The organism is Streptomyces sp. NPDC026672 (assembly GCF_040638185.1).
Taxonomy (GTDB): domain Bacteria; phylum Actinomycetota; class Actinomycetes; order Streptomycetales; family Streptomycetaceae; genus Streptomyces.
Window position 1 is genome coordinate 1 of sequence record NZ_JBEZXS010000044.1, and the last position, 57,671, is coordinate 57,671.

At 68.9% G+C, this 57,671-nt stretch carries 45 protein-coding genes and 2 pseudogenes; 34 read left to right on the forward strand and 13 right to left on the reverse strand.

Annotation, left to right across the window (positions count from 1 at the left end; all coding sequences use genetic code 11):
• Positions 1 to 700 precede the first annotated feature (700 nt).
• Positions 701 to 988, reverse strand: coding sequence for a winged helix DNA-binding protein (locus AB0F77_RS35035; protein WP_361956089.1), 288 nt, complete (start codon positions 986 to 988; stop codon positions 701 to 703).
• A 342-nt stretch (positions 989 to 1,330) separates the two neighbouring features.
• Between AB0F77_RS35035 and AB0F77_RS35040 the strand changes: the two are divergent.
• The 4 genes and pseudogenes from AB0F77_RS35040 to AB0F77_RS35055 all read left to right on the forward strand — a co-directional run.
• A pseudogene (locus tag AB0F77_RS35040) lies at positions 1,331 to 2,325 on the forward strand (IS5 family transposase); the annotation flags it as partial.
• Positions 2,326 to 2,525: 200 nt separating this feature from the next.
• Positions 2,526 to 2,846: a hypothetical protein gene (locus AB0F77_RS35045; protein ID WP_361956241.1), complete on the forward strand. Its 321-nt coding sequence runs from the start codon at positions 2,526 to 2,528 to the stop codon at positions 2,844 to 2,846.
• A 265-nt stretch (positions 2,847 to 3,111) separates the two neighbouring features.
• A complete protein-coding gene (locus tag AB0F77_RS35050; RefSeq protein WP_361956091.1) occupies positions 3,112 to 3,822 on the forward strand; it encodes a CGNR zinc finger domain-containing protein in 711 nt (236 codons plus the stop codon).
• Positions 3,823 to 4,625: 803 nt separating this feature from the next.
• A complete protein-coding gene (locus AB0F77_RS35055) occupies positions 4,626 to 4,910 on the forward strand; it encodes a helix-turn-helix transcriptional regulator (protein WP_361956093.1) in 285 nt (94 codons plus the stop codon).
• A 102-nt stretch (positions 4,911 to 5,012) separates the two neighbouring features.
• Here AB0F77_RS35055 and ispG read toward each other — a convergent pair whose 3' ends face one another.
• The 3 genes from ispG to ispH all read right to left on the reverse strand — a co-directional run bounded on the left by ispG (position 5,013) and on the right by ispH (position 9,193).
• Entirely contained in the window at positions 5,013 to 6,155 is a 1,143-nt protein-coding gene (ispG, locus tag AB0F77_RS35060; RefSeq protein WP_361956095.1) for a flavodoxin-dependent (E)-4-hydroxy-3-methylbut-2-enyl-diphosphate synthase, read from the reverse strand.
• Positions 6,152 to 7,981 (reverse strand): 1-deoxy-D-xylulose-5-phosphate synthase, encoded by a 1,830-nt coding sequence (locus AB0F77_RS35065; RefSeq protein WP_361956097.1) that lies wholly within the window; start codon positions 7,979 to 7,981, stop codon positions 6,152 to 6,154. Before AB0F77_RS35065 ends, ispG begins: the two co-directional genes overlap by 4 nt.
• 261 nt (positions 7,982 to 8,242) lie before the next feature.
• A complete protein-coding gene (gene ispH, locus AB0F77_RS35070) occupies positions 8,243 to 9,193 on the reverse strand; it encodes a 4-hydroxy-3-methylbut-2-enyl diphosphate reductase (RefSeq protein ID WP_361956098.1) in 951 nt (316 codons plus the stop codon).
• 517 nt (positions 9,194 to 9,710) lie between these two features.
• Here ispH and AB0F77_RS35075 point away from each other — a divergent pair.
• Positions 9,711 to 10,625: a methyltransferase domain-containing protein gene (locus AB0F77_RS35075; protein WP_361956099.1), complete on the forward strand. Its 915-nt coding sequence runs from the start codon at positions 9,711 to 9,713 to the stop codon at positions 10,623 to 10,625.
• Positions 10,626 to 10,961: 336 nt separating this feature from the next.
• On the forward strand, positions 10,962 to 11,795 hold the full coding sequence (locus AB0F77_RS35080) for a methyltransferase domain-containing protein (RefSeq protein ID WP_361956101.1): 834 nt from the start codon (positions 10,962 to 10,964) through the stop codon (positions 11,793 to 11,795).
• Between the two features lie 845 nt (positions 11,796 to 12,640).
• Here AB0F77_RS35080 and AB0F77_RS35085 read toward each other — a convergent pair.
• Positions 12,641 to 13,888 (reverse strand): cytochrome P450, encoded by a 1,248-nt coding sequence (locus AB0F77_RS35085; protein ID WP_361956103.1) that lies wholly within the window; start codon positions 13,886 to 13,888, stop codon positions 12,641 to 12,643.
• A 760-nt stretch (positions 13,889 to 14,648) separates the two neighbouring features.
• Between AB0F77_RS35085 and AB0F77_RS35090 the strand changes: the two genes are divergently transcribed.
• The 22 genes and pseudogenes from AB0F77_RS35090 to AB0F77_RS35195 all read left to right on the forward strand — a co-directional run bounded on the left by AB0F77_RS35090 (position 14,649) and on the right by AB0F77_RS35195 (position 43,812).
• Positions 14,649 to 15,686 carry a polyprenyl synthetase family protein gene (locus tag AB0F77_RS35090; protein WP_361956105.1) on the forward strand — a complete coding sequence of 346 codons (1,038 nt, stop codon included), beginning with the start codon at positions 14,649 to 14,651 and terminating at the stop codon, positions 15,684 to 15,686.
• Positions 15,687 to 15,962: 276 nt separating this feature from the next.
• Positions 15,963 to 17,117: a cytochrome P450 gene (locus AB0F77_RS35095; protein ID WP_361956107.1), complete on the forward strand. Its 1,155-nt coding sequence runs from the start codon at positions 15,963 to 15,965 to the stop codon at positions 17,115 to 17,117.
• A gap of 79 nt (positions 17,118 to 17,196) precedes the next feature.
• Positions 17,197 to 18,024, forward strand: a complete 828-nt coding sequence (locus AB0F77_RS35100) for a 4-hydroxybenzoate octaprenyltransferase (RefSeq protein WP_361956109.1) — start codon at positions 17,197 to 17,199, stop codon at positions 18,022 to 18,024.
• A 14-nt stretch (positions 18,025 to 18,038) separates the two neighbouring features.
• Positions 18,039 to 18,869: an arylamine N-acetyltransferase gene (locus tag AB0F77_RS35105; protein WP_361956111.1), complete on the forward strand. Its 831-nt coding sequence runs from the start codon at positions 18,039 to 18,041 to the stop codon at positions 18,867 to 18,869.
• The gene (gene pabB / locus AB0F77_RS35110; protein ID WP_361956113.1) at positions 18,869 to 20,971 is read left to right on the forward strand and encodes an aminodeoxychorismate synthase component I; all 2,103 of its coding nucleotides are present in this window, start codon (positions 18,869 to 18,871) and stop codon (positions 20,969 to 20,971) included. The genes AB0F77_RS35105 and pabB overlap by 1 nt, the downstream gene beginning before the upstream one ends.
• Positions 20,968 to 21,813, forward strand: a complete 846-nt coding sequence (locus AB0F77_RS35115) for an aminotransferase class IV (protein WP_361956115.1) — start codon at positions 20,968 to 20,970, stop codon at positions 21,811 to 21,813. The genes pabB and AB0F77_RS35115 overlap by 4 nt, the downstream gene beginning before the upstream one ends.
• A complete protein-coding gene (locus AB0F77_RS35120; protein WP_361956118.1) occupies positions 21,810 to 22,736 on the forward strand; it encodes a diiron oxygenase in 927 nt (308 codons plus the stop codon). Before AB0F77_RS35115 ends, AB0F77_RS35120 begins: the two co-directional genes overlap by 4 nt.
• Before the next feature lie 43 nt (positions 22,737 to 22,779).
• The gene (locus AB0F77_RS35125) at positions 22,780 to 24,189 is read left to right on the forward strand and encodes a 3-deoxy-7-phosphoheptulonate synthase class II (RefSeq protein ID WP_361956121.1); all 1,410 of its coding nucleotides are present in this window, start codon (positions 22,780 to 22,782) and stop codon (positions 24,187 to 24,189) included.
• 45 nt (positions 24,190 to 24,234) lie between these two features.
• Positions 24,235 to 24,649, forward strand: a pseudogene (locus AB0F77_RS35130) (transposase); the annotation flags it as partial.
• A 932-nt stretch (positions 24,650 to 25,581) separates the two neighbouring features.
• Positions 25,582 to 26,448, forward strand: coding sequence for a metallophosphoesterase (locus AB0F77_RS35135; protein ID WP_361956124.1), 867 nt, complete (start codon positions 25,582 to 25,584; stop codon positions 26,446 to 26,448).
• Positions 26,438 to 27,118 (forward strand): 4'-phosphopantetheinyl transferase superfamily protein, encoded by a 681-nt coding sequence (locus AB0F77_RS35140; RefSeq protein WP_361956127.1) that lies wholly within the window; start codon positions 26,438 to 26,440, stop codon positions 27,116 to 27,118. Before AB0F77_RS35135 ends, AB0F77_RS35140 begins: the two co-directional genes overlap by 11 nt.
• Positions 27,119 to 27,617: 499 nt before the next feature.
• Entirely contained in the window at positions 27,618 to 28,067 is a 450-nt protein-coding gene (locus AB0F77_RS35145; protein WP_361956130.1) for a spore-associated protein, read from the forward strand.
• A 184-nt stretch (positions 28,068 to 28,251) separates the two neighbouring features.
• Positions 28,252 to 28,569: an antibiotic biosynthesis monooxygenase gene (locus AB0F77_RS35150; RefSeq protein ID WP_361956133.1), complete on the forward strand. Its 318-nt coding sequence runs from the start codon at positions 28,252 to 28,254 to the stop codon at positions 28,567 to 28,569.
• Positions 28,570 to 28,663: 94 nt separating this feature from the next.
• Positions 28,664 to 29,656 (forward strand): alpha/beta hydrolase fold domain-containing protein, encoded by a 993-nt coding sequence (locus tag AB0F77_RS35155; protein ID WP_361956136.1) that lies wholly within the window; start codon positions 28,664 to 28,666, stop codon positions 29,654 to 29,656.
• Positions 29,657 to 30,718: 1,062 nt separating this feature from the next.
• Positions 30,719 to 30,892 carry a hypothetical protein gene (locus tag AB0F77_RS35160; RefSeq protein WP_361956139.1) on the forward strand — a complete coding sequence of 58 codons (174 nt, stop codon included), beginning with the start codon at positions 30,719 to 30,721 and terminating at the stop codon, positions 30,890 to 30,892.
• Positions 30,893 to 34,081, forward strand: coding sequence for a lantibiotic dehydratase (locus tag AB0F77_RS35165; protein WP_361956142.1), 3,189 nt, complete (start codon positions 30,893 to 30,895; stop codon positions 34,079 to 34,081).
• 59 nt (positions 34,082 to 34,140) lie between these two features.
• Complete coding sequence (locus AB0F77_RS35170) at positions 34,141 to 35,382, forward strand: lanthionine synthetase C family protein (protein ID WP_361956232.1); 1,242 nt, start codon at positions 34,141 to 34,143, stop codon at positions 35,380 to 35,382.
• A gap of 70 nt (positions 35,383 to 35,452) precedes the next feature.
• Positions 35,453 to 36,739 (forward strand): nucleotide disphospho-sugar-binding domain-containing protein, encoded by a 1,287-nt coding sequence (locus AB0F77_RS35175; RefSeq protein ID WP_361956145.1) that lies wholly within the window; start codon positions 35,453 to 35,455, stop codon positions 36,737 to 36,739.
• Between the two features lie 346 nt (positions 36,740 to 37,085).
• Positions 37,086 to 40,100 (forward strand): BTAD domain-containing putative transcriptional regulator, encoded by a 3,015-nt coding sequence (locus tag AB0F77_RS35180; protein WP_361956148.1) that lies wholly within the window; start codon positions 37,086 to 37,088, stop codon positions 40,098 to 40,100.
• A 121-nt stretch (positions 40,101 to 40,221) separates the two neighbouring features.
• Positions 40,222 to 40,929 carry an isochorismatase family protein gene (locus tag AB0F77_RS35185; RefSeq protein ID WP_361956151.1) on the forward strand — a complete coding sequence of 236 codons (708 nt, stop codon included), beginning with the start codon at positions 40,222 to 40,224 and terminating at the stop codon, positions 40,927 to 40,929.
• Between the two features lie 89 nt (positions 40,930 to 41,018).
• A complete protein-coding gene (locus tag AB0F77_RS35190) occupies positions 41,019 to 42,890 on the forward strand; it encodes a BTAD domain-containing putative transcriptional regulator (protein ID WP_361956154.1) in 1,872 nt (623 codons plus the stop codon).
• A gap of 109 nt (positions 42,891 to 42,999) precedes the next feature.
• Positions 43,000 to 43,812, forward strand: a complete 813-nt coding sequence (locus tag AB0F77_RS35195) for an alpha/beta hydrolase (protein WP_361956157.1) — start codon at positions 43,000 to 43,002, stop codon at positions 43,810 to 43,812.
• A 153-nt stretch (positions 43,813 to 43,965) separates the two neighbouring features.
• Here the strand turns inward: AB0F77_RS35195 and AB0F77_RS35200 are convergent, their stop codons facing one another.
• From AB0F77_RS35200 to AB0F77_RS35235, 8 genes are all read right to left on the reverse strand, one after another.
• A complete protein-coding gene (locus tag AB0F77_RS35200; RefSeq protein ID WP_361956160.1) occupies positions 43,966 to 44,781 on the reverse strand; it encodes an enoyl-CoA hydratase/isomerase family protein in 816 nt (271 codons plus the stop codon).
• Positions 44,778 to 46,040 carry a cytochrome P450 gene (locus AB0F77_RS35205; protein ID WP_361956163.1) on the reverse strand — a complete coding sequence of 421 codons (1,263 nt, stop codon included), beginning with the start codon at positions 46,038 to 46,040 and terminating at the stop codon, positions 44,778 to 44,780. The genes AB0F77_RS35200 and AB0F77_RS35205 overlap by 4 nt, the downstream gene beginning before the upstream one ends.
• Before the next feature lie 154 nt (positions 46,041 to 46,194).
• Positions 46,195 to 47,493, reverse strand: coding sequence for a cytochrome P450 (locus AB0F77_RS35210; protein ID WP_361956235.1), 1,299 nt, complete (start codon positions 47,491 to 47,493; stop codon positions 46,195 to 46,197).
• Positions 47,494 to 47,582: 89 nt separating this feature from the next.
• Positions 47,583 to 48,191 carry an ATP/GTP-binding protein gene (locus AB0F77_RS35215; protein ID WP_361956166.1) on the reverse strand — a complete coding sequence of 203 codons (609 nt, stop codon included), beginning with the start codon at positions 48,189 to 48,191 and terminating at the stop codon, positions 47,583 to 47,585.
• The gene (locus tag AB0F77_RS35220) at positions 48,163 to 48,540 is read right to left on the reverse strand and encodes a DUF742 domain-containing protein (RefSeq protein WP_361956169.1); all 378 of its coding nucleotides are present in this window, start codon (positions 48,538 to 48,540) and stop codon (positions 48,163 to 48,165) included. The genes AB0F77_RS35215 and AB0F77_RS35220 overlap by 29 nt, the downstream gene beginning before the upstream one ends.
• Complete coding sequence (locus AB0F77_RS35225; RefSeq protein ID WP_361956172.1) at positions 48,537 to 48,941, reverse strand: roadblock/LC7 domain-containing protein; 405 nt, start codon at positions 48,939 to 48,941, stop codon at positions 48,537 to 48,539. The genes AB0F77_RS35220 and AB0F77_RS35225 overlap by 4 nt, the downstream gene beginning before the upstream one ends.
• Positions 48,938 to 50,152, reverse strand: coding sequence for an ATP-binding protein (locus AB0F77_RS35230; protein WP_361956175.1), 1,215 nt, complete (start codon positions 50,150 to 50,152; stop codon positions 48,938 to 48,940). Before AB0F77_RS35230 ends, AB0F77_RS35225 begins: the two co-directional genes overlap by 4 nt.
• Before the next feature lie 319 nt (positions 50,153 to 50,471).
• On the reverse strand, positions 50,472 to 51,425 hold the full coding sequence (locus AB0F77_RS35235; protein ID WP_361956178.1) for a hypothetical protein: 954 nt from the start codon (positions 51,423 to 51,425) through the stop codon (positions 50,472 to 50,474).
• A 138-nt stretch (positions 51,426 to 51,563) separates the two neighbouring features.
• Between AB0F77_RS35235 and AB0F77_RS35240 the strand changes: the two genes are divergently transcribed.
• From AB0F77_RS35240 to AB0F77_RS35265, 6 genes are all read left to right on the forward strand, one after another.
• Entirely contained in the window at positions 51,564 to 51,938 is a 375-nt protein-coding gene (locus AB0F77_RS35240; RefSeq protein ID WP_361956181.1) for a hypothetical protein, read from the forward strand.
• Positions 51,939 to 52,049: 111 nt separating this feature from the next.
• Positions 52,050 to 52,388: a hypothetical protein gene (locus AB0F77_RS35245; RefSeq protein WP_361956184.1), complete on the forward strand. Its 339-nt coding sequence runs from the start codon at positions 52,050 to 52,052 to the stop codon at positions 52,386 to 52,388.
• Between the two features lie 289 nt (positions 52,389 to 52,677).
• Positions 52,678 to 54,447, forward strand: coding sequence for a thiamine pyrophosphate-binding protein (locus tag AB0F77_RS35250; protein ID WP_361956187.1), 1,770 nt, complete (start codon positions 52,678 to 52,680; stop codon positions 54,445 to 54,447).
• Positions 54,419 to 55,072: an SRPBCC family protein gene (locus AB0F77_RS35255; protein ID WP_361956190.1), complete on the forward strand. Its 654-nt coding sequence runs from the start codon at positions 54,419 to 54,421 to the stop codon at positions 55,070 to 55,072. The genes AB0F77_RS35250 and AB0F77_RS35255 overlap by 29 nt, the downstream gene beginning before the upstream one ends.
• The gene (locus tag AB0F77_RS35260; RefSeq protein ID WP_361956193.1) at positions 55,069 to 56,067 is read left to right on the forward strand and encodes a 3-oxoacyl-[acyl-carrier-protein] synthase III C-terminal domain-containing protein; all 999 of its coding nucleotides are present in this window, start codon (positions 55,069 to 55,071) and stop codon (positions 56,065 to 56,067) included. Before AB0F77_RS35255 ends, AB0F77_RS35260 begins: the two co-directional genes overlap by 4 nt.
• Positions 56,068 to 56,114: 47 nt before the next feature.
• On the forward strand, positions 56,115 to 57,416 hold the full coding sequence (locus AB0F77_RS35265; RefSeq protein WP_361956196.1) for an aspartate aminotransferase family protein: 1,302 nt from the start codon (positions 56,115 to 56,117) through the stop codon (positions 57,414 to 57,416).
• Positions 57,417 to 57,671: the final 255 nt, after the last annotated feature.

The window sequence follows — 57,671 nt, forward strand, 5'->3', positions numbered from 1 at the left end:
GCTCGGCGGCCCTCATCCGGATGCCTTCGCGGAACTGCCTGCGCTCATCGCTCAGGCCACCGCCCTGCGCGTACCTCATGAAGACGACGTACCGCAAAAATCAAGCTCTGTCAGCACCTACGACAACCCGAGTTCAAGCTCAGTAATCCCGTTCGTGAAGCATCCACGCACGGGCACACCGCTCCCTACACCGCCACCACGACCGGGAACTTGACTGAGGGAAACCACTACACGTTTTGGGGATGCGTGGGTGGATCTGGTGGTCTCGTGTGCTCCCCCACCTATGACGTGCATGCGTGAGTTTCGGAATACTGCAGATTCCTAAGGGCGCAGGCGTTTAGCTAAGCAGCAGAGTAGAAGCTGCATTACCCCGATCGGCTCGTATTGCAGTATGATGCCTCTGCAAGTATCTTTAGCGGGCCCTGGCGTTTGTCCGGGACCCGCTAAAGCTGTTCTATGAGAAAGTACTTGCCGATCTGGTGGCTAAGATCTTGCCGGAGAACAATTCGTGACTTTCAGCTGTTGGGCTCGTTGTTCTGGTATGGCGAGACCTGAGGGAATCAGTGCCGTCCTGGCGGCGAAGTTCGGCCTTCTCCGCGCCCTGCAGCCGCCAGGGGGCGCTTCCTCGGCCAGAACGACGCCGGTGCTCTGGCCGAGCGGTGTGGTGCGCACGGTCTTCTTGCCGATGCCGCCCCGCTGGTTACGCGTAACTCCATGCCGCCAGCGCGACCTTAGCCTCCCGGCGGCCCTGTTCGGTCAGTGTGTAGAAGACGCGCGCCGGACGGCTTGGGTGCGGGCCCTCCTCTTTATGGGGTATGACCCACTCCAGCGCGGTCAGCCTGGCCAGGATCTGGGAGACCGTGCTCTTGCCAAGGGCGGCCAGCTCACTGATCCTTGCACCCCACAGAGGGCCGTCCGCCCTTCCGTCCAGCAGAAGGCGTAGCACCTCAACTGTCGGACGCATCATGCGCATTGTGTCGGCCGTCATGTGTTCTATCGCATCACCAAGCCCACTACGGGTCAAGAATGAACTATGCCAGGCCGACGGGCGGCATTCCGGCTTCGGCCACGGCACCGGCCAGCATGTCCCGGTCGCCGTACGCGACTGACCGAAGCGGGGGCCACCGGCCGGTTCCGTCCGGGCGCCGACCGCACCGGGGCCGTTTCTCCTACGCCGGGTGAGATGCCGCGTACCTCAGTGACGGCTTCCCCGGGCCTCGCGCTCGCCCCTCGCCCGCTCTCCGCGGGCGTCGGGGTACTAGGGGCTGTTCGGGGTTCGGATCTTTGTGAGGCTCGTTGGTGTGCTGGAGTTGGCTGGTAGAACTCGGGTGTGGCGCGTTTCGATGTGACGGATGCCGAGTGGGAGTTGATCGAGGGGTTTCTGCCGGTGGCGGCGACGGGTCCGCTGCCCCGGCGGGTGCGTGACCAGTTCAACGGGGTGTTGTGGAGGTTTCGCACCGGCTGCGGCTGGCGTGACGTCCCGGAGCGCTACGGGTCCTGGTCGACGGTGTATTCGCGGTTCAGCGCCTGGTCGAAGGGCGGGGTGTTCCAGGTGCTGATGGACGGGCTGATCGCCGGGGCGGCGGTGCGTGGGCGGGTCGGGCTGGAACTGGTCAGTGTGGATTCCACGATCGTGCGGGCCCATCACGAATCGGCCGGGCTGGCGCTCGCCGGAGAAACCCTGGACGCCCTTGAACAGGCGCTGACCGAGGAAAAGGGGGTTCCGCTGCCGGAGCAGGGACCGGTTCTGCGGGTGATGCACCGCAGGCCGGACCCGGTACGGGCACCGCACAGGAGGCGGACCGGAAGCGTGCTGCGACGCGGCAGCGTCGGCGGGCACGGGCGAAGGCGGCCGGACTCGGCCGGTCCAGAGGCGGGCTGAGCAGCAAGGTCCACGCTGCGGTCGACGCGGCGGGACTGCCGCTGGTGTTCGTCCTGACGCCCGGCCAGGCCGCGGACTGTCCGCAGTTCCAGGCGGTCCTCGACCGGATCCGGGTCCCCGGCCGGCGCGGCCGTCCGCGCACCCGGCCCGACGCGGTGGCGGCCGACCGGGCCTACTCGTCCAAGGCCAACCGTGCCTACCTGCGCGGACGCGGGATCACCGCCGTCATCCCGGAGAAGACCGACCAGGCCGCGAACCGGCTGAGGAAGGGCTCGGCAGGCGGTCGCCCCGTCGTCTTCGACCCGCACCGGTACTGGCAGCGCAACACCGTCGAGCGCTGTTTCCAGAAGATCAAGACCTGGCGCGGACTCGCCACCCGCTACGACAAATCCCCCGAGAGCTACGAGGCAGGACTCCACCTCAGAGGATCGATCATGTGGCTGAAGCAATCACCTCAACCACATGATCCGAACTTCCAACAGGCCCTAGGGTCCGTGCCGCTGCACAGCACACGGGCACGGGGGGGGTCGACTGTCTGCTTCCGCGTTTCGCCCGCGACGTGGCAGGAGCGTCACTGCGGTGAAGCGCGGAAGCAGAGCGGGCGCAACCGATCCCGGCATCGGATCAGATTGACCACAGGTACATGGCGGCGTTGCCGGCCCGGGTGCAGGACGACGCCCGCCGGATCGACTCCAGGTCCCGGACCATCGGCGAGGACTTCGCGCTCGAACGGCCGCTTCTGATGCCGTTGCCGGAGGAGCCGTTCGAGACCGGCCGGCTGTTCACCCCGCGGGTCGACCGCTACGGCCAGATCCCGGTCCGCACGAACCGATACTCGGTCCCCATCCGGCTGATCGGCAAACGGGCGAGGGTCATCCTTCACACCTCTCACCTGGTTTTTTACGACCAGAACGTGGAGGTGGCCCGGCACGACTCCTGGACGAGTCGGAAAAACAAGCTCTGATCGAAAAAGTCGCAGCCGGAACCTCACTCCGACAAGCCGTCGCAACCCTTGATCTTCGTCATTCCGCCGTAGACACCGCACGGCGCACCGCCGCCGACTTCGGCAAGAAGCTGGTCGAGGCGATGGGTAGCCGTGCACGGCCCATCAAGAGACCGGATGACGACGGCCGCCTGACCCGCGCCCAGTTGTCCGGATACCGGCGGGGCGGGCACTTCGGCCGGACAGCAAGGTACGGGTGGGCGGGGTGGGCTCGGCGGGCGGGACGGTGGGCATCCAGGAACATCTGGGTGCCGCACCCGCGCCGGGCGGTCTCAACGCCGTGCAGGACTTCCTCACACCGGTGCCGCCGACCTACCTGACCTGCTCGCCGACACCACGACCGACACAGCAACAATTCAGCTCGATCCTGGCCGAACATGCCGAAGCCGACAGGCAACCACCGCTCGTCTTCACCGAACGCGACCTGCAAAAGCTCGTCGACCTAAGATCCCGGCTGCGACAGGCCCTGCGCGACCGCGACCAGGGCACGACGGACTGGATCGTCCCGACCGGCGTCGCGGTCGGTCTGCGGCAATCGGCCGACGGCACGGTGGTCGCCAGCCCACGAGGAGCCGGTTGGCGGCTCGTCGCCTCGTTGCTGCTGACAGAACCGCTGCCGGCTCAGCAGCAGAACCTCTGGCCAGGGCTGAAGATCTGCCGCAACCCCGTCCGCAAGACGGCTTTCCATGACCGTTCCCGCAACAACATCGGCGTCTGGTACGACGTCCTGGTCTGCGGCAAACGCCATCGCCTCCGCACGTCCCGAGCCCGCCGCCGCGCAGCCAGGGCGAGACCTACCGTCGCTGACGTTGAGAATCCTCAGGAAACCGCGGGCAGGAACCGGACACCTGGTCGGAAGACGAAGCCGGGAGTCCCGTCGGGACGCGACGCATCCCATCAGGAAGGGCATTTGAGAAATTGCCGCACCAATGGCTGATTCGTCTTGATGCCGACAACGCGGTGGGCTTCCCTGGTCCTCGAAAAGGAAGCGGGCATGGATGGCTCGCGAAGCGCTGGGGCGGGCACTGATTCAAGCCAGACGCACACCGGGTGCAGCAGCCTGGCCTGCTCGCACCCTGCCGGATAAGGGAGCCCTTACATTTTTTTTCAGCCAAGCCTTGAACGCCCTTTCGGGTTCCCGCCTTCCCGTGTGGAATTGCCTGGCGTGGAGAGCGCCGCAGGTAGGGCCGCGCTGTCCGGATGAGAACATTGACGCTGATCAAATCGGCATGTTATAGATCATTTACAGGACAACACCCACTCATGATCAACCAGGAGAATCCAGGATGAGGAGTTAAATGATTCCCAAATCGCCCAAGCGGGAATCGAGATGTTGCGAGATCAAGTACTTTTGTGCAAGCCTTTGCGTGTCGAGATTTCAATGCATGGCGAAGTGAGGCAGGAGGTGAAAACTCGTGATGACGTGTACGCACAATATTCACCACGTTGACGAGCGCCCGGTTGCTCCGTCGGGAAAATTTCCGCTGGATGCAACGCGAATGGCGTCGGCCGGTCCTCGCGATGTCGGATCGAATTGCCTTTCCCGGCTGGAAGCCTGGCTGATTCGCATACCCCACGAGGTCCGTTCGAGCGATGACATCTTCTTGTTTTACAGACCTGGCACGCCTCAGAAAGTAAGGCGGTTATCGGTCGAATCGGGCGTCAAGCTGCCGCCTGTCGCGGTTGCGGCCTCCGTTTACGGTCCTGGCCTGGCTGGGTCATACGGAATGGAAGGGTGTCATGAATAATAATCAGAACGGCTGCGAAGTGCCCCAGCCGACCGGCGACTGGGGTCTCAGCTCGGTCCAGGCCAGGATCCTGGAGGGTGTTGCGGCCGGCTACTCCAGCGGACAACTCTCGAAAGAGTTATACCTCAGCTCGAAGACCATTGACTATCACGTCCGCGTCATGTCCGAAAAGCTGCAGGCGCCGAATCGTGTCGCGTTGATTTCGAGGGCGTACGTCCTCCAGATTCTGCGGACGGATTCGTGGCCCCCGCGCATTGCGTGTGAAACTGTGGATTAATTCTTGGCGTTCGCGAGATCGCAACCCGAGAATTCGTGCATGAACTGCATTTCGTGTCATGTTTCCTGCGCGCCCTCTCGTCGTCGGACCGAGTGCGACCCCTCACACCTCGATGTCCACGCCCATTTCCTCGGCGATGCGTGCGGCCTCTGCCACGAGGGTGTCCACGATCTGTGACTCGGGGACCGTGCGGATCACCTTGCCCTTGACGAAGATCTGGCCCTTGCCGTTGCCGGCGGCGACACCGAGGTCGGCCTCGCGCGCCTCGCCGGGCCCGTTGACGACACAGCCCATCACCGCCACCCGCAACGGCACTGGGAACCCCTCAAGTGCAGCGGTGACCCGCTCGGCCAGGGTGTGCACATCGACCTGGGCCCGGCCGCAGGACGGGCACGACACGATGTCCAGTCCCCGCGGCCGCAGCCCGAGCGACTCCAGGATCTGCGCGCCGACCTTGACCTCCTCGACCGGTGGCGCGGAGAGCGAGACACGGATGGTGTCGCCGATGCCTTCCGCGAGTAGCGCGCCGAACGCGACCGCGGACTTGATGGTGCCCTGGAACCGTGGGCCTGCCTCAGTCACGCCGAGGTGCAGCGGGTAGTCGCACCGGCCGGCGAGCTTGCGATACGCCTCGATCATCACCACCGGGTCGTTGTGCTTCACCGAGATCTTCAGGTCGGTGTAGCCGTGCTCCTCGAACAACGAGCACTCCCACAACGCCGACTCCACCAGCGCCTCCGGAGTGACGCCACCGTGCTTGTGCAGCAACCGCTTGTCAAGCGACCCGGCGTTCACGCCGATTCGGATCGGGATGCCCGCGTCCTTGGCCGCACGGGCGATCGCGCCGACCTGGTCGTCGAACTGGCGGATGTTGCCGGGGTTGACGCGTACTGCGGCGCAGCCGGCGTCGATCGCGGCGAACACATACTTCGGCTGGAAGTGGATGTCAGCGATTACCGGGATACTCGACCTGCGGGCGATCGCCGGCAACGCGGCCGCGTCGTCCGCCGAGGGCACGGCGACCCGCACGATCTCGCAGCCCGCCGCGGTGAGCTCGGCGATCTGCTGCAGCGTGGCGTTGATGTCAGCGGTGGACGTGGTGGTCATCGACTGCACCGACACCCGCGCGGCGCCGCCGACCGGGACCGTACCCACCATGATCCGGCGGGAGGTTCGTCGCGTGGCCACCGAGAGCGGGACCTCGTCCTTACGCGGCGAGGGCATTCCCAGATCGACGGTCGTCAATGTTCCTCCCCTGAATGAACCGGCCAGGTGCCGGGATTGTCGATGCCTGCCGATGTCGGTGCCGACGCGGTGTCGAGGCCGGTCAGCAGTTCCACCATGGCCCTGGTGATGTTCTGCGCGGTCAGCCCGCAGGCGGCGAGCACCTCGGCCCTGGAGCCGTGGCTGAGGAATCGCCTCGGGATGCCGAAGTTGCGCAGCGGGGTGTGCACGTCGGCGTCCCGCAGCGCCTGTGCGATCGCGGAACCGACACCACCCGTGCGGCTGTTGTCCTCGACCGTGATCGTGAGTCGGTGACGGCGAGCCAGGTCAGCCAGCGTGGGGTTGACCGGGATGACCCACTTCGGGTCCACCACCGTCACCCCGATGCCCTGTGCCCGCACACCGTCGGCGGCGGTGAGCGCGAGCTCGGCCAGCGCACCTACCGCGATGACCAGCACGTCCAGCCGGCCGGAACGGCGCAGCACGTCAATCCCGTTGAACGTGGCGGTGGCGGGTAGGTCTTCACCGGCGGGGCCTTTGGGGAACCGCAGCAGTGTCGGTCCTTCCTGCCACGTCACCGCCTCAGCCAGCAGTTCGGCCAGCCGGGTGCCGTCCCGCGGCGCCGCGATCCGCAGCCCCGGCACCACCTGCAGCACCGACAGGTCCCACATGCCGTTGTGGCTCGGCCCGTCGTCGCCGGTCACCCCGGACCGGTCGAGGACGAACGTCACCGGGCGGCGGTGCAGCGCGACGTCCATGAGCAGTTGGTCGAGCGCGCGGTTGACGAACGTGGAGTAGATGGCCACCACCGGGCGCACGCCGCCCATGGACAACCCGGCGGCCATCGTGACCGCATGTTGCTCGGCGATGCCGACGTCGATCACCCGGTGCGGAAACCTGCGCTGCAGCGGCAGGAGCCCGGTCGGCTCGGTCATCGCAGCCGTGATCGCCACGAGGTCGTCGCGCTGCTCGGCCAGTTCGACCAGTTTCTCGCCGAACACCGACGTGAACGACGGGGGCGACGCCTTCAGCACCTGCCCGGTGTGCGGGTCCATAGGTTTGACGGCATGGCCGAGGTCGAGGTCATTGGTTTCGGTGTGCCGGTAGCCTTTGCCCTTGGCGGTGATCACATGCACCACCACCGGCCCGCCCCGTGCGACCGCGTGGCGCAGGGAGTCCTGGACGGCGGAGAGGTCGTGGCCGTCGACGGGGCCGAGGTAACCGAGCCCGAGTTGTTCGAACACGCCTGGCCCGCGCCCGGCGCGCAGGTCGGCCAGGTGCTCGGCCAGCCCGCCGACGGTCGGCGCGTAGGAGCGTTGGTTGTCGTTGAGCACGATGACGAGCGGTCGCTTCGGCCCGCCCGCGATGTTGTTGAGGGCTTCCCAGGCCATGCCGCCGGTCATCGCGCCGTCGCCGATGATCGCGACGGTCGCCCGGTCGCGTCGGCCGAGGTGGGCGTCCGCCCTGGCCAGCCCGTCCGCATAGGACAGCGCGGTGGACGCGTGCGAGTTCTCCACCAGGTCGTGCTCGGACTCCTCCCGGCTCGGGTAGCCGGAAATTCCGCCCGACTTGCGCAGACGGTCGAACCCAGCCTGGCGGCCCGTGAGGATTTTGTGCACGTAGGACTGGTGCCCGGTGTCCCACAGCAACCGGTCCCGCGGGGACTCGAACACCGTGTGCAACGCGATGGTCAGCTCGACCACACCCAGGTTGGGCCCGAGGTGTCCCCCGGTCGCGGAGACCCGCTCGATCAGGAACGCGCGGATCTCTCCGGCGAGGTCGCGGAGTTCCCCGGCGGTCAATTCACGCAACCGCGCCGGGTCGCGCACGGTTTCCAGTAGCGCCATGTCGAACAGTGCTCCTCACCGGGTGTGGTGTGCGGCCGCGGCCGCCCTCTCGGTCAGTTCGGCCGACTACCCGGCGCGATGCCGGTTCGGCCGCCGGCCTCGTGAGTCGGCCGACGCCTGGAAGGATCCTCATGGCATAAGGCGGCCAGGGCTGTCGGACAGGTCGGAACGACGGCCGACGCGGCTCACCGGCTACGCGCTTTTGCCGACAGAGCCCTCGCCGGCGCCATCAGCGACAGAGGTTCGTCCGGTCTGGATCGGTCATGGCACTTCCGTCACTCCGGTCAGCCGCGTGGGCGGCGAGAACACGATGTCCTCCGTTGCCACCCGTTCTATGGACGTGTCCGCGTAACCCAGTTCGGCGAGCCGGTCGAGCAGTTGGTCGACGAGGATCTCCGGCGCGCTCGCCCCGGCGCTCACGCCGACCGTGCTCACACCGGCCAGCCACGTGGGGTCGAAGTGGGTCACGTCCGGCACCAGTTCGGCCCTGCCGCCGAGCCTGCGCGCCACCTCGACCATCCGGATCGAGTTGCTGGAGTTGGTTGAACCGACCACCAGCACCAGGTCGCACCGGTCCACAATGGCCCTGATGCCGTCCTGGCGGTTCTGGCTGGCGTAACAGATGTCGTCGGTGGCGGGTCCGCGCAGGTCGGTGAACCTGCGCTGGAGCACGGCGATGATGTCCCTGGTCTCGTCCACCGAGAGTGTGGTCTGGGTGAGGTAGGCGACGGGTGCGTCGGGGGGAAGGTCCAGCGCCTCCGCGTCGGCAACCGTTTCGACGATGATCGTCTGGTCGGGAGCATGCCCGTAGGTGCCCTCGACCTCCTCGTGATCCGCGTGCCCGACCAGCAGCAACGTCCGCCTGTCGCGGGCGAACCGGAGCGCCTCCTGGTGCACCTTGGCCACCAGGGGGCAGGTCGCGTCGAGCACGTCCAGGCCGCGTGCGTCCGCGTTCTGCCGCACCTGAGGGGAGACGCCGTGCGCGGAGAAAACACACACCGCGCCCTCCGGCACCTCCTGCTCGGAGTCGACGAACCGGACACCCCGGCGCTGGAACTCGCGCACCACGTAGTGGTTGTGCACGATCTCCTTGCGGACGTAGATCGGCGCGCCGTGCTGTTCCAGCGCGAGGTCGATGATGGCTATCGCCCGGCGTACACCGGCACACAGACTCCGTGGCTCGGCCAGCAGGACCTGCTTACCGTCACTCATCCCACTCCGTTCCGTGCCATGACGTTTGTGTCAGAACGCCTGGCTATGGTTGCAGAACAGGGCATCCAGGCCGGTCGGCAGAAACCGAGTCCTTCTACAGGAAGTCTTGCCTGCCGTTGGGTGCCGGCTTAATAGCTGGACTCGAAGTGCGGCCTTGATGCCGCCCAGCAGCTACCGTTCCGCAGGATAGTCCAATCCAGTCCATACACCGTCTTCTTTGGGGTTTTTCCTAAAGTCGAAGATGCTCACGCCTCGTCGTTGACACGACGGGGGAGGTCGTTCAGGATGGAATCCAATAGCTGACACTCAATTTTGGGACGGCTTAAGATTCCGGATCGCGAGGGCGGCTCTGCATCTCGAACGAGGTGCTGCTCGTGCCGCAAGTCATTTCATGGAATCCGGTCCGGCGATCCTTGTTGAACCACGTATCCTCGCCAAAATCATGACGAGCGCAGCGTAACGACCGCAGCAGGTCATTCGCCAACGTCGTCGGCATCCGAGCTCTGGAGGAGTGACCGTGTCAAATCTGGATGAGCTTTCAAGTTCACCTCAAACGACGCTGGATCCTCAGGATGAGGTAAGAGTAGTCGGCCAGTACTACGACGGCAAAACAGCTAGGCTTGTTCGTAAATACGGGCCTGGGCCCAGGATTCACTACCATGTAGGTCACTACCCTTCCTCCGAGACGCCACCGCATCCTCATGACGTGACGCCGGATGCTATTCGCCACAGCATACGGAGCCACCAAGAGGGTTTGCTGCGGTACGCGGCCAAGATCTGGGGCGCTGAGCACCGACTGTCAGGGCGAATCCTGGATGTCGGCTGCGGTCTTGGCGGGGGCTCGCTCTTCTGGGCACAGGAATACGGCGCCGACGTCACGGCGGTCACCAACGCGCAAGAACACGCGCCGATAATTGACGGGTTCGCGCGGGAATGCGGTGTTGACGGGAAGGTCCGCACACTGGTCTGTGATGCAATGCATCTCCCCCTGGACGACGGCCCCTATGACGCGGCAGTAGCGATCGAGAGCAGCGGATACTTCAACCGTCCGCAGTGGTTCGAGCGTCTGTCGCATGTGCTTCGTCCAGGCGCGAGCGTATGCATCGAGGAAGTATTCATTACACGCCCTCACGGAGCTGATGTGTGGGCCGAATACTTCTACACAAAACCGGCTACGGTGCTCGACTACGTAGAAGCCGCGCAGGCTGCGGGCTTTGAATTGGTCGATGATGTCGACGCTACGTCGGAAACCGCGCCGTTCTGGGACGAGAGTACCGCCTGGACGAAGGCGGTACTGGACAGTGACAGCAGCCTTTCAGCAGTTGACCGCCGAAATCTGAGGATATCCCTGATGGCGAACCAGGCGCTTGGTGCCGAATGGCGAGCAGGGGGCTTGCGGCTGGGTTTCTTGCGCTTCGAGCTGAAGAAGTGAGAACGGAACTCACGAAGATCGGGGAATAGCAGGCGGCCAGTATGTTGATCTGGCAGCACTGGCATATCCACACGCAGGCGCTGGGTCGGGGCTTCCCGGCCCAGCGCAGCGGGTTTGCCGCCCCAACGCCACATCTTCGATGGCCAAGGTCTCAAAGACTACGTCAGCCGTATTCACGTCGCCAACCATCTCCTCAACGTGTGCCCCGGCATGTGGTTCGCGGTTGACCCGCAGGACCTGTGGTGGCGTACCAGCACGATCATTCGCGGGCTCACCACCGGTAGGGCTGAACCGCCGCCGGCTTCCCGCCACTTTCACAATGACACGGAGTTCTTCATGACGATCGAGCAGTCTCCCACCCACGGCGACGACGTCCGTAACGTGTACGACGGGTTCGGACGGGTCTACGGTTCTGTGTGGGGCCCCAATATCCACTACGGCTACTGGGAGAACGACGCCGACGACAGCTCCGTCGAGGTAGCCACCGACCGCCTGACCGACCTGATGATCTCAGGTCTCGCCGCGCAGGCCGGTCAGCGGGTCCTGGACATCGGCTGCGGCATCGGCCATCCAGCGCGGCGCCTCGTCCGCCTTTCCGACGTGGACGTGGTGGGCATCACCATCAGCCACATCCAGGTGGCGGAGGCCACGGAACTCACGGCCGAGGCTGGGCTCGCCGACCGGGCCACGTTCCAGTTCGCGGACGCGATGGACATGCCCTTTCCCGACGGCTCGTTCGACGCGGCCTGGGCGTTCGAGTCGATGTGGCACATGCCCGACCGCGGTCGGGTGCTCTCCGAAGCCGCCCGCGTCCTGCGCCCGGGTGGCCGCCTCGCCATCGCCGACGTCATCCAGCGCGACCCGATCAGCCCTGAGGGGCGCGTGGTCCTGGACCACATCTGCGCGAACTACGGGGTGCGCTCCCTGGGCACGGTGGACGAATACCGGACGGCGTTGGCCGCCAACGGTTTCGTCGACATGGAGATCCGTGACATCACCGACAACGTCATCCGCACCCTCGGGCTCATGGCCGACGCCTTCGAGACGGTCAGCGACAAGCTGGCCGATCTGGTCGGCAAGGAACAGGCCGACTCGCTCATCGACTTCGTGCGCAGGTTCGGGTCCATCCCGGAGAGCGGCTACCTCTACCTGACCGCGGTCCGCGCATGACCACGGGCGCCGTCCCCCGGGTTTCGGCTCGGCGCCTCACGGCGTGAGGCTGAGGTCGAGGTACTCCCTGACGCCCCCCGAATAGTCAGCCGTTAAAGGGCACCGTCGAGTCCCTGTCCCCGCTGCCGGCCGCCATCTGCGGCCGGCAGCGTACTCGGCGTTGACGACGCGCGCCGGGCTGCTTCAAAGGGCTGGGCTACGAAGGGCGCCGGGGACACCGTTCGCATCCCGGTCAAGAAGCCGGTCCCCGGCACGCTGACCGACGACCGGAAGACCTCCGACAAGCTGCAAACACCGCCGCCGACATCAACGCCGCCCCGCTCACCTGGCCCGGCCGCCCACGCCGTGATGCTGCGCCTCCCCGCCTGGACGGGCCGCCGTCGAGCGGGCGACGAGATCGCGGCGGAGCCCGGGGAGCCGGACTCGACGGCGGCTCTCTCAAGGGCCGGCCGACGGGGATACGGCTGATCGTACGCAAGGAAGGCCCGCGCCCGGCTGCCCAATTGGCGATGCGTCCACGCCGACGGCATGCGTCCGACCTGTCTCGCCCACCGACACCAAGGACATGCCGGTCGTCGCGCTCGACCTGCCGGCCTGGATGACGATGCCCACCCCGACCGACAAGGCCCGCCCGCGGAAACGCAGCCGCCTGAGACTGCTGACCAGTCTCCCCTCAAGCCGGAACGGCCCGCCAGTTGAACTGACGGGCCGTCACGACATGCCGAGGCCGGCCGGCATTCTGATGTGTGGAACCCGGGGTCCTCACCTTGAATGTCGTCGGGCGAGTGAGTTCTGCGGGGTCGACGTGTGGTCCGGATCCCCGGCGACCGCCCGGATGCCCGCCCTCACTGCTGTACTTGCAACTCGGTCAACGCCCGAAGCGGAAACACCGGCCGGTGATGTGGCGGCAGCCCTGGCGCCAGAGTCAGACCCGGCATCCTGCTGGCGATGGCCTGCACCGCGATCTCCAGTTCCGCGCGGGCGAATCCGGCTCCGAGGCAGAAATGGATGCCGTGCCCGAACGCGAGATGCGTGGCGGACTCACCGCCTGGGCTGAACCCGGCCGGGCATGCGTGAGAACGACTGTCCCGGCCGGCGGCTCCGTACAGCAGAAGGAGCCGGCTCCCTGCGGCCAGGTCGACGTCACCGACCACTACGTCACGGACCGCGGTCCGGTACATGCCCGCCAGCGGGCTGTCGAACCGCAACCCCTCCTCGACAAGGTCCCGTGTGAGGATCTTCCCGTCGACGACCTCGGTCCAGCCGCCGGGTGACTGAAGCTGCTGGTAGAAGATCGTGCCAAGCGCCTCGGCACAAGTCATGTGTCCCGCGAAGATCAGTGTGGGGACCTGGACGGAAACCTCGTCGGCGGTGAGAGTACGGCCCGCCTTGCCGTCGTGGAGCAGCTCACTGATCAGGTCGTCCTGCGGTGCGGCCAGCCGCTCCTGTACGAGTGAACGGGCGAACGCTCCGAAGTCCATCAGCCCGCGGGCGTATTCCCGTAGCCGGTCAGGATCGGCGTTGCGCCGCGACATCATCAGTTCGATGCGTTGCTCGGACCATGTGCGGCAGCGATCGAAGTACTCCTCCGGGACCCCAAGGCGCCGGCAGATCACCTCCAGGGCGTACGGAACGGCGAACGCCGAGATGAAGTCGAACTCTGCCAAGACCGCAACGCGCTCGACGTGCTCGGTGGCGATCGCACGGATCGTGGGTTCGAACGCTCTGACCCTGGCAGGCGTGAACCCGGCGTTGAGCACTTCCCTGATCCTGGTGTGCTCGGGAGGGTCGAGCGAGCCGACGGCCACCGCATCCGCGCCGCGCCAGGTGCGGAACATCCGACTCACGTCCTCGGGCAGCTCGACCGCAGGACGAGGGTTGTGGTCACGCGCCGAGAAGCTTTGGTCGTCCCGCAGCACGGCAAGCATGTCCTCGCGCCGGGTGACGCACCACGCGCCGAGCAAAGGGGCGTAGAACACCGGCTCCGCGTCGCCGATGTCGGCCAGGAATGAATACGGGTCGTCGCGATGCGCGCCATACGGGTCGAACGGCCTGCCTTCATGCAATTGCCCAGAATCAACTGATGTAGCCATTCCGCCTCTCAAGCTTTCAGTGAACCATTCCTGGTAATGATCAGTGACGTTGTGTGACGCTGTTCGGCCTGCCAGGCCGGGACGGGCATGCTCGGTCCAGGAGCCTTTCGGCGATCTCGGTACGGCCGAACCGGTCGACGCGCAGCGGTTCTTCGCCGGTCTACCTCCGCGGCGCGTCGGGGAGGAGGTCCAGCACCTCCGCCTCGGCGGGCGACCATAGGGCCTCCTGTGCACCTGGGCCACCAGGTAGCGGCCCGGCCAACAGGGCCAGCTCACCGTCGCTCATCCCGCTCCGTTCCGTGCCATGCGCTTGCATGGGAACGCCTGGCTTGCGTTGCCGACAGGCATCCACGCCGGTCGGTGGAAACCAGGTCCTTCTGCAGGAAGTCTTGTCTGCTGTTGGGTGTCGGCTTAATAGCCGGACTCGAAGTACGGCGTTGGAGCCGCCCGGCAGCTACCGTTCCTCAGGATAGTCCAATCCGGCCCATACACCGTCTTCTTTGGGGTTTTTCCTAAAGTCGAAGATGCTCACGCCTCGTCGTTGACACGACGGGGGAGGTCGTTCAGGATGGCAGTCAGAATGATCACGCAAATTCCAGTGCACCACTCCGGGCTTCAGATTGCGCGTAGACGCAGGAGCTGGCTGGATATCTACGCAACATATCCGGCGCGGTAATTGTTCAGTAGTGCAGTTTGCGAACCCCATGCGCGCAGGTTCTGACCAGGAATTGGGAAGGCGCGCGACCAGAGGAGAATCCCGATGAGCGCACTCGACACCTCGTCGACCGGGCTCCAATCCTTCCTGTCGCCGAAGGTGGTGCAATCCACGGTATTGCCCGTCATACGGCAGCAGGTTTCCGCGCTGGAGCCGACTCTGGCCCGGATCTGCGCTTACCACTTCGGCTTCATCGACGAACACGGTGACGCCAGCGGTACAGAGGGCGGCAAGCTGACCCGCGCTGCCCTCATGATGGTGGCGGCTGATGGAGTCGGCCTGCGGCCGAAGGACGTGCGGTGCCAGGCGGCAGCACTGGAGTTGTTGCACAACTCGACCCTGATCCACGACGACATCATCGACGCGGACGAGCTGCGTCGCGGCCGTCCAGCCACGTGGAAGGTGTTCGGGACCAGTCTGGCCATCCTGGCCGGGGACGCGTTGCAGGCTCTTGGGCTGCAGATGGTCGTCGACGATCCCGGCCCCGGCCGTGCGGAAATCTCCAGCGTGTTCGCCGAAGCCCTCGGTCTGGTTCTCGCGGGCCAGGCTCGCGAGCTCACCGTCCGGCTGGGTTCGGGCACCGGCATCGCGGAGTACGACCGAATCGTGGAGGAGAAGACGTCCGCACTGCTGGAGTGCGCACTGGTGACGCCCGCACTGCGGGCGGGTAAACCCGAGCACGTCCTGGCTAGCCTGCGCAGCGCAGGCAGGCATCTGGGTCTCGCTTTTCAGATCTTCAACGATGTCGAGGACATCTGGGGTGACCCCACGGTGACCGGCAAGCCCGTTCGGAGCGACATCCTGCGGCGCAACCCGACCTTTCCGGTGTTGGCGGCCCTGTCCGCCGACAGCCCGGCCGCCGAACGACTGCGCCGGCTGTGGCACGCCGACGACACCACGGCAGCGCACCTGCAGGAGATGGCCGACCTCGTCGAGGAATCCGGCAGCCGGCGCACGGCCGAGCAGCGGTCCCGCAGCCATCTGGACTCGGCTCTGGAGTACCTCGGACTGGCCGAGCTGTCCCCGGCCGCGTCCGCCGAATTGACCGCGTTGTTCGACCGCATCGTCAATCGCACGCCATGACCCGTGACTCCCGACAGGGACGGCATCCAGATCGGAGTACATGATCATGGCTAGCACCCACGACAGCCCGGCCCCGCCCGTCATACGCGGCGAGTTCGAGCGCCGGGAGCAGGCCGGCCACGTGACCGGGACCCAGGGCCCGATCAACCTGCCGCTGGGCGACTTTCTCCTTGCTCGACGGACACCGGGGCGACACGTTCCGGTACGTGACCGTCTTCGACAAGGTGGTCTGAACCTCGATTCCGGCGGAGGCCGTCAGTGAGTACCCCAGCTCAATTGCCCTTCGAGCAGACGAATGTGCTGCAACTCGCGCCAGAGCTGCGCACGCTCCAGTCCCAGGGCGCGGTCCACCGTGTTCGTACTGCCGAGGGCGACGAGGCGTGGCTGGTCACCGGTCATGCCTGGGTGAAGCAGTTGCTCGACGATGACCGGCTCAGCCGCTCGAATCCCCATCCGGGGGCCGCGGCGAAGGACGGCGGGTCGGCGCTTCTCGCCAGCCTGCTGGGCGACTTCGCCACCGACCACGCTCGATTGCGTGCCCTGCTGGAGCCGCACTTCTCACCCGAGCGGATGCTGGCGCTGCGGCCCCGCGTCGAAAAACTGACTGGGCGACTCCTGGACGAACTGGCCGGGCAGAAGCCACCGGTGGACCTGCGCCAGGCATTTGCGCTGCCGCTGCCGATTCAGGTGATGTGCGAGTGGCTGGGCGTGCCCCAGGAGGACAAGGACCGGTTCGGTGGCTGGACCCAGGACGCCGCGAACCTCGGGGACCCGGTCAGGTCCAAGCAAGGACTGGGCGAGTTGTTCGGCTACTGCAGGCAACTCGTCGCGGACAAGCGGAAAAATCCGGGCGATGACGTGATCTCCAGGATCTGCGCGACCGAGGGGATCAGCGACAACGAGGTCCTCGGGCTGACGGCGTTGTTGCTGTTCGGTGGCTATGAGACCACGGTGGCCCGGATCGGCACCTGCGTGTCGCTGTTGCTGGCCAACCCCGAGCAGTGGCAGGCGTTGCTCGACGACCCGGGCCTCATTCCCGGCGCGGTCGAGGAAACCCTGCGGATGTCGATGCCGAACCCGCACAACGGTGGCATGCCCCGCTATGCGCTGACGGACTTCGAGATCGACGGAGTTACCATCCGGGCCGGCGACTTCGTGCTGCTGAACATCATCGCGGCCAATCAGGACGAGAACATCTTCGCCGACCCCGGCCGGATCGATGTCGCCCGCAACACCACGGGCAGCCTCGTATTCGGGCACGGCGCGTACTCCTGCGTCGGCGCGATGCTGGCCCGGATGCAGCTACAGATGGTGCTCACCCAGCTCGTCGCGCGATTCCCCGCCATGCGTCTGGCTGTCGGTGTAGAGGAGCTGGAGCTGCGCCACAACACGCTGATCGGCGGGTTGGTCCAACTTCCGGTGACATGGTGATCGGATCCTGATGCTGCACAGAATATCCACAGACGTAGTCACGAGGAGCCCGGGTTCAGTCCGCGGATATCTCCTGTTGATGCGACTGGACAGGCCCACAGGGTACGTGCTCTACCTGCTTCCAGGGCTATGGGCCGCCGTTCTCGCCTCCGAGCAACGACCAGACCTGCTGACGGTGGTGGTTCTCGCCGTCGCCGCGGTGCTGGTGCGCGGCGCGGCCTGCGCGGTCAACGATGTGGTCGACAGGGACGTCGACGCCCGAGTCGCCCGCACCGTGTCACGTCCTGTCGCGTCGGGGGCGATCAGTGTCGGGAACGCACTCCTGTTCGCCGCCGCACAGGCAGTGGTCGCATTGCTGGTCCTGGCGGTGGCGAACGTGGAGACCGCTCTGGTCGCCGTGGCCTCGTACCCGTTGATCGTCGCGTACCCCTACATGAAGCGCATCTTCGTCTGGCCCTCGGCGTTCCTGGCGCTGGTGATGAGCGTCTACGCGCTGATCGGCTGGACGGCGGTGACCGGAAGCGTCGACTACCCGCTTGCGGTGTACTGCCTGTACGCCGGCGCGGCCTTCTGGACCCTGATTCACGATGCGATCTACTCCCATCAGGACAAGGAGTACGACCGGAACATCGGTGTCAGGTCTTCCGCTCTGCTGTTCGGCAATGCCACCAAGGCGTGGCTGGCGATTTTCATCCTGCTCAGCGCCGGCGGCGTGCTGTGGGCCGGTTACCAAACGTCGACGGGATGGGCGTTCTACCTGATCGCCGTGCTCGCGGGAATCTTCTTGTCCTACCTGCTCGTACGTGTGGACCTGGATAATCCGAAATCGTGCTGGGACACCTTTGTCTCCAACACCTACTTCGGTTGGATCATCCTCGCGGCCGTGGTCGCCGGGCAGTTCACATGAAGGATGAGCTGCGTGTGACAGATTCGATATGGCAGGGAAGTGGCGTCGACCTGGACGCCTACCTCACCCGCGTGGGCTACCAGGGCGACGTGGCCCGGGACCTTTCCACGCTGCGGGGCCTGCACGCCGCCCACGTCGACGCGATCGCCTTCGACAACCTCGACGCGGTGCTCGGGCGGCCCACGGTGCCGTTGGACCTGGACAGCGTCCAGGAGAAGATCGTGCGACAGCGCCGCGGCGGCTGGTGCCTGGAACAGGTCGTCCTGGTGGCGGCGGTGCTGGACCGGATCGGCTTCACGTTCTCGGCGTTCGCGGGCAGAACACGGATCCGCACCGGGAACAAGCTCGGTCCCGCACTCCACGTCGCGCTGTGCGTGGAGCTCGACGACGAACGCTGGCTCTTCGACGTGAGTTTCGGCGCGTACGGGCCGCACGTCCCCATCCGCCTCGCCGAGAACTCGCGGCTGGAAGGCGATTGGCCCTTTGACCTGGTGCGGGAACCGAACGGTGAACACGTGCTGCGGTTCCTGCGACCTGAGGGTCCGGCAGAGCTCTACGGTTTCACCACCGACGCGCGCTATCCGTCGGACTTCGAGCTCCTCAACCATTTCTGCCTGACTCACCCGCGCTCGCCGTTCAACCGCCGGATGGTCCTCCAGCGCACACAGCCCGAAGTGAGGCACCTCCTCGCCGGCAGCACTCTCACGGAAATACGTCCCGGGGAGCCGGCGACCTTCCGGGAACTTGACAAGGACGAGATGCTTTCCGCCCCCGAGGAGATCTTCGGGATCACCTTGGAACCGGGTGACGTCCAGGCGCTCCGGAAAATCTTGGACGGTCCGTGATGCGTACCTTGCTGGTGGACAACTACGACTCGTACACCTTCAACCTGTACCAGTTGATCGCCGACATCAACGGCCAGGAGCCCGTCGTCATGGTCAACGACGATCCGATGTTGTCCAGCCTGCGGCTGGAGGACTTCGACAACATCGTCGTCTCACCCGGCCCCGGACGGCCACAGAACCCCCGCGACGTCGGCCTCCTCGGCGACCTGCTGCGCAGCACCAGGCTGCCCGTGCTGGGCGTCTGCCTCGGCCATCAGATGATCGCGCACCTGGCCGGAGCGTCGGTGGTCGCCGCGCCCGAACCGAAACATGGGCACCTCGCCAAGGTTTCCCACGAGGGAGATCCGCTGTTCGCCGGAATTCCGCGCGAATTCGTCGCGGTTCGCTATCACTCGCTGTGCGTGCAGGAGCCCCTGCCCGAGGAGCTCATCGCCACGGCGAAGGCGGACGACGGTGTGCTCATGGCGCTGCGTCACCGCGATCTGCCGCAGTGGGGCGTGCAGTTCCACCCCGAGTCGATCGCTTCCCAGTACGGGCGTGAGATCCTGCAGAACTTCGCCGAACTGACCCGCCAGGCGCAGCACGCACAACGGCCCTCCGTCACCGGTACCGTCACCGGCACCGCACTGTCCGACGACACGGCCGGCGCGGTCGAGGAACTGGGAATCATCAGCACGGTCGTGTCGACCGCTGCCGATTCCGAGGCCATTTTCCGCAAGCTCTTCGACAACGTCCCGTACTGCTTCTGGCTGGACAGCAGCCGGGTGGAGAAGGGCCTGTCCCGGTTCTCGTTCCTCGGCGACACGTCAGGTCCGCTCAGCGAGATCCTGACCTACCGCACCGGCAGCGGGACAGTGGAAGTACGCGATGCGAACGGCGTCCACAGCGTCACCGGCAGCGTGTTCGACGTCCTCGACCAGCGGCTGCACGAACGACGCCTCCCCGACTCGGACCTGCCGTTCGATCTGACCGGCGGCTACGTCGGCTACTTCGGCTACGAACTCAAGGCCGAATGCGGGGCCACGGCCCGCCACACCGCCGAAACGCCGGATGCCGTCTGGATGTTCGCCGAACGTGTCGTCGCGGTCGATCACCAAGAAGGACTGACCTACCTGGTGGCCGTCCATGACGAGAAGACCCGGCGCGGCGCGCAGGAGTGGGTGGAACGGACGTCCGCGCTCCTGACGGGTTTGAACCCGGCCGACGCCGAGCCGCCGGGCGACCCTGCTGCCGCCCCGCCCCCGAATGCCGAGGAGTACCTCGGCCGCGGCCGGAGCCAGTACCTGGCGGACATCACGGAGTGCCGGCGACAGTTGAACCGGGGCGAGAGTTACGAGATCTGCCTGACAGACAAGTTGCACATGCCGTTCCATGACGACGACACGTCCTTCTACCTGAGGCTACGCCGGGCGAACCCGGCACCGTACGCCGCGCTCTTACGCCTCGGCGATGTCACGGTCTTCAGCTCCTCGCCGGAGCGGTTCCTGCGCATCGAGAGAGACCGCACGGTCACCAGCAAGCCGATCAAGGGCACAGCCCCTCGCGACGCCGACCCGGTGCGCGACGCCGAACTGGCTGCCACCCTCGCATCGAGCGCCAAGACTCAGGCCGAGAACCTGATGATCGTCGACCTGTTGCGCAACGACCTGGGCCGGGTGTGCGAGGTGGGCAGCATCGAGGTCGACCCGTACCTGGCCGTCGAGAGCTACGAGACCGTGCACCAACTGGTCTCCACTGTGCGTGGACGGCTTGATGCCGGGATCAGCGCGGTGGACTGTGTCCGGCAGTGCTTCCCAGGCGGGTCGATGACCGGGGCGCCGAAGCTGCGCACCATGGAGATCATCGACCGCTTGGAGACACAGGCCCGGGGTGTCTACTCCGGCGCCCTCGGCTACTTCGGCCTCTCCGGCGGCACGGACCTGAACATCGTGATCCGCACCGCGGTCCGCGTCGGTGACCGGTTGACCATCGGAGCCGGCGGGGCGATCGTGCTCGACTCCGACCCGCAGGAGGAGTACGAGGAGATGCTGCTCAAGGCGGCAGCGCCGCTCCGCGCCTGGCGTGCGCCGACGGTGCCGGACACGGACGGCACCCCACGATGAACACGGCGGCGAGCACAGCGGCCGGCCGGGGCGTCCGCCGGTGGTGGGACGCCGATGGCGGATGGTCGACGGCCGACGCCGCCGGGACCGTGCTGGTCGCCGACTCCTGGCTCGTGGACGAGGGGCGGGTGCGGGGACTTGACCGGCACGCCGAACGCTTCGGTTCGGCCTGCGACCGGTTCTCTGGACCGGGAGCGGAACGGACCCATCGGTTCCTGCGGGCGGTCGCGGAGTCGCTGCCCGCGCGAGGCCGATGGTTTCCTCGCGTCGAACTCGTGGAGACCGGGCCGGGAACGCGGCTGCGGATGTGGCTGCGCCCCGCGCCACCGCGCACCGCGACCGTCCGGTTGTGGACCACGGCAGGCCCCGACCGTCGTCGACTGCCGACCGTCAAGGGCGCCGACCTGGACCACCTGGCTTCCCTGCGCGCTGCCGCGGCTACGGCGGGAGCTGACGAGGCACTGCTGGTCTCGGCGGAAGGGCACGTGGTCGAAGGGGCGTCCACGAGCATCGTCTGGTGGCGGGGCGACATGCTGTGCGGGCCACCCCCCGGCCCCGGCCTGCTCCCCGGGATCACCCGCGCCCTGCTCGGCGAGCTCGCCGGTACGGCAGGGCACCAGGTCGTCACCGAGCAGGCCACCGTGCCGGATCTCGCCGACGTGCCTGTCTGGACGCTGAACGCCCTGCACGGCATCCGGCCGGTCACCGAGGGGCTGGGCCGGTTCCAGGACACGGACGTCGCCGCGGCCGAGCGCTGGCAGTCGCACCTGGCTGCGCTCGCCGTCCCGGCCGACGCCTCCCTGATTCCCCTGGTGAACCCCACAGAGGAGGTTTCCCGATGACTGCGGCACGTGAAGAGCCCTCGTACGAGCGCGACTTGCTGGTGCAGTTGACGCACCGCTGGGGGAAGCGGGTGGCCGTCAAGAAGGACGAGCTCGACCTCGACGGTCACTTCGACCCGGCGTTGCCCGACTTCCCCGAACACCTCGTCCCGGTGCTGGCACTGCCGGGTGCCGACCGGCTCGACCGGGACGCTCGCGGGCACATCCTGTCCGCGGCGTGGATCTCCTACAACGCCAAGACCACGGCCATCGAGGACGAGATCATCCTGCCGGCCTGCCGGTTGATGCTCCAGGACCGGATCCCCGTCCGCCGCGACGACGTCGCCGTCGACGCCCTGCACCAGACGATCATCGACGAGCACTATCACATCTTGATGTGCCGCAACGCCGTCGGCGTCACCCGCAGGCGGCGCGACCTGACGGTACGGTTCGCGCCGGGCGTCTGGTCGGTCGTCCAGAAACGGGACACGGCCCGCGCCGGGCTGTCCGGGTTCGACCGCGACATCGTCGACATCGCGTTCTCCCTGGCCGCCGAGACGACGATCAGCGGGTTCCTCTCCACACTCGCCACGGCCCAGGAGATCCAACCGATGAACCGGATCACCACCGATCTGCACCGGCGGGACGAGAGCGGACACGCGGTGGTGTTCCGCGAGTTGTGCGGTTCGCTCTACCGGAACCTGGACGGCGCACAGCAACAAATGTTCCGCGAAGCACTTGTCACCGGGCTGACCGCGTTCCGCGCCGCGGACCTGGACCCGTGGGTGACCGTGGCAGCTCAGGGCGGCTTCGAGATCGACACCGATCAACTGAGCGAGTGGGCCGCATCCCTTCCCACGCCCGCGCGGGACACCGGACCGTTGCAGCTGTTGCTCGACGACCTGGGCATAGGCCACGACCTCGTCGAGATGGTCCAGCGCTGACGGTCCCGCACCGGCGAGCCATGAGAAGCAGACGGAGATCACGTTGACCCCCACCGGCGAAGCCGCCGCGCACTGGCGGACGCTCGTCGCCCACCAGCGGCCGGAGTGGCCCATCCCGGCTGAGCTCGGAGACGTGGTGGATCACCTGGCGGCCTTGCTCCCGTTGGTCACGCCACAGGAGTGCGACACGCTCACCGCACGACTCTCCCGGGCGGCAGAGGGCAAAGCGTTCCTGCTGCAGGGTGGCGACTGCGCCGAACGTTTCGACCGCCTCTCGGCGAAGGCGATTCACGGCAAACTGCGCCTTTTACGGCAGATGGCCGTGATCCTGACGTACGCATCGGGTGTGCCGGTGGTCACGGTGGGCCGGATGGCCGGGCAGTACGCGAAGCCCCGATCCCGGCCGACCGAGACCGTCGGCGGACGCACGCTCCCGGTCTACCGGGGCGACGCCGTGAACGGCATCGGTTTCAGCCAGACCGAACGACGGCCGGACCCTGCCCGGCTGCTTCGCATGTACGACGCTTCGCGCTACACCCTGGACGTCATGCGCGCATACGCCCGTGGCGGCACCGACCCACGCCAACTGCACAAGGAGAACCAGGACTTCGTCGCACGCTCGCCCGCCGGTGAACGCTACGACGAACTCGCCGGTCGAATCGGTCGGGCACTGTCCGGCAAAGACCCGCGCGGCGACACCGATCCGTCGCGCACCACGGACTTGTTCGCCAGCCACGAGGGACTGCTGCTCGACTACGAGGCCGCGCTGACCCGCTACGACCCGCGTTCCGGCCGAAGGTATGCGGGCAGCGGCCACATGCTGTGGATCGGCGACCGCACCAGACAGCTCGACGGCGCTCACGTCGCCTACTTCGCGACCATCGACAACCCGATCGCGGTGAAGCTGGGCCCTGCCACCACGCCCGCGCAGGCGCTGGCCCTGATCGACCGTCTCGACCCCGACCGGCGGCCGGGCCGGCTGATGTTCATCGTACGCATGGGGGCGGACCGCGTGCGGCACCTGCTGCCGGAGCTCGTGGAGAAGGTCACGGCTTCCGGCGCGCCGGTGGTGTGGGTGTGCGATCCGATGCACGGCAACACCTTCGAGGCGGCCAGCGGGCACAAGACCAGGCGGTTCGAGGACATCCTCGACGAGATCGCAGGCTTCTTCGAGGTGCACGAAGCGCTCGGCACCCACGTCGGCGGACTGCACCTGGAGCTGACCGGCGAGGACGTGACCGAGTGCGTCGGCGGCGGCGCCGATCTGGGTTTTGACGACCTGCATCGCAGATACGAGTCGGCGTGCGACCCGCGCCTCAACAGAGACCAGGCACTTGACCTGGCCTTCCTGGTAGCCAAGATGATCAACCCGGGAACAACTGGCGCCGTGGCGCCGGACGCAGCGGTGGATGCCGCGCCCGGGGGCGCAATTCACGGCATTTTTCCCGCCTAGTACTGCAACGGTGCTTGCCGTGACTGTCGGCCAGGTGGGCCGTTGATGTGGTTATGGGGGGAGCGGCTCGTGCACTGGTTCAATCGAGAGGAGCCGCGTCAGTCGGCGCTTGCCTACATGCGGGGTCGATCGCTCCGTTGCAGCGCAAGGACGGCTGGACGCTGGAGGAAGCCGGCCATGGCGGGCCGGACCGCACCCACCGGCTGCTGAACCGGATCGAGTGGGACGCTGATGAGCCCTTGGACGATGTGCGTGACTACGTCGTCGAACACCTCGGTGACCAGGACGCGGTACTCATCGTCGATGACACCGGCTTTCTGAAGAAGGGCGTCCAGTCGGCCGCTCCCAGATCGGGGTGTTCCTCGCCTGCGCGACCGACCGCGGGCGCACGCTGATCGACCGCAGGCTGTATCTTCCCATGTCCTGGACGGATGACCGCGAACGCTGCCGACGGGCAGGCAGCGCCGATCCGACGGCTGCGGGACGTCGCGGTTCAAGCAGCGTTTTAGCAGGCCCTGATTCACTCTGGCGGTGCCGCAGGCACGTATGCATCCGAAGCCGCATGCGCTGGCTGTCAGCTGCGATACACGACTTCGCCACGAACGGTAGGACGGGCTCCGAACCCTCGCCGTCGGCCGCCGCACAGCCCCGGATCGCTCCTCATACCCGAGACCATCCTTTCAGGACAGCGACCGAAGCGACCGAACTTCCCCACATATCGAATGCTGGTGGCACTCGGCCACGAAGGGAGCAGACAGCCGCAATCCCGGACCGAGCGGCGACGAACGATCGGCGGTCCTGTGCTGTTTCGGCGTTCCTGACCCCGGCCATGCGTCCCCCGCTGCTGCTCCCGGGATGCGCAGGTCCGCCCGTACACCGCTGAGCGGGCGGCGAGCTCGTCCGCCAACCGCACGTCCGGCGTTGCCCTGGTCGTCGGTGGTGTCGATGGTCCAGTCGACGACGAGGAGAGCGGTGTCGCCCGTCACGAACGACTGCCGGGGAACCGCCGTCATCCGCGGCCCGCGGGAAAGGAATTCGCGGACGGAGTCGACACGGGCCTGTCCGGTCAGCGGCTGCCCCGGCTCCCAGACGGCGACGGCCTCCTCGGTGTACGGGGTGGTGCCCGCCGCGGCGGGACGTCCTCTCCGAGGCCCTCGGCACGCTCGCCGGCCTCGCCCGGTCGGCCCAGGAGGACCTCGTCGCGACTGACACGGTCCCTGGCGGTCGAGGTCGGGAGCACCGTTCCGGCGCTCGGTGTCCACCGGCGGGCACCGTCGGTTTTCGGCCGCACAGAACCCGCCGGTGGCGCCGACCCGCCTTGTCCGGGTCGTATTCGATGTGTTCTTGTAGTGCCGTCCACATCGACAACTCACAGCAACGGAGGGGCAAGCGGTGACATCGGCAGCCGACGGCACCGGACAGCTGCTGGCCATCAGCGACCTCCACATCGGCTACGAGGAGAACCGCGCGCTCGTCGAGAAGATGCGGCCCACCTCCGAGAACGACTGGCTGCTCGTGGCCGGGGACGTCGCCGAGACCGTGGCCGACATCCGCTGGGCCCTCAAGGTCCTCTCCGGGCAGTTCAGCAAGGTCGTCTGGGCTCCGGGCAACCACGAGCTGTGGACACATCCGGAGGACTCCGTCACCCTGCGCGGCACCGCCCGCTACCAGTACCTGGTGGACATGTGCCGCGACCTGGGGGTGACCACCCCGGAGGACCCCTACCCCGTCTGGGAGGGGCCCGGCGGCCCGGTCGCCGTGGCACCGCTGTTCCTGCTGTACGACTACAGCTTCCTGCCGGCCGGCTGCACCACCAAGGACGAGGGCCTGGAGTATGCGCACGGCACCGGCATCGTCTGCAACGACGAGTACCTGCTGCACCCCGACCCGTATCCCAGCCGTGAGGCCTGGTGCCGGGCCCGGGTCGCCGAGACCGAGCGGCGGCTCGCCGAGATCCCCGAGGACCTGCCCACGGTCCTCGTCAACCACTACCCGCTGGACCGGCACCCCACGGACATCCTGTGGTACCCCGAGTTCGCGATGTGGTGCGGTACCCGGCTGACCGCCGACTGGCACCGCCGGTTCCGCGTCGCCACCATGGTCTACGGCCACCTGCACATCCCGCGGACCACCTGGCACGAGGGTGTCCGCTTCGAAGAGGTCTCCGTGGGCTACCCCCGCGAATGGCGCAAGCGCTCGCAGCCGCCGGGCACGCTGCGCCGCATCCTGCCGCAGGAGGGCAAGACCGGTGATCGCTGACCTGCTCCCGGACTCGGTGGTAGCCGTCGAGTCCTTCGGGGACGACGGGGCGGACCGGGCTCCGCTCCACCCCGGCGAGGAAGAGGTCGTGGCGCGGTCCGTGGACAAGCGCCGGCGGGAGTTCACCGCCGTACGCGCCTGCGCCCGGCGTGCCATGGAGAAGCTCGGTGTGCCGCCGCAGGCGGTGCTGCCCGGCGAGCGCGGGGCGCCGCAGTGGCCGGCGGGGCTGATCGGCAGCATGACCCACTGCGACGGCTACCGGGCCGCCGCCCTGGTGCACGCCCGTGACCTGGCCTCCCTCGGGATCGACGCCGAGCCGCACGGGCCGCTCCCGGACGGTGTGCTGCTCTCCGTCGCCCTCGCCGCCGAGCAGCGGCGGCTGGCGCTGCTCGCCGCGAGCCGGCCCGCCGTGCACTGGGACCGGCTGCTGTTCAGCGCGAAGGAGTCCGTCTACAAGGCGTGGTTCCCGCTGACGGGAAAGTGGCTGGGCTTCGAGGACGCGGACATCGAGATCCACGCGGACCCCACGACGCCGTCGTCCGGCAGTTTCCGCGCGAAGCTGCTCGTCCCCGGACCGCTCGTCGACGGCCGCCGCCTCGGCCACTTCGACGGCCGCTGGACGGTGGACCAGGGCCTGGTCGCCACGGCGATAGCCGTCCCCACGACCTGACCGGGCCCGCCCCCCGGTCACGACCCACTCCGAGCAGGACGGACCCGCCTTCCCCATCACACCCCTCTTCCAGGTGATGGCACCAGGGGCCTGGTTGCCGAGCAGGATCAGACCGTGGTGTCGGCGGCGACCCGGATGCTGGTCGCGATGGCCCGCCGGGAGCCCGGCAGCACACCGCCGAGGTCCATTCCGACCCCGAACTCCTGGCAGCCCTGACCAGGGACCACAACGAGGACTACCGCCCGGCGCCGGAGAGCCACTGGGAAGTCCGATTCGCCGACGCGGCCTCGGCCAAGGGCTGGGAGACCTCGCCCGGCAGGCCCGCGAAAACACCTACCGCACCTGGATCACCTACCGATCCTGAGCCTGTAGCGACCGAAGCGACTGAAGTTCCTTGTTCGGGGTGGCCGGGGGTTTCTGACGGGTGCACAACCATTGGGGGGTGGTACGTGTCTGACCTGTCAGGAGTAAGGAGCTCCTAAGACCACAAGGGGGAAATATGCGATTCAGCCGTTCTGTGCTGTCCGGTGCCGCCGTCGCGGCGCTCGCCCTCGGGGGGACGACCGCCCTGGCCGGACCCGCCTCCGCCGCGCCGAACACCACGCCGCAGAAGGTCTGCGGCAGCGGCTACAAGACCGTCAACTCCGCTCCGGTCGGCACGCTGGGCACGGTCTACCTGACCTACAACTCCGCCAACGGCAAGAACTGCACGGCGACCATCCGCACCAACCCGGGCACCGCGAAGGACATGGGCGCCTGGGTGTACATCCCCAGCACCAACGAGTACTCCCAGGACTTCGGGCAGTTCACGTCCTACGCCGGTCCGACCTACGTCTACGGCAAGGGCTACTGCGTCGACTGGGGCGGCCACATCGACAACGTCAACGTGTACGTGACCGGCTCCAACTGCGCCGCGCTCAAGGAACACCGCGTCACCACCGTCCGCTGACCCGCTCCTCCTCCGACGTGCCCTGGCGGAACCCGTTGGTTCCGCCAGGGCACGTCCCTTTGGCACGCCTACTTCTTCCCGTGCGAGGATCGTGCATCTGCGAGCGAGTATCGCCCTAACATCGCCGCAGTTCAGCGTAGTTGAATGGAATCACTTCACTCCAGCAAGAAGGAAGAAGGAGACCATGAGCGTCAACTACGGATTCAACGCCACCCTCACCGCGAAGCCCGGAATGGGCGGGCAGCTGGTGGAGCTGCTGCTGACCGGACTGGACGAGGGCAGCCCGGGGGCGAGTGAGCACTGCGTGGTGTACCTGGTGTCCCGGTCCGCGTCCGATCCCGACGTCGTTCACGTCACCGAGGGATGGACCAGCCTGGAGGACCACCACCGGATCTTCGCCGGCGAGGCCGCGCAGGCCATCGTGGCGCAGATCGACGGACTGCTGGCCGGGGAGTCCGTCTACACGGACTACGTGCCCGTCCGGGGCAAGGCCGACTTCTGAGCGGGGCGGCTTCCCGGCCTCCGGCCCCGTCTCCCCCGGCCCGCCCCCACCCCGCGTCACTCCCTCCCGGCACACCCCCGAGAAAGGCACCGCCATGACCGCCGTACGCCCCGCTCTCGATCCCGAACTGCGCGACCTGCTGGCCGACATGCCCCTGATGTCGCACCTCGACCTGGACGTCCTCGCGCAGTTGCGCCAGTACCCCTCGCCCCCCGTCGAGACGCTCCTCACCCACCGCGACGTGGAGCGGCGCGAGGTCACCGTGCCCGCCGCGGACGGCACGCCCCTCCCCCTGTCGGTCTTCACCCCCGCGGGTGCCGCTCCCGCCGCCCCCGCACCCTGTGTCTACTGGATGCACGGCGGAGGGATGGTCATGGGCGACCGCTTCGCCCAGCTCGACATCCCGCTGGAGTGGCTCGACCGGCTGGGCGCGGTCGTCGTCACCGTGGACTACCGGCTCGCACCGGAGGTCACCGGCACCACACTGGTCGACGACTGCTACCAGGGGCTGCGGTGGATCGCCGGGCACGCCGACGAGCTGGGCGTCGACCCCGGCCGGATCGTCGTCGCGGGCGCCAGCGCGGGCGGTGGACTCGCCGCCGGCGTCGCGCTGATGGCCCGTGACCTCGGCGGGCCGGCGATCGCCGCGCAGGTGCTCGTCTGCCCCATGCTCGACCACCGCGACACGAGTGTCTCCAGCCACCAGTACGCGGGCGAACCCGGCGTGTGGACACGGGAGATGAACGCGTTCGGGTGGGGCTGCGTGCTCGGGGACCTCACCGGCGACGAGGTGCCGGTGTACGTCTCGCCCGCGCTGGCCGACGATCTGTCGGGGCTGCCGACCACCTACATCGACACCGGTTCCGCCGAGGTCTTCCGCGACGAGGACGTCGCCTACGCCGACCGGATATGGGCGGCCGGTGGACAGGCCGAACTCCATGTCTGGGCGGGCGGGTTCCACGGGTTCGACGCGCTGTACCCGCAGGCCGCCGTCTCGGTCACCGCGCGCGGGACCCGTAGCGACTGGCTCGCCCGTGTCCTGGCCGCGGGCGCCCCGGCCACCGCGCCTGCCGCACGGCTGCCGTAGCCCGGGTCAGGTGGTGCGGTCGGTGGGCCGGAACTCGTCGTCCACGAGGCCGAGTCCGTGGGCGACCACCGCCGCCTGGATCCGGTTACACAGTTTCAGCTTCTGGGTCCTCGCCGCCTTCCTCCGGCGCATGGGTGAGGAGCGTCCTGCGGCGTACGGGCAGATCGTGCGCACGGTCCGTTCCGTCGCGCCCTTCTTCCGTGAATTCGTCCTCACCGAGTCACCCTGGTCGACCAGTTCGGGCTCGACGAACTCGTCGTCGCGGAGCGCGTGGACGGTTCGACGAGGCGCAACCGGCCCGGTCCCGAGTCACTGGCAGCCTGGCTCGACAGCTACTCGCTCGGTGACCTGTGGCTGAAGAACCTGCTGGGCGGCCGGGGCAGCACCGGTCACGGTCGGGAACCCGCCGTCGCGCGCGGGGATCATGCCTGGAGCGCCCGCGCACCGCCTGCGGTCTTCCCTCACTATGACGAATGGGCCGTACAGCCCGGGATGCGCGCCGAGCGAGAACGGCAGCAGCTGCACGGTGACGTTCAACTGCTCGTCGTCCGGTGGTTCGGTTGGTCCGGCCTCCCGGCCGACCGGCAGGGGCACAGTCCGGCCTCAGGACTCACGTGCTCCGGGTGAGAGCGTGCTCACCTGCCGGCGGCTACGGCGTCAAGTCTCTACGACCCGACAGCTCCCGTCAGGCGATGCGCGAGCAGGCGTAGCCGGCGAGCCCTGGGGGCCGCTGCACCAACCGGACACCTGCCACCCGATAACGGGGGACTGGACGGCCGTCAGAGACGAGAAAGCAGTGTCATGAGAAACCCTTCTTGATGTCGACGGGGACGACTTGTTGCCGGTGAGGTGCGGAAGCCCGGCAGTCCTCCGGGGCCGACCGTTGTCCGGCAGGTGTGGGCCGGAAGTGGACGTGAAGTGGTGCCCACCCGGAGGGTGCCGGGCCGGGCTCGCTTTCCCGCGCCGCAAGCGGGCACCCGTATGCAGAACCGTTGCAGGATAATTATTTCAGGCCCGTAAAATTGACTCGACCGATCCCTTCGTTCACGGAATGGAGTAGCCGTGCCCACTGTGACTCCGGCAGAGAACTACAACGGTGACGCGCTGTCCGACTTCGATTTGGATGTTCGCTTCGAGGTCGGAGCGACCGGGCTTCAGGCCGCCAGCACGGGAACCACCAGCTCGATGATTCCCTTCTGCCCCACGGTGATTCTCTGCAGCAGCACCTTCTGCTGAGTGTTCGACCTGCTGGAGGGGGCGTTCGGTTGCACCCTCCGGCAGGAGGCGTCGACAACACCTTTCAAGAAAAGGAATGACATGTCCGGGGACGGCGTGAAGTTTTATGCTGCGACCAGTGGAATGGTGCGCATACCGCTGCTCTCCCGCGCAGCGACGGACATCACGCTCGCCGATCCCGACCCGCAGGACCGGGAACAGGTGGAGCGTTATATCGATGCGCTCCTCGCGAACCCCCGGATAGCGGAGGCGCTCGCCGTTTCCAGCCCTTCACTGTATCGATCCGTGGAGGCCTTGCGTGCGGGTGCGGCGATGAAACCCGGCGCCCTGCGAAAACTGACGCTCTCGGCCACCCGCTATTTCCTCCGGGCCGCGAGCAGGCCCACCCCGTTCGGCCTGCTGGCCGGTGTCGCACCGGTGGATTTCGGCGAGGTGTGCGAGGTCCGACTGGGTACCGCACACCGCAAGGCGGTGCACCCCGACAGTTCCTGGCTGATCGGGATCGTCTCCTCCTGGGAGCTCGAAGCGACAGTACTGCGCAAACTCCGCGTCCTCACCAACGATCTCGGATTCCGGCGCGGGCGACGCTGGACACTCCCCTTCGCCGCGCGCCCCGAAGAAACCTTGGGGCTCAAGGAGCAGGACCATGTGGAAGAGGTGTCCGTCCGCTACACACCCGCGGTGCGCACCACGCTGGAGGCCGCTCGGCACCCTTGCCTCTTCGGGGATCTGCTGCGGCGACTGGACGAGGCGTATCCACAGGTCGCCGTCTCGGCCAAAGAACGGCTCATTCTTGATCTCGTTCGCCAGGGATTCATCCTGACAGAGCTACGGCCGCCCCTAACCGAAACCTCTCCCTTACGGCACGTCATCAACACGCTCAAGACCATTGACGAACCGGAAAAGGTCGATGCGCTGACCTCTGTCAGTGACAAACTGGAAGGGTACGGCAGCCAGCCGATCGGGAAAGGATTCTCTCGCTGGCGTGAGGCTGTCGACAGCATGCGCAGCCTGCACAGAGAGGACCATGAAATCCATGTCGACATGCGAATCGATGCCGATATCACCCTTCCGGCAGAGGTCCTCGAAGAGGCGGAGCGCGCGGCCGTCGCCCTGTCCGTCGCAGCACCGGACATCAGTCTTCCACCGCACTTGAAGGAATATCATGAAGCATTTGTCGAGCGATATGGCGTAGGCACGGCGGTTCCCCTGCAGGATGTTCTCGATCCACAGACGGGGCTCGGGGTGCCTGCGGGATACAATCATCCGCGGAGCGAACGCCGATCGCCTGAGCGTTCCCTGCCTGACCTGCGCAGGCGGGAAGCGATACTCACCGATCTGGCTTTTTCCTCGATTTCTTCCGGAGCACGTGAGATCGTGCTCACCGAGTCGGAACTCCGCCGCTTCCGAGAGGCCAAGGACGGAGAAGAGAAGAACTTTCACCCGATGGAGTTGTGCGCCCATCTCGCCGGCTCCTCTCCGGAAGCCGTGGAGCGAGGAGAATTCACCCTCGTCGTGTCCCCCACGACCGGATCGACTTCACCCGGGAACATCCTGGGACGTTTCGAGTACCTTCTGGACGATCGGGAGACCGTGCGGGATCTCGTTCGCCGCTCGGCCGAATTCACCGCCCATCGTGACGCGCTTCGCGCGCAGTTGGACTTCGCACCGCTGTCCGCCCGTCTGTCGAACATCGCGCGCGTTCGCGCTCTGTGGCCGGACACCATTGCCGTGGGCTGCTACGCGGACCGTTCCTCACCCACCGTTCACGGCATGGCCGACCTGGCTCTCGCCGCCGATCGCCGGCGCCTGTACATCGTGGACAAGGCATCGAATCGAGAGATCCTCCCGCGGTACCCGAGCATGCTGAACCCCCGGCTCACTCCCGCGGCGGTCCAACTGCTCAGAGAGATACCCGAGATGGGACGCCATGGCTGGCCGCTCTGGGAATGGGGAGACATCTCGGTGGCCCCCTACCTGCCGCGCGTGCGATACGGCAGGTCCGTGCTGGCTCCCGCGCGCTGGCGGCTGGCGGATCCGGCGCTCGCCGAAGGCTCGGCCTCCGACACCGAATGGAACCGTGCACTCGATCAGTGGCGTGAGCGCTGGGACGTGCCGGACCGCATAGCCGTGGGCACGGGCGACCAACGGGTGGAACTGGACCTCGGCGCGCCGCTCCACCGGAGGCTGCTGCGCCGTGAACTCGTCCGCCGGCGGGACGTGGTCGCCCATGAGACCCCACAGGACGCGGGGCAAGGCGAAGGCTGGCTGTCCGACGACTCCGGAGCCTTCTCGAGTGAGCTGGTGATAGCGCTCTTCCCCGCTCCTCCCGCCGAGCGTCCTCCAGCCGCCAGGCCCAGACCCAGGGTGGCGATCTCTCCGCAGCACGGACGCGAGTGGGTGTACGGCAAGCTCTACTCTCCGGCGGCACGCCACAACCAGATACTCACCGACCACCTGCCCAGCCTGCTGGCCGCTCTGCCGGAGGGGATCGACCGGTGGTTCTTCATCCGCTACACGGACCCGGACGCACATCTGCGGCTGCGTTTCCACGGTGATCCCGCCGTGCTGCACGGAAAGCTGACGCCTCTTCTCCTCGACTGGGCGCAACAGCTCCGCCACATGCGTCTGACCGGAACGTTCCTCATCGACACCTACGAGCCGGAAGCCGACCGCTACGGCGGCCCCGACGCACTGGTGGCCGCCGAGCGGTTCTTCCACCACGACAGCACCGCGGTCCTCGAACAGCTGCGCCTCCTGGCTTCCCGCACCGTGGAGGCGGAGTCTTCCGTCCTCGCGGCCGGCAACTACCTGAGCATGGTGAAGGAGGTCCATGGGGATCGCTGGACCGACTGGTTCCTCGCTTCGCCCCGGGCCGACGAGCACCAGGCATACGTCAGGGAGCATCGCCGGGCGGCCGTGCGGCTTCTTGAGCCCGATGGGCTGCGGAACATGCTCGGCCCGGCCGGAGAGAAGGTGCTCACGGCCGTACACGCACGGACCAGCGCCCTCGGAGAGTACGGGGCCGCCCGTCAGCACTCCGTGCTCATGAGTCTTCTGCACATGCATCACAACCGTGCCGTCAGCACCCGGCGGTCGGCGGAGGAACGTTCGTACGCGGTGGCGCGCGACCTCGCGCAGATCGAACACGGGCGCCGCACACATCGTTCCGGCAGGGAGCAGGAATGACGGACCGTGCCGCGCGCGGCAGGAAATCGTGGTCTCCCGATGCTGTGGTGGCCGAGGTGATGTCCCGTGCTCACGAATGGGCGAGTGACGTCATACGGCACCGTGACCCGGAAGAACCGACCGGCCCCGGGCTCGACAGGGGACTGCCCGGGGTGGCGCTGCTGCTCAACGAGGTGAGCGGAAGTGATCCAACGTCCCGGAAAACGGCCCATGATCTCCTGGTGCGGGCAGCCAGGAATGCCTCTTCCGAGAAGTCCCGGCTCGGACTTCACACCGGGCTGGGCGGACTCGCCTTCGCCGTCAAGCACGCCGCAGCCTCACCCCGGCACTACGCCGTCCTGCGAGAGCGGATCGACACGGCTCTGCGCGCGGGGCTCGCCCCGCTCCTCGACACGGAGCGGGCCCGCGCATCGGAGGGAAGGCCGGGTACGTCCCGCCATTGCTTCGATGTCATCAGCGGAGTCAGCGGCCTGGGACGGTACTTCCTCGCGGAGCCCCGTGATGCCGACGCCGTCCGTGACATCCTCGGATACCTCGTGTCGCTGACCGAGCCGGTCCGGCTGGACGGGCAATGGCTGCCCGGGTGGTACAGCCTCGGCTGGGAGGAGAACGAGGACGCCGTGCTCGACCTGGGCCTGTCCCACGGCGCCGCCGGACCTCTCGCCCTGCTGTCCCTGTCCCTGATCCACGGAATTCGCGTCCCTGATCAGGACACCGCCATCAGCCGGCTTGCCGAGTGGCTGATGAAATGGCGTCAGGGCGGCGATGAAGAGGGTCCCTGGTGGCCCAGCATGGTCTCCTCCGTCGAGGAGAGGACCCCCTCCCCGTTACGAGCCGCGCACCGGCGCTCCGCCTGGTGCTACGGCACTGCGGGGGTGGCGCGCGCTCTGCAGCTCGCGGGGCTGGCCCTGGGAAAGGAAGAGTGGACGAGAAGCGCCGAAGAAGGAATACGCGGAGTCTTTCTCCACCCGGCCGGTTTGCGTGATGTCCAGGACCCCGGACTGTGCCACGGTGTCGCCGGTGTGATGCAGGTCGCGGCCCGTATGGCGGAGGATCTCGGCGACGGCTGGCTGGCGAGCAGGGCCGCCGAGCTGAGCGTACGGGTGTGCGATCGGTTCGATCCGGACTCCTCCTTCGGATTTCCCACGGCGCCCGTGCCACCGGTCCGGACGCGTCCTCTCGACTCGCTCGGGTTCCTGGAAGGTGCGGCAGGTGTCGTGCTGGCCCTGCGCCATCAGGTCGCACCGGACAGGACAGACGGTGGCGGCCTCGGCTGGGACTCGGCTCTGCTCCTGCGGTGAGCAGTTTTTGTCCACACCAGGTTGTCTACGGTGACCTGGTCTTTCGTCCAGTGAGTGGGGGAGTTGTTCCGTGGCCCGGGTCATCGTCGCCAGTACGCCGTTGCAAGGTCATGTCCAGCCCGTGCTGGCGGCCGCCGCCGGGCTCGTCCGGCGCGGGCACGAGGTGGTGGTCCTGACCGGGATGCGGTTCGCCGACGCCGTGGCGGATGTCGGGGCGCGCTTCGTCCAGCTGCCTCCGGAGGCCGACTACGACGACCGGAACCTGGAGGCGTTCTTCCCGGAGCGGGCCGGTCTTCCGGCGGGTCCGGCGCAGCTGGAGTACGACATGAAGTACGTCTTCGGCGATCCGACCCGCGCCCAGTTCCACGCCCTGCGTGCGCTGCTGGCCGGGTTCCCCGCCGACGTGGTGCTGAGCGACATGCTGTTCATGGGCTCGCTGGCGCTGACGCTCTCGGCCCCCGCCGGCCGGCGGCCGGTGACCGTGAGCCTGGGCACCACGCTGCCGGCGCTGATGAGCGAGGACGCCCCGCCGGTGGGGCTCGGGGTGCCGCCCGTACCGGGTGAGGAGGGCAGGGCCCTGTACCGGGCGATGAACCGGCAGATCGAGAAGGCACTGGCCGACACCCAGTGGTACCTGGAACAGAACTTCAGGGCGGTCGGCGTCGAACTGCCCGGCTTCATCTTCAACAGCCTGGTCACGGTTCCCGACCACTACCTCCAGCTCACCGCGCCCGGCTTCGAGTACCCGCGCCGCGACCTTCCCGGCTCCTTCCGGTACGTGGGCCCGCTGCCGTCCCCGCCGGCGACGGAGCACGTCCTGCCGGACTGGTGGCCGGAGCTGGACGAGGAGGCCCGGCCCGTCGTCGTGGTCACCCAGGGTTCCTGGGCCAACCGAGATCTGACCGAGTTGGTGGCCCCGGCCGTGCAGGCCCTGGCGGACGAGAACGTCCTGGTCGTGGCCGCCACGGCACGGCCGGACGGTCCGGCCGACCTGGGACCGGTGCCGGACAACGTGCGCGTCGGCGGCTTCCTCCCCTTCGACCTGCTGCTGCCGTACGCGTCGGTGCTGGTCACCAACGGCGGGTACGGAGGCGTCCACACCGCGCTCGGGCACGGCGTGCCCCTGGTCGTGGCGGGCGGCAGCGAGGACAAGCTCGAAGTCGCCGCACGGGTGGAGTGGAGCGGCGTCGGGGTCTCCCTCGGCACCGGCCGCCCCTCGCCGCAGGCGCTGCGCAGGGCGGTCCTGCGGGTCCTCGCCGAGCCCGGCTACCACCGCCGCGCGGAGGAGCTGGAGCGGGAACTCGCCGGTTACGACGCGGTGGAGGCGATCGTCGGCGTCGTCGCCGCGAAGGCATGACCGCGAGGACGTGACCGCACGCGTCCGGTTCTCCCCCGGTGATCCTCGGATTCTCCCCCGTGACCTCCGGGGCCTTCCCCGGTGATCCCGGGGCGAGGCCCGCCGCCCGCACCCGCCGTCCCGTGCGCCGGCCCCGCCACTTCCTTCACCGCTGTGTGCGTGAACCGCCTGCTTTGTCCATGCAGGTCAGCATGCCCCTCCAGCGCTGTCATCCTTCTCGGCGGGCTCCGTCGCCGACCCGTGTCGTGCCGGGCGCATCGACCGTGCGCTCGTCGGGCTCCGGAGGACGGAGCCGGACCACTACGGGTGAGGGACACGGGAGGACAGGCGGATGCGGTTCGCGATCATGGGACCTGTGAGGGTCTGGCGGGGGGACGGTGAGGTCGCCCTCGGACCGCCGCAGCAGCGTGTGCTCCTGGCGGTGCTGCTGGCCCACGCGGGCCGGCCGGTGAGCATGGACGTGATGGTCGACGTGCTGTGGGGAGAGGACCCGCCCGCCACCGCGGCCAACTCGCTCTACCGGAAAATGGGGGAGCTGCGCCGGCTGCTGGAGCCCGGTCTGCCCCTGCGGGCCTCGGGCCGCTGGCTCGTACGCGAGTCCGGGGGCTACCGGCTCGACGTGGACGCCGGCAAGGTCGACCTGCTGCGCTTCCGCGAACTCGTCGAACGGGCCCGCGCGGCGAAGGCGGGCGGTGACCCGGGCAAGGCCCTGGCCCTGTTCCTCGACGCCGTGGCACTGCGGGAGGGCCCGGCGGCCGCGGGGATCCCGGCCCAGGCGCGGGCGCACCCCATGTTCACCGCCCTCGACCGCGCGTACGTGATCGCGGTCAAGGAGGCCACGGACATCGCGCTGGAACGCGGCGCCGCGGACCGTCTCCTGATGCCCCTGCACCAGGTCGCCGCGGAGCATCCGCTCGACGAGCCCCTGCAGGCCCGGCTGGTCCTCGTGCTGGCCGCCGCCGGGCACCGGGCCGAAGCGCTGGACACCTGGCAGAAGGTCCGCGCCGAACTGGCCGAGCAGCTCGGCATCCTGCCCGGTACCGAACTGCGCGCCGCGCAGACACGGGTGCTGCGCGATGACGACGACGGCGCGGAGGGCGGTACGGCGGATCGTACGGAGGACCGGGAGCACCGTACCGGCTCCGCCGCCGCGCGGACGCCCGAGCACCCGCGCCGCACGGACCGCATCCCGGACCGCGCCCCGGCCCCCGCCACGCCCCGCCCGGCCCCCGAGCAGCCGGCCCCGCTCCCCAGGCTCGCCCAACTCCCCGCAGACCTCCCCGTGTTCGCCGGCCGACGTGCCGATCTCAGCCAGGCCCGGGCCTTCCTGTCCGCCGAGAACCCCGCCAGGGACACGAAGGACACCGGAGCCGCCGGAGCCGCCGGAGCCGCCGGCAAGAACACCGGCACACCCGCCGGCGGTGTCGTCGTTGTCAGCGGCATGGGCGGAGTCGGCAAGTCCACGCTGGCCGTCCACCTGTCCCACCAGGTGGCGCACCGGTACCCGGACGGGCAGCTCTACATGAACCTGCGCGGGTTCGACCCCGGCGCCGCCCCGACGGACCCGCGGGAGGTCGTCCGCGGGTTCCTGACGGCGCTGGGACTCTCGCCGCAGCACACCCCGACGGACCCGGACGGGGAGACCGGCGCCTACCGCAGCCTGCTCGCCGACCGCAGAATGCTGATCCTGCTGGACAACGCCCATGACGCGGCCCAGGTCCTGCCCCTGCTGCCGGGCACCCCGCACTGTCTCGTGGTGGTGACCAGCCGGAACAGGCTCTTCGACCTGGTCACCACCCACGGCGCCCAACTGGTGGAGCTGGCCCCGCTGCCCGCCGCCGAGGCCCGTGAACTGCTCGTCCGCAGGATCGGCGCCACCCGTGTCCTCGCCGAACCCCGCGCGACGGCCGACCTCGTCCGCCACTGCGCCGGACTGCCGCTGGCCCTGGCCGTCGTGGCCACCAGGGCCGCCGCCCACCCCCACTTCCCGCTCGCCGCCATCGTGCACGAACTCGACGAGGCGCAGGGCAGCCTCGACGGGTTCACCGGCTCCGAACCGGCCGGTGACGTACGGACCGTGCTGTCCTGGTCGTACCGGACCCTCGGTCCGGACGCCGCCCGCCTCCTGCGGCTGCTGGCCCTGCATCCGGGGCCGGACATCGGCGCCCCCGCGGCGGCCTCGCTCATCGGCGCCCCGCTGCCCCGTACCCGGCACCTCCTCGCCGAACTCACGCGCGCGCACCTCCTCGTCGAGCACGTGCCGTGCCGCTATGTGTGCCACGACCTGTTACGGACGTACGCCGCGGAGCTCACCGAACGCCACGACCCGCCCGAGGAGCGCGAGGCGGCCGTACGGCGGCTACTCGACCACTATCTGCGCACCGCCCACGCGGCGGGTCTGCTGTACTCGCCGCACTGGTCGGCGACGACACTTCCTCCGGCGCTCGCGGGCGTCCTACCGGAACCCCTCGCCGACGACCGCCGGGCACTGGGCTGGTACACCGCCGAACGGCATGTGCTGCGCGAGGTCGTGGAGCTCGCGGCCCGCACGGGAGCGGACGCTCACGCCTGGCAACTGGCCTGGGCGCTCGAACGGTTCTGGGACCGGCAGGGCCACTGGCACGATTCCGCGGCCGGTCAGCACATCGCGCTGACCGCGGCCACCCGCGCCGGCCACCGCGCCGCACGGGCTCATCTGCTGCGCGGCCTCGCCCGCGCGTCCGCCCGGCTGAAACGGTTCGACGACGCCCGGACGTACATCACCAAGTCCCTGGACCTGCACACGGAACTCGGCGACCGTCTCGGTCTGGCCCACGCCCATCGCAGCCAGGGCTGGCTGTACGACCAGCTGGGGCGCTACGCGGACGCCCAGACCGCGGTCCGCAAGGCCCTCGCCCTCTACGAGGCCGTGGGGGACGACGTGGCCCGGACGAGCTGTCTGCACGCCCTGGGCTGGACCCATGTGCTGCGCGGTGAACACCGTCTGGCCGTGCCCTACTTCGAGCAGGTGCTCGCCGGACTCGACGGCATACGCAACCTGTACGGCGAGGCCGGCACCTGGGACAGCCTCGGCCTCGCCCATCACCACCTCGGCGAGCACGACCGTGCGGCCGTCTGCCTTCGGCACGCCCTGGAGCTCTACCGGCAGATCGGCGACCGGTACAACGAGGCGGGCACCCTCCATCACCTCGGCGACACGCATCACGCGCTCGGCGACCACGCGGCCGCGCGCACGGTCTGGCAGCAGGCCCTGGCCGTCATCGGCCCGATGGACCACCTCACGGCCGACACGATAAGGGCCAAGCTCAAGGGGCTGAGCGAGGACGTCCGAGCACTCGTGGCCGCGCCCGTCCCGGAGTGACCACACGCACCCTGTGCGCTTCGTCAACGCCCTGTCTGCACCGGGGTGCTTGCATAGGGAGAAGAAGTTGAGCATTCAACGGTCACTTCTTCAATCATCTCCTCTCGCAAAGGATCCCGTCATGGCCAATCCGACCCGTAGGCAGGCACTCAGGACCGGCGCCGTCGTGACCGGCGCGGCGGCCGTCCCCTCGCTGGCCGGCACCGCGTCCGCCATGAGTGCCCGCAGCAGTTCCGACGTGCTGTTCACTCCGCAGAACTCGGCGCTCGTACTGATCGACTACCAGCCCGAGATGGTCGACGCCGTCACCTCGATGAACACGGACCTGCTCCAGCTGAACGTGAAGGCCCTGGCCCGCATCGCCCGGTTGCTCGACGTCCCCACGGTCCTCACCACCGTGGGCGTGCAGGCCGGAGTCAACCACCCCACCATCTCCGCGCTGCGCGAGGAGGTGCCGCACCTCACCGAGTACGACCGCATGAACATGAACGCCTGGCAGGACGAGCCGGTCCGCCGGGCGATCAAGGCGACCGGGCGCCGCAACCTCGTCTTCGCGGCGCTGTGGACCGAGATCTGCCTCGCCTTCCCCGTCGTCAGCGCCCAGCAGGAGGGCTACCGGACGATGTTCGTCGCCGACGCGGTCGGCGGGACGAGTCCGGTCGCGCACGAGAGCGGGATCCAGCGCATGATCCAGGCGGGCAGCGTCCCGAACTCGTTCCTCGGCGTCCTCGGCGAGTGGGTCCGCGACTGGTCCGACCCCCGCTCGGACGCCGGACGCGAGGTCGTGCCCTGGTACTGGGCCGAGCTGGCCAAGATCGACCTCGGCTGACGGGGCGTCGGGCGGCGGCCACATGATGCGCACTTCATGGCCACAGCGGACCGGTCACCATGCCGTTCATGAGAAGGGGCGGGGAGACGATGGAACTCCGATTCGCGGTACTCGGTCCGACCCGGGCCTGGCGTGACGGTACCGAGCTGCCGCTGGGCTCGCCACAGCAGCGCGCGACGCTCACCACCCTGCTGCTGGGCGAGGGCGCGCCGGTGAGCGCGGCCGAACTCGTCGACACGGTCTGGGGCGGCGGCGCGCCCCGCACCGCGACCAGTGTGCTGCGCACCTACGTCTCCAGGCTGCGCCGCGTCATCGGCGCCGACGTGATCGGTTCGTCCTGCGGCGGGTATGTGCTGCACACCTCGCCGGGCGCCCTGGACCTGGTGCTGTTCCGGGAGCGGATCGACAGCGCGCACGCGGCGCACCGGGACGGCGATCCGGCCGTCGCCGCCGGTCTGCTGCGTGACGCGCTGGCCCTGTGGAAGGGCGTGCCCCTGGCCGACGCCCACGGGGTGCGCGCGGAGGCCCGGCGCACCCTGCTGACCCAGCTGCACCTGACCGCCGTCGAGAGCCGGTTCGCCGCCGAACTGGAGCTGGGCCGGCACGTCGAGCTGATCGCCGAGCTCTCCGCGCAGGTCGCCGAGCACCCGTTGCGCGAGCGACTGCGCGAGATGCTGATGATCGCCCTGTACCGGTCGGGACGGCAGGCCGACGCGCTGGCCGCCTTCCACCAGGGCCGGGCGCTGCTCGCCGAGGAGATCGGCATGGACCCGGGGCCCGCCCTGCTCCGGATGCACCAGCGCATCCTCGCCGCCGACCCCGCCCTGCTGACGGCGCCGGTGGCGGACCGGCCGCCGTCCGGAAATCCGCCGCCCCTGCCGACGCCCGCGCAACTCCCGGCCCCCCTGCCCGACTTCACGGGCCGGCAGCGGCTGCTGGCCGAGGTGACCAGCCGGCTGAAGGCGCCGGACGGGATGCCCGTCGTCGGTCTCGTCGGTCTGCCGGGCGTCGGCAAGACCGCCCTGGCCGTACGAACGGCGCACGCCGTGAAGGAGGTGTTCCCCGACGGCCAGGTCTACGCGGACCTCGGCGCGACCGGGGAGCGGCCCGCCGACCCGGCGGCCGTGCTCGCGGCGTTCCTGCGCGCCTACGGCGTCGACGACCGGGCCGTGCCCGAGGCGCTCGACGAGCGCGCCGCGCTGTGGCGGACCACGCTCGCCGGCCGCCAGGTCCTGGTCGTCCTCGACGACGCGCAGGACAGTGCCCAGGTCCGCCGACTGCTGCCGGGCACTCCCGGCTCGGCCGTGCTGCTCACCAGCCGCTCACGCATACCCGAACTGCCGGGCGCCCACTGGTGCACGACGGACGTCTTCGACCCCGAGGAGGCCCTGGACCTGCTGTCGCGGATCGCCGGCGCCGAGCGGACCACGGCGGAACAGGAGGCGGCACGGCGTCTCGTCACGGCGTGTTCCCGTGTCCCGGCGGCGATCCGCGTGTCCGGCGAGCGACTCGCGGCCAGACCGCACTGGTCCATCGCCGCGATGGAGCGCGAACTGGCCCTGGAGGCGCGGCAGCTCACCGGTCGGCACCCGGACTGCGGGGCCTACGACGAGCCGCTCATGCGCGGCTACCGGCACCTGGACGCCGCGCAGGCGCGCGCGTTCCGGCTGGTCGCCCTGTACGAGGGCACCCACGTCGACCTGCGGACCGCGGCCGACGTCGTCCTCGGACTGCCCCTGGCGCGTACGGAACGGCTGCTGGAGTCGCTCGTGGACCTCCACCTCGTCGAGACGGACAGCCCCGGCCGGTACGCCTACCACGACCAGGTCAGGTCGTTCGCGCGGCGCCGGGCCATGACGGAGGACGGGATCCAGGTGTGCCGGGCCGTGCTCACCAGGCTGACCACCGAGAACACCCGGACGCCGGACGGCGCCGCCGCGGACAAGGACGGCGCCCGGTGACGAACGGACCGCCGACTCCACGCCCACTTCCTGTCCACACCGTCCTGCCTACGATCGGCCTGTGGCACACCGAGCGCCGCACCGCCCGCACCGAGCCGGAGACCCATCCGTGTCCTACTTCGCCCTCGAAGACCGCCGGCTTTTCCACACCCTCGAAGGACACGGCGAGGAGATGCTTCTCCTGGTCCACGGCGGGATGAGCGACTCGCACGACTGGACGTTCCAGGCCGGCCCGCTCACCGCCCGGCACCGGGTGCTCATGGTCGATCTGGAGGGCCACGGCCGGTCCACCGAGGCCCCGGCCGGTCACGGACCGAGCGACCACGCCGCCGACCTCGCCCTGCTCCTCCAGCACCTCGACGCCGGTCCGGTGACCGTCGTCGGGCACTCCTACGGCGCCCTCGTGGCGTCGATCCTGGCGGTCGAACACCCGCAAGCGATACGGGCCGTGGTCGCCGTGGACCCGGCCTGGGGGTTCTCCCCCGAAGCGGCCGCGGAGACCGCCCGGACCTTCCGCGTCCCCGACCCGGTCACGGTGGGCGTGGCGGTCCTGTCCCAGCTCGGGAGCACCGGTCCCGTCGGCACCGCCTCCCGGCTGGGCGAATGGCGCTGCCGCCGGGCCCTCGGCATGTCCGCCGCGGTCACCTCCGGTGTCTTCCTGGGCATCTTCGACACGGAGGCGGAGAAAACCGTTCGCGGCCGGGCCGAGGAGTACCTCCTGCGCCGTGACTGCCCCGTCCTCACCGTCTCGGCCGCCGCCTCACTGGAGGCGAAGGGCATCGACGCCACCTGGGACGCCACGGTGAGCCGCCACCCCTACAGCAGATCGGTCGTCTGGCCCGACGTCGGCCACTGGCTCTTCCAGGACCGCCCCGACGAGTTCACGGACCTGCTCGTCGACTGGATCAAGGACCTCCCCTGAGCGCCCGAAGGGGCGCGGGGAACTGCGCGAGCAACCACAACGAGCGCAGCGGACGAAAGCCGGCACACGCACGTCACAGCCGACCCCACGGAGCGAAGCGCGCCGTCGGCACTCAGCAACTCCCGCTCAGGAAGCCGAATGCCGACGCGCAAGTCAGCGAACCGGCAGGGAAACCACCCCGTCGACGCGCCGCCGGCGATACCCCTCCGCCGCCACCGCGGCCATCAGCTCGGGGTCGAACAGGGAGACGTCGGCGAGCCGGGTCGCCGCGGAGCAGGAGTTCAGCAGGGTCTTGGTGACACGCAGCGCCGCGGGCGAGCGCCGGACGACCGGTCTCGCCCACTCCGACACCGCGGCGTCGAGATCGGCGGCCGGCACGACGCGCTGCAGGATCGACAGGTACAGCGCCTCCTCCGCCCCGAACGCCCGCCCCGTGAGGATGAGTTCACGCACCCGCGCGGCCCCCACCTCGTTGAGCAGCCGCGGCAGCAGCCCGCCCCACGCGGTCGGCAGCCCGAGGGCGAGCTCCGGCAGCCGGAAGGTCGCCGTGTCCGCCCCCACCCGCAGATCGCAGGCGAGCGCCAGCGCCAGCCCCGCGCCGATCACCTTGCCGTGGATCCGGGCGACGGTCACCGCCGGGTTGCCGGTGAGCGCCTCGCAGACCCGCCGGGCCCTGACCCCCGACGCCCGGATGCCCGCGCCCCCGGGATCGTGGTGCAGGTGCTCGGCGTACTCGGTGCGGTCACCGCCCTGGCAGAAGTCCTCCCCCGCGCCGGACAGCACCAGGACCCGTACCTCCGGATCCTGGTCGTCGAGGACTGCCTGGAGTTCGTCCAGCATGGTGTCGGTGACGGCGTTGCCCTGGTCGGGAAGGTTGAGCTCGACGGACAGCACGGCCCCCGCCCGCTGCACGCGCAGCGTCTTGAACGGGAGGCTCGTCCGGAAGTCCGGTGGCGGCAACGAGGTCATGTCGTCACTTTCAGGGAGGCCACGCGCCGGAACACCATCCGGGGGGCGTAGGCGGGTGGCGAGAGGGGCCGCAGGTGTTCGAACCGTTCCAGCAGCGCGGTCAGCAGTACCCGGGCCTCCAGACGTGCGAGGGCCGCGCCGAGGCAGTAGTGGAGGCCGCCGCCGAAGGTGAGGTGGCTGCCGTCGCGGTGGATGTCGAAGCGGTGCGGGTCCTCGTTGACCCGCGGGTCGTGGTTGGCGGCGCCGTACAGCACGTGGACGACCTCGTCCCGGGCGACGGGCACCCCGGCGAGCAGCATGTCGGCGGCGGCGATACGGGAGTTGAGGTGGATGGGCGGGTCGTAGCGCAGGGTCTCGTCGATGGCCCGGTCGATGTGACCGGGGTTGCGGCGCAGCCACTCCCAGCGGGCGGGTTCCCGGCTCAGCAGCCACACCATGCTGGACAGCAGGGTCGCCGTGGTCTCCAGGGAGGCGATGGTGATGAACATGGTCAGGTCGTAGAGCACCTGGTCGGCGGCGGCCCGGTCGTCCGGGTACTGCGCGTCCCAGTGCCGGATCCAGTCCGACAGCACGTCGTTCCCGAGGTGGGCGCGGCGCTCGCGGAGCAGTGTCGTGAAGAAGTCCCTGATCTCCAGGGTGGCCTGGGCGGAGACGGCCAACTCGCTCTTGGTGGGCAGGAGTTCCTGCGCGTGCACCTGCCGGTGGGTGAAGCTGAGGATGTGCGCGTAGTGCTCTTCGGGGATGCCCAGCCAGGTCCCGACGGTGTGGACGGGCAGCCGTTCGCTGACGGTGTCGACGAAGTCGGCCTCGCCGTCCGTGTGCAGCCGCTCCGCCAGGTCGTCGAGCAGGCGGTCCACCTGCGCGGCGATGCCCGGTGTCATCTCCTCCAGGGTGGTGCGGTCGAAGAGGTTGCCGAGACTGCGGCGCTGACACGTATGGGTGGGTGCGTTGAGCCGGGAGAGCGTCCTGCTCATCTCCACGGTGGCCGGTGCCTGCCAGCGTGCCGGGTCGGGCTGCCGGTCCTGCCAGGCGAAGTCCGGGGTGAGCCAGTTCCTGCCGCGCAGCACCTGGTTGCAGGCGTCGAACCCGGTGACGAAATACCCGCCCCAGGGGGCGGGTACGACGTCACCGAGGCCGCGCAGTCGCTCCCAGACGGGCCACGGGTTGCTCTGGCCGGAAGGGGAACGCAGTTGCCGGAGAAGGGATATGACGGCTCGACGGTCGGTGATGGTGCCGCCTATGTCGCCAAGTGCGGTCACGCAGAGCTCCTTTGGCTGGCGCTTCCGTTACTGGCGGAACCTACCCCTCCCCTCTCCGGCGTCATGCGCCCTCGTGTGTTGCCCCTGTCACATGCGGCGTGTCACACGCGCCATGCCGCTTCTGGTATGGGATAAGCGGCATGGCGCGTACGGGTCAGACGCGCAGCAGGTCCAGGAAGCTGCTCCAGAACCCCTTCTTCTTCGGCTCCCCCACCCGCACCGGCACACTCGCGGACACCGGCATCGGCGCCTGCGGGTCGAGTGCCGGACGCACCACGGTCTTGGGGAAGGCCGACGCCATGCGCGTGGCGGGCGTCGGGCTGAACCGCACGGGCAGCGTGGCCAGGGCCCGGTGGAAGGGACCCTGCCGCCACTCCGCCTCGGCGGCCGGCACCGTGAGGACGATGTCGTGCAGGGCGTTGAGGAGTTCCTCGATCGCCGTGGTGGCGATCACCCAGGCCGGGTCCTTGGCCGGGCAGGCGTGCGGGCCGGCCCCCCACGCCAGATGGGCCTCGCCGCCGCGGACCTGGTCGAGCGCCGGGTCGGTGTTCGCCGCGGCGAAGCTGATCACCACGGGGGTGTTCGCGTCGACGTACACACCGTCGAACTGCACGTCCTGCACCGCGTAGTGCGTGGCGTAGTTCGCGATGGGCGGGTTGTTGCGCAGCACGTGGTCGAGGGCTTCCTCGATCAGTACGCCGGAACCGCTGGACCCGGGGGTGGACAGGATGTGCAACAGGCCGTTGCCGATGAGGTTGCGCTCCGGCTCCACGCCCGCGCCCATCAGCATGACCAGCTGGTCCTTGAGCTCCTCGTCGGACAGACCCGCCGGGTGCTGGATCAGCCAGGAGGTGACGTCATCACCGGGGGTGCGGCGCTTGAGGGAGATCAGCTCCATCAGGCATGCCGTCAGTTCCTCGTTGGCGCGCAGCGCGTCCTTGCCCTCGAAGATCGCCGACATCGAGGCCGTCAGCGTGTCACCGATGTCCGCCGGGCAGCCGAACAGCTTGTTGAACAGCAGCAGCGGCAGCAGCTTCGCGTAGTCGTTGATCAGGTCGGCCCGGCCGCGCTCGCTGAACTGGTCGATCAGGTAGGCGGCGATCGGCACGACGTCCCGGCGGATCCGGGTGAAGTTGAGCCGGTCGAGGCTCTCCGTCACCGCCTTGCGCAGCCGCAGGTGCACGGCACCGTCGGTGAACAGGCAGTTGGGCCGGTACGCCATCATCGGCAGGACGGGGTTGTCCAGCGCGATCCGGCCCTCGTTCAGCGCGGTCCAGCGGCGCGCGTCCCGGGCGAACAGCGACGGGTTCTGCAGCACCCTCAGGGCCGTCTCGTGCTCGACGACCAGGGTGGCCTCGACACCGGGCGCGAGTTCGACCGGACCGGCCGGGCCGTGCGCCCGCAGCTGGTCGTAGACCTGCTGGGGATCACGGGCGAAGCCGGCGTCGTGCATGGGGCATCTGGCGACGGAGGCGCCCGTGTGCGAAGTGTCCATGAAGTGTCCTTTGGTGCCCGGATGGTGGCCGGGTTACGGGGAGCGGTTCAGGCTGCGTGTTCGAGCAGGTGACGCACGAGAGTGATCAGCGCCTGGCCTGAGGAGCGCGTGTCACGGGCGTCGCAGTAGACGATGGGAGTGTCGGGGAGCAGGTCGAGCGCCTCACGGATCTCTGCCTCGTCGAAGCGGGTCTGCGAGTCGAAGCTGTTGACGGCGATGGCGTACTCGAGCTGGTACTCGTCGAGCAGGTCGATGACCGGGAAGCTCTCCTCCAGGCGGCCGGGGTCGACCAGGAGGAGAGCACCGAGCGCACCGCGCGCCATGTCCTCCCACAGCTCCACGAACCGCTCCTGGCCGGGCGTGCCGAACAGGTAGAGCACGATCTCTTCGCTCAGGGTCAGCCGGCCGAAGTCGAGTGCCACGGTCGTGGTCACCTTGTCCGGCACTCCGCGCAGGTCGTCGATGTGGAGCGACGCCTGCGTCATCTTCTCCTCGGTGCGCAGCGGAGTGATCTCCGACAGGGTCCCGATCATGGTCGTCTTTCCCACTGCGAAGTGCCCGACCACGAGAATCTTCACGGCGGTTGTCACCCCACTGGGGAGGTAGACGGCACCGGGCTGCTGCGGCTTAGCCGAAGCTGAGCTTTTCGAGTCCATGCAGAACCTTTTCGATGATCGCTCTGTCAACATTCTGGGCGCGGGGCGGTGCGGCACGGCACAGCAGGTGGTCCTGCTCGGCCAGGTCGGTCAGCAGCAGGCGGGTCACACCCACTGGCAGCCCCAGGTGGCTGGCGACCTCGGCCACGGACAGGTAGCCACCGCCGCACAGATCCCAGATGGCCTGGACCTCGGGGCTGGCTCCCGGCGGGATGTCCCGGTCGGGGGCCAGGGTGACCAGGGCGTGCAGCGCCAGGTCGTCCTCGGACGGCAGACGGCGGCCACCCGTGATGACGTAGGAGCGGATGAAGCCGCTGGTGACCGGCGCTTCCTCACCGGGGCCGGTCATGCCTCGCTACCGGCGATGTGTCGCGGCGCCGTGCTCATGGCCTCGCTGAGCGCGCTCACCGTCTTCTGCATGCGGAACGACAGCGTTCCCATGTCGACGTCCCCCGCCGCCGACACGGCGAGGTAGGAGCCGCTGCCCGCGGCACAGAGGTTGATCCAGCCGTCCTCGTACTCGATCAGCGTCTGCTTCCAGATGCCCTGGCGTCCTCCTCCCACGAAGTCGCCCACGGCCCGGCACAGGGACTGGATCGAGCTCATCGCGGCCGCGTTGCGCTCCGCCGAGCCGCGCTCGATGCCATCGGAGCGCTGGGTGAGCAGACCGTCGGCCGAGACGAGGATCGCGTGGCGGGCACCCCGCACTTCCAGCAGGTCGTTGAGCACCCACGACAGGTCGGGATTCACTTGTGTTCAGATCCTTCCGTGTTGTTCGAGACCCGGCCCAACCTGGTTCCGCGCGCGAAAGCGGCGAGCTGCGCGGCGGTGTTCGCGTTACTGCGGTCCGTGTCGGAGGCGACGGCCTCCTCCTCCTGTGCCACGGGCTCGTCCGCCGACCGCACCACCGACACCGGCCGCCGCTTGCGCTTGGGCAGCCCGCCGACGGTCGTCCCGACGATGTGCGTCGGACCCGGCACCGCCACTGCGACCCGGCGGCGCGGCGCCGTCTCGTCCCGGTGGTCCGGGACGGCCGGCTCGGGAACCTCGGTCGTCAGCAGCTCGTCCGGTACACGGATCACGGCACGCACGCCTCCGTAGGGGGAAACCGAATCGACGGAGACGGAGAAACCGTGACGGGAGGCGAGCATGCCGCACACGGCGAAGCCGAACTTCGGCGGGTCGCCGAGACCGGTGAGGTCCACGCTGTCGGTCGCCGCGAGCAGCGAGACGGCCCGGTCCTTGGTCTCCTGGCTCATGCCGAGGCCGGCGTCGTCGATGATCACGCAGACACCGGTCGGCACGGACTGGAGGCTGATCTCCACGGGCGTGCCCGGGGCGCTGTACTTGGTGGCGTTGTCCAGGAGCTCGGCCAGGACGACGGCGACCGCCTCCACCGCCTTGGCGGCGATGGAGATGTTCACCTGCGCGTTGACGCGGATGCGCTCGTAGTCCTTGATACGGCCCTGGGCGCTGCGGGCGACGTCGTACACGGACGCGGGTGCGTCACGCCGGCCGAGCCAGCCGCCGCACAGCACGGAGATGCCCTTGGCACGACGACCGAACTGGCTGCTCGTGTGGTCGATGAGCATGAGGTCGCCGAGGACCGAGGAGTTGTCGCCGTACTGCTCCTGGAGCCGGTCGATCAGGACCTGGAGCTCTTCGGCCTGGGACTGGAGGGTGCCCATGGCCGACTTGAGCACGGACTTCGTGGCGGACTTCGCGTCCTCCCCGACCTCGGCGAGATCCTGCGCGTGCTTGCTGTCGAGGCTCTGGTAGCTCGACTGCACCTGCCCGATCCGGCCGTGTGCCGCGTTCAGTTCGTTCTGGAGGTCGGCCTTGTCCCTCCGGAGAGCCATGTTGGTTCTCCGTGCTCGCAACACTGCGAAGGCCGTCACTGCGAAAGCCGCAGCGAAAAACAGCAGGATCCACAACAGCGAATCCTGGATCAATGCGGTCATGAGACTCTCTTCAAGTCGCCTCGCGTCGGAAGTGCCGACGGTCTGCGGTGCGCCGCGGAGGCGACTGGCCTCGCCCTGAGCCGCTGCCGTCACCGGCCGACCTACAGCCACTCCTTCGCGATGGGGCCCTAGAGACTGTGTCCCCCGAACGCGTTCATGACGCGCCGTCAGCCTGCTGAAAGTAAAATGATCTTATCAGCCATCACTCGGCCAACAAGCCGAATCTATAGGGCGTCTGACGTACCTTCACAAAGGCTACGCAGCCTGAGGCCGTACGGCGAACCTCCGTTCCACGGGGGCGAACGCTTTCGACGGCCGCTCACCCGTCCACGACGACCGTACGGTCGGCCGGGTAGGGGTAGGCGACGAAGGCGAACCGGCCACCGTCCGGTGACCAGCTGTTGACGTTGAGGCTGCCCTGACCTCCGAACAGGGCGATGTCGAGCAGTACGGTGTCCCAGTCCGCGACGGCGACCGTGCGGACCCGGACCGGCAGGTCCGCGGGGTGGCCCAGGGTGCCGGGCGGGAAGGCGACGAAGGTCACGTACCGGCCGTCGGGCGACATGTGCGGGAACCAGTCCACGTCGCCCGAGGTCCGCAGCCGCTCGAACCCGCTCCCGTCCGGCCGGATCCGCGCCAGCTGGGCGTGCCCGGGGGCGTCGGTGAACGCCTCGGTGTTCAGCAGGATCCACTCCCCGTCGGGTGTGAACTCGGCGCCGTCGCTGTGCCCGCGGCCGGTGTCCAGCCGCCGCGCACCGGCGTTCAGGACGTTTCCGGTGTCCCCGGTGTTCCCGGTGTCCGCGTCGGTGCTCCCGGCGGCCGGGGCGACGGTCACGGCTCCCGGCACGCGCGGATCGTCCCGGACCGTCTCGATGTAGGCGAGGGCCCGCCCGTCCGGGCTGACGCCGTGCAGGTACTGGCGGGTGGTGGGGTCGCCGGTGAGCCGCACGGCGCGCCCGCCGGCGAGCGCCACCCGGTGGATGTGCCCGTCCTCCCCCGACACGAGGACGTTCGCGCCGTCCGGGTGCAGCACGTGGTCGTTGTTGAGGTCCGGCAGCCCCTCGGTGGGGATCCGTACGCGGTCACCCGACGCCAGGTCCAGCCGCCACAGCACCCCGTCACCGTTGAGGACGAGCGCCTCGCCGTCGAGGGTCCAGTTGGGCGCCTCCAGCAGCACGCCGTCGCTCTCGTGGCACATCGTGATGCTCCGGTCGGCCACGTCGACGACCCATACCTGACACCGCTGCCCGTCCCCGAGCATCCGTCCGCCCATGCCCACCACTCCTCCACTCGCCTCACTGGACCGCCCCGCCTTCCTCGGACGAGGCGCGACAACAAAAAAAGCACACCCGGCTGATGGAGTGTGCGCGTCGGACACTCCATCACTGTCTCTCCGGGAGATCTGGTGCACATGAAGAAGACAGCACGCCGCACGGCGGCGGCGGCCCTGGGTGCCGTGGCACTCGCCACGGCCACTGTCGGTACGGGCGCGACGTCCGCCCAGGCGGCCACCCCCTGGTTCCTGGAGGTGTGTGCCTCCGGGGGCTACGCCCTGTTCGTGGAATCGCCTGCGCTGGGCATCCACGCGCCGGTGGACCCCCTGCGCTGCTTCAAGACGGGGATCCAGGGCATCGACGGGAACCCGTCCTTCGAGGTGAAGGTCTACGTACGGACCCCCACCAACAGCACGAGCCGCTACATCGCGTCCGCCCTCTACCGGGGGGACCAGGGCCTCACCCTCTACACGGCGGGCACCGCGGACAACCCGTACATGTACCCGGTGTGACCGGCACCCCGAAAGAGAACCACGACCTCACTCCATCGATTTCGAGGAGGGGCGATGCATTTCGGAAATGCAGCCCTCAAAAGCGCGGTGCACCGTTTCACCGCGACAGCCATGGGTGCGCTGACGGTCGCGGCCGCGACGGTCGGACTGGGCGCGGGGTCCGCGCAGGCGGCGACTCCGGAAACACTTGAGGTCTGCGCCCACGGCCTCTACCGCGTGCACGTGGCGGCGCCCGACCTGGGCATCGATCTGCGCATTCCCCCGGGTGCCTGCTGGCAGACGGGCGTCACCCGGGTGTCCGGAAACCCCAGTTACCAGGTGAACGCCTACGCGCAGCGGACCGAAGACGGTTCCGAGAGGTACATCGCGTCGGCGCTCTTCCGGGCCGACGGGGGTCTCAAGCTGATCTGCGAGGGGACCTACGACTCCCCCTTCATGTACTCGGCCTGAAAACCACCCTCACCGCGGGCGGGGAACACTAGTGAAAGTTCCAGTCCGGGGTGGGCCGGGACGGCCGGTGGGCGGGGGGCCGCTACGTTGTGGCCGTCCGCCCGGCCGACGGTGAGTGCCGCTCCGTCACGGGGACTCCGGAATACCCCGCCCGATCGCCTCTGTCACGGGAACAGCCACGGGACCGCTCGCGCGGTCGCCCGCAGAAACACCTGCCGGAACACCGTAGAGACAGCAAGAGACGCATACGGGGAGCTCGTCGAGCCCCTAGGAGACCTAGGAGACGAAGATGCCCCCTGGCCGCCCGCGCCCGCACATGCGTCCCCGTGTCGCCGACTACCTCATCTCCTCCCTGGCCGCGCGGGGAGCCGACCATGTGTTCGGGGTGGGGGGCGCGAACATCGAGGACCTCTACGACGCCGCCCACTTGTCGGACGGAGCCGTCCGGGCGGTCGTCGCCAAGCACGAGTTCTCCGCCGCCACCATGGCCGAGGGGTACCACCGCACGTCCGGCAGGCCCGGCGTCGTCATGGCGACCTCGGGGGCCGGCGCGATGAACCTGGTCCCGGGCCTCGCGGAGGCGTACGCCGCACGCGTCCCCATGCTCGCCCTGATCGGCCAGCCGCCCCGCCCGCTGGAGGGCCGCGGGGCCTTCCAGGACTCCAGCGGCCGGGCGGGCGCCTTCGACGCGGTCCGCCTCTTCACCCCCATCTCGCGCTTCTGCGCCCGCGTCGACGATCCGGGCGACACCGCCGCGCTGCTCGCCGAGGCGGTCGCCGCCACCCGCGGACCGCACCGCGGGCCGGCCGTCCTGCTGCTGCCCAAGGACGTCCAGCAGGCGCCGGCGGACGGACTCCCGCCCCTCGACGGCCTGCTGCCCCCGGTCGGGGAGGCCCCTGCGGCCGAGCACCGGGCGGCCGCCGCGGGGCTGCTGGCCGAGGCCGTCACCGGCGGGGCCGACGTCCTGCTGATCGCCGGGGACGGCGTCGGACGCGCGGACCTGCGCGCGGAGGTCGCCGCACTCGCCCGGCTGCTGGGCGCGTCGGTGGCCGTGACACCGGAGGCCAAGGACGCCTTCGACAACCGTGACCCGCGCTTCGTGGGCGTGACCGGCGCGATCGGGCACCCGTCGGTGGAACGCCACCTGGAGAAGGCCGCCGTCTGCGTGCTCGTGGGCACCCGGCTGCCGGTGATGGCCCGGACCGGTCTCGAACCGGCTCTCCAGGACACGCCGTTGGTCTGCTACGACCCCGAACCGCCCTTCGCCGAACCGCACCGGGACGGTGTACCGGTCGTCCACGTCGGCGGCGACCTGCGCACCGAACTGAGGGCCCTCGCCGACCTGCTCGGCGCGCTGCCACTGCCCCCGTCCGGGCGCGAACTGCCGGGCGGCGGCCCGGAGTACCTGGCGGCGCCGCGCCCCGCCACCCCCGGTGTGCGGCTCACCGACGCCGTCCGGGCCATCGAGTCCGCGCTCCCCGACGACGCCACGGTGGTGTCCGACGCCGGCAACTCCAGCTCGGCGGTCATCCACCACCTGACCGTGCCCCGGCACGGCGCCTTCATCCTCGCCCTGGGCATGGGCGGCATGGGGCACAGCTTCGGCGCCGGCATCGGGGCGGCGTTCGCCACCGGGCGGCGCACCTACGTGGTCTCCGGCGACGGCGGCTTCTACGCGCACGGCATGGAGGTGCACACCGCCGTCGAGCACGACGTGCCGGTCACCTTCGTCGTCTTCAACAACAACGCCCACGGGATGTGCGTCACCCGGGAGCGGCTGCTGCTGGACGCCGACTACTCGTACAACACGTTCAAGCCCGCCGACATCGCGGCCGGTGCGCGGGCCATGTTCCCCTCGCTCCCGGCCGTCACGGCGACCACGGCGGACGAACTGCGCCGTGCCCTGCTCACGACGAACGACGGCTCCGGCCCGGCCCTGGTGTGCGTGGAGTCCGATCCGGACGAGATGCCCCCGTTCGTACCGTTCCTCCGTCTGATCGACGACCAGCCCACCTCCGCAGGAGCACAACATGACGACCGCGCCACACCAGTTGGCTGACATCCCCGGCCTCATCCGGTGCGAGACGAACAGCGTGGACGAACTCCTCGCGCAGGCCACCGCCCGCACCAAGGCGGAGTACCCGCACGACGAGGTGTACGGGGACTACTGCACGATCCAGGAGTACGTCGACTGTCCGCCCGAGGACGTCTTCGACTACCTCTGTGACATCAACAGCCTGGACGAGTACTCGGTCAGCACGCGGGCGTTCGAGCCGACCGGCACCGAGGGGCTCTACGTCGGCTGGGACACCCTGGCCGAGAACACCCGGATCTACATGCGGCTCAAGCCCAACCGCGAGGCGCTGACGCTCGACTACCACTGCGCCTGGGACCAGGGCGACGAGCTCTGGATGATCTACCTGTTCCGGATCGTGCCGGCCGAGCAGGTGCTGGGCAGGCGGGGTTCGGTGATCCTGTGGACCAACTGCCACCACCCCAACTACGACAAGAACCCGTACCCCGAGCTGGCCCCGGACCCGGAGCGGATCTGGGTGGGGGACCTGTGGCCGCTGTTCTACGCCGGGCACCGCATCGAACTGGACAACCTCAAGCGGATCCTCGAGTACCGCAGCAGCCGGGGCCTCCCGGTCGCGGTCGCGGCGGCGCCGGAGGCGGGCGAATGATCCCGGTCAGCCTGGTCGACGTGGGCAGCTACCTGCCCGAGCGCAGTGTCGGCACCAACTTCTACACCGGTGAGGACGCCCAGGACACCGACGGTGCGATGTTCGGCCCGCCGGCCGCCCGCCGGCACGCCGCGCCGGACGAGAACGCGACCGACATGGCCGTCGCGGCGGCCCTGCCGGTGCTGGAGCGCCGGAGGGCGCTGGGCGACGGCCGGGTGGACGTCGTCCTGACGAACGTGGCGCTCCCGGACCGGGCGTTCACCGGGGCGGGCGCCGACATCGTGGCCCGGCTCGGGCTGGACCCCGTACCCGAGTGGATCATCGACGTGCACAACAGCGGCTGTGCCGCCTTCGTGCACCTGATGAAGATCGGCCGCGGGCTCATCGCCTCGGGCCAGGCCCGCACCGCCCTGATCTGCTGCGTCCAGAACATGGCCGGGCAGCTCTTCGCCCGGCCGGAGGTCAGGGGCCGCAAGCACGCCCCGGTGCCCGGGGACGGCTGCGGCGTCGGCTTCCTGACGGCGGGCGACGAGTCCCCGATCCTCGACGTGGTGACGCACCACGGCGTCGAGTACGCCAACGACATGACCCTCGAGGTGGGCACCCGCAAGTACTGGGAGCCCGGCGAGGGGGAGATCGACATCGGCTTCACCGACAGCAAGGTCAAGCAGATCGTCGAGCGGGGCAACCACATCGTGCCCCAGGTGACCCGGGAGCTGTGCGCACGCATCGGCACCCCCACCACCGACATCGACCTGCTGGTCACCAACCAGCCGAACCGGATGTTCCTGCGCAACTGGCGGGAGGACCTGGGCGTCAAGCCCGAACGCCACCCGGACACCTTCGACCGGTACGGCAACCTCTTCGGCGCGGGCATACCGGTGACGCTCGCCCAGGCCCGCGACGAGGGACGGATCGCCAAGGGCGACCTCGTCGTGCTGTCCGGTTTCGCGCACGCCGGTGACTTCGCCGCGGCGACCGCCGTGCGCTGGTGACCCGTGCCCCCCGCCGTCCGCCCCGTTCCCGACCTGGAGTCGCGCCGATGACCGACACCGCACCGCAGACCCGTACCGGCGAAGAGCTGGCCGAGCTCGACCGCCGTCACCTGTTGCACCCCTGGACCCCGCAGGGCATCGGCGACCGGCTGATGCTGGTCGAGGGCCGGGGCTGCGAGGTCACCGACTCGTTCGGGCGGACGTACCTGGACGGCCGCAGCGGCCAGTTCAACGCGACGCTCGGCTACGGCCACCCCCGGGTGCTGGCCGCGATCGAGGAGCAGGCCGGCAAGCTGATGACGTACGCCCTGTTGGGGTCGTCGAACGAGGCCGCCGTGCTGCTCGCGGCCCGGCTGGCCGAACTGCTGGGCGGGACGCTGGAGCGCACCCTGTTCTGCAACTCCGGTTCGGAGGCCTCCGAGGCTGCCATCCGGATCGTGCGGATGTACCATGCGCTGCGCGGTGAGACGCAGCGGACCACGGTGATCTCGCTCGCCGACGGCTACCACGGCACCACCGTCGCGGCCGCCGCGATGTCGGCCACGCCGCTCGCCTGGTCGGGCTGCGGGCCGCTGCCCGGCGGGTTCGTGCAGATCCCCACGCCCGGGTCCGCGGGTGACGGCCGGCCCGGTGCGGAGGCGCTGGAGGAGGCCATTCTCGCGCAGGGCGCGGAGAACGTCGCCGCGTTCTTCGTGGAACCCGTTCTCGGGGTGGGCGGCATCCGCCCGCTGCCGCCGGGCTATCTGCGCGCCGTCCGGGAGGTCTGCGACCGGCACGGGGTCCTGCTGGTCATCGACGAGGTGACCACCGGTCTGGGCCGTACCGGGGCGTGGTTCGCGCACCAGCGCGAGGGCATCCGGCCGGACGTGATCACCACGGGCAAGGGGCTGGCGGCCGGGTACGTGCCGTTCGCCGCCGTGACCATGACGACGGCCGTCGCCGACGTGTTCGCCGGCGACCCGATGCTCGGCGGTCTGCGGCACGGGCACACGACCAGCGGGCACGCCCTCGGTGCCACCGTCGCGCTGACCGTGCTGCGCACCATCGAGGAGGAGGGGCTGATCGAGCACGCCGCCGCCATGGGCGAACGCCTGTGCGGGCAGCTGACGGACCGTCTCAAGGGCCTGGACGGGGTCAGCGACGTGCGCGGCGTCGGTCTGCTCGCAGGCGTCGAGTTCGACTCCTTCGCCCGTGCCGCGCAGGTGTCCCAGGCGTGTCTCGCCGCCGGGGTCGTCGTGCGCAGCGAGGGCCCGGTGCTCGCCGTGGCCCCGCCGCTGATCGTGAGCGCGGACCAGGTGGACCGGATCGTCGACACGCTGTACGAGGCGACGGTGGCCGCGACCGGCTGATCCCCGCGCCCCGCCCGGACGCCGGTGCCCCCTGTGTCGGGGGAGCACCGGCGTTTCCGTGTCCTGCCCGGCTCCGGCACGTGGTCGTCGGGGCTTCGACGGGGCTCCGGTGCGGCCGCGGGCGGCGGGGCCCGGGGCGGCCGGGTCTAGAAAAAGACCTAACGTCCCCGTCGACATACTGACCCGAGGGTGGCGGGAGAGCCGTGCCGCCGCGGGTGCCCAGGGCGCCGGGGTGATACCGGCCCGGATCACCGG

Coding starts and splice junctions, on each gene's coding strand:
- AB0F77_RS35035 (WP_361956089.1), bottom strand. CDS start 988: ATGACGGCCGACACAATGCGCATGATGCGTCCGACAGTTGAGGTGCTA.
- AB0F77_RS35045 (WP_361956241.1), top strand. CDS start 2,526: ATGGCGGCGTTGCCGGCCCGGGTGCAGGACGACGCCCGCCGGATCGAC.
- AB0F77_RS35055 (WP_361956093.1), top strand. CDS start 4,626: ATGAATAATAATCAGAACGGCTGCGAAGTGCCCCAGCCGACCGGCGAC.
- AB0F77_RS35065 (WP_361956097.1), bottom strand. CDS start 7,981: ATGGCGCTACTGGAAACCGTGCGCGACCCGGCGCGGTTGCGTGAATTG.
- ispH (WP_361956098.1), bottom strand. CDS start 9,193: ATGAGTGACGGTAAGCAGGTCCTGCTGGCCGAGCCACGGAGTCTGTGT.
- AB0F77_RS35080 (WP_361956101.1), top strand. CDS start 10,962: ATGACGATCGAGCAGTCTCCCACCCACGGCGACGACGTCCGTAACGTG.
- AB0F77_RS35085 (WP_361956103.1), bottom strand. CDS start 13,888: ATGGCTACATCAGTTGATTCTGGGCAATTGCATGAAGGCAGGCCGTTC.
- AB0F77_RS35090 (WP_361956105.1), top strand. CDS start 14,649: ATGAGCGCACTCGACACCTCGTCGACCGGGCTCCAATCCTTCCTGTCG.
- AB0F77_RS35100 (WP_361956109.1), top strand. CDS start 17,197: ATGCGACTGGACAGGCCCACAGGGTACGTGCTCTACCTGCTTCCAGGG.
- pabB (WP_361956113.1), top strand. CDS start 18,869: ATGCGTACCTTGCTGGTGGACAACTACGACTCGTACACCTTCAACCTG.
- AB0F77_RS35115 (WP_361956115.1), top strand. CDS start 20,968: ATGAACACGGCGGCGAGCACAGCGGCCGGCCGGGGCGTCCGCCGGTGG.
- AB0F77_RS35120 (WP_361956118.1), top strand. CDS start 21,810: ATGACTGCGGCACGTGAAGAGCCCTCGTACGAGCGCGACTTGCTGGTG.
- AB0F77_RS35145 (WP_361956130.1), top strand. CDS start 27,618: ATGCGATTCAGCCGTTCTGTGCTGTCCGGTGCCGCCGTCGCGGCGCTC.
- AB0F77_RS35150 (WP_361956133.1), top strand. CDS start 28,252: ATGAGCGTCAACTACGGATTCAACGCCACCCTCACCGCGAAGCCCGGA.
- AB0F77_RS35155 (WP_361956136.1), top strand. CDS start 28,664: ATGACCGCCGTACGCCCCGCTCTCGATCCCGAACTGCGCGACCTGCTG.
- AB0F77_RS35170 (WP_361956232.1), top strand. CDS start 34,141: ATGTCCCGTGCTCACGAATGGGCGAGTGACGTCATACGGCACCGTGAC.
- AB0F77_RS35180 (WP_361956148.1), top strand. CDS start 37,086: ATGGGACCTGTGAGGGTCTGGCGGGGGGACGGTGAGGTCGCCCTCGGA.
- AB0F77_RS35185 (WP_361956151.1), top strand. CDS start 40,222: ATGGCCAATCCGACCCGTAGGCAGGCACTCAGGACCGGCGCCGTCGTG.
- AB0F77_RS35190 (WP_361956154.1), top strand. CDS start 41,019: ATGGAACTCCGATTCGCGGTACTCGGTCCGACCCGGGCCTGGCGTGAC.
- AB0F77_RS35200 (WP_361956160.1), bottom strand. CDS start 44,781: ATGACCTCGTTGCCGCCACCGGACTTCCGGACGAGCCTCCCGTTCAAG.
- AB0F77_RS35210 (WP_361956235.1), bottom strand. CDS start 47,493: ATGCACGACGCCGGCTTCGCCCGTGATCCCCAGCAGGTCTACGACCAG.
- AB0F77_RS35215 (WP_361956166.1), bottom strand. CDS start 48,191: ATGGACTCGAAAAGCTCAGCTTCGGCTAAGCCGCAGCAGCCCGGTGCC.
- AB0F77_RS35220 (WP_361956169.1), bottom strand. CDS start 48,540: ATGACCGGCCCCGGTGAGGAAGCGCCGGTCACCAGCGGCTTCATCCGC.
- AB0F77_RS35230 (WP_361956175.1), bottom strand. CDS start 50,152: ATGACCGCATTGATCCAGGATTCGCTGTTGTGGATCCTGCTGTTTTTC.
- AB0F77_RS35235 (WP_361956178.1), bottom strand. CDS start 51,425: ATGGGCGGACGGATGCTCGGGGACGGGCAGCGGTGTCAGGTATGGGTC.
- AB0F77_RS35240 (WP_361956181.1), top strand. CDS start 51,564: ATGAAGAAGACAGCACGCCGCACGGCGGCGGCGGCCCTGGGTGCCGTG.
- AB0F77_RS35245 (WP_361956184.1), top strand. CDS start 52,050: ATGGGTGCGCTGACGGTCGCGGCCGCGACGGTCGGACTGGGCGCGGGG.
- AB0F77_RS35250 (WP_361956187.1), top strand. CDS start 52,678: ATGCCCCCTGGCCGCCCGCGCCCGCACATGCGTCCCCGTGTCGCCGAC.
- AB0F77_RS35255 (WP_361956190.1), top strand. CDS start 54,419: ATGACGACCGCGCCACACCAGTTGGCTGACATCCCCGGCCTCATCCGG.
- AB0F77_RS35260 (WP_361956193.1), top strand. CDS start 55,069: ATGATCCCGGTCAGCCTGGTCGACGTGGGCAGCTACCTGCCCGAGCGC.
- AB0F77_RS35265 (WP_361956196.1), top strand. CDS start 56,115: ATGACCGACACCGCACCGCAGACCCGTACCGGCGAAGAGCTGGCCGAG.